This window comes from Streptomyces sp. NPDC093089 (assembly GCF_044754405.1).
In the GTDB taxonomy this organism is placed as follows: domain Bacteria; phylum Actinomycetota; class Actinomycetes; order Streptomycetales; family Streptomycetaceae; genus Streptomyces.
In genome coordinates this window covers 1-55,038 of the sequence record NZ_JBIVPA010000010.1, presented here as the reverse complement: position 1 = coordinate 55,038, position 55,038 = coordinate 1, and the positions used below count along the sequence as shown (strand labels likewise).

General features: G+C 72.4%; 55 protein-coding genes, 1 tRNA gene, 1 pseudogene and 1 riboswitch (1 of these 58 only partly in view). Of the genes and pseudogenes, 38 read left to right on the top strand and 19 right to left on the bottom strand.

The features are described from left to right. Both ACIQFX_RS23630 and ACIQFX_RS23625 read left to right on the top strand, forming a co-directional pair. Positions 1 to 140, top strand: partial view of a nucleoside triphosphate pyrophosphohydrolase gene (locus ACIQFX_RS23630; protein WP_402466679.1) — the 3' end only. 820 nt of this gene lie to the left of the window's left edge; only the last 140 of its 960 coding nucleotides appear in the window; the start codon falls outside the window, past its left edge; the stop codon is at positions 138 to 140. Continuing rightward, on the top strand, positions 137 to 367 hold the full coding sequence (locus tag ACIQFX_RS23625) for a hypothetical protein (protein ID WP_402466677.1): 231 nt from the start codon (positions 137 to 139) through the stop codon (positions 365 to 367). Before ACIQFX_RS23630 ends, ACIQFX_RS23625 begins: the two co-directional genes overlap by 4 nt. Before the next feature lie 81 nt (positions 368 to 448). Here ACIQFX_RS23625 and ACIQFX_RS23620 read toward each other — a convergent pair whose 3' ends face one another. Continuing rightward, the gene (locus ACIQFX_RS23620) at positions 449 to 1,660 is read right to left on the bottom strand and encodes a globin domain-containing protein (protein WP_402466675.1); all 1,212 of its coding nucleotides are present in this window, start codon (positions 1,658 to 1,660) and stop codon (positions 449 to 451) included. A gap of 88 nt (positions 1,661 to 1,748) precedes the next feature. Between ACIQFX_RS23620 and ACIQFX_RS23615 the strand changes: the two genes are divergently transcribed. The 10 genes and pseudogenes from ACIQFX_RS23615 (at position 1,749) to ACIQFX_RS23570 (ending at position 12,265) form a co-directional block, all read left to right on the top strand. After that, the gene (locus ACIQFX_RS23615) at positions 1,749 to 3,008 is read left to right on the top strand and encodes a cytochrome P450 (protein WP_402466672.1); all 1,260 of its coding nucleotides are present in this window, start codon (positions 1,749 to 1,751) and stop codon (positions 3,006 to 3,008) included. A gap of 118 nt (positions 3,009 to 3,126) precedes the next feature. After that, a complete protein-coding gene (locus tag ACIQFX_RS23610) occupies positions 3,127 to 4,164 on the top strand; it encodes a transglycosylase family protein (protein ID WP_402466670.1) in 1,038 nt (345 codons plus the stop codon). 258 nt (positions 4,165 to 4,422) lie between these two features. Continuing rightward, positions 4,423 to 4,596, top strand: a riboswitch (cyclic di-AMP (ydaO/yuaA leader). Positions 4,597 to 4,599: 3 nt separating this feature from the next. Continuing rightward, positions 4,600 to 4,995: pseudogene (locus tag ACIQFX_RS23605) on the top strand (transglycosylase family protein); the annotation flags it as partial. Further along, positions 4,990 to 5,304, top strand: coding sequence for a LysM peptidoglycan-binding domain-containing protein (locus tag ACIQFX_RS23600; RefSeq protein WP_402467389.1), 315 nt, complete (start codon positions 4,990 to 4,992; stop codon positions 5,302 to 5,304). The pseudogene ACIQFX_RS23605 and the gene ACIQFX_RS23600, both read left to right, overlap by 6 nt. Before the next feature lie 304 nt (positions 5,305 to 5,608). Then, positions 5,609 to 6,895 carry a phosphopyruvate hydratase gene (gene eno / locus ACIQFX_RS23595; RefSeq protein WP_402466668.1) on the top strand — a complete coding sequence of 429 codons (1,287 nt, stop codon included), beginning with the start codon at positions 5,609 to 5,611 and terminating at the stop codon, positions 6,893 to 6,895. Positions 6,896 to 7,055: 160 nt separating this feature from the next. Continuing rightward, positions 7,056 to 7,526 carry a septum formation initiator family protein gene (locus tag ACIQFX_RS23590; RefSeq protein ID WP_402466665.1) on the top strand — a complete coding sequence of 157 codons (471 nt, stop codon included), beginning with the start codon at positions 7,056 to 7,058 and terminating at the stop codon, positions 7,524 to 7,526. A gap of 29 nt (positions 7,527 to 7,555) precedes the next feature. Further along, complete coding sequence (locus ACIQFX_RS23585; RefSeq protein ID WP_402466663.1) at positions 7,556 to 8,101, top strand: DUF501 domain-containing protein; 546 nt, start codon at positions 7,556 to 7,558, stop codon at positions 8,099 to 8,101. Further along, on the top strand, positions 8,098 to 9,012 hold the full coding sequence (locus ACIQFX_RS23580) for an exopolyphosphatase (protein WP_402466660.1): 915 nt from the start codon (positions 8,098 to 8,100) through the stop codon (positions 9,010 to 9,012). The genes ACIQFX_RS23585 and ACIQFX_RS23580 overlap by 4 nt, the downstream gene beginning before the upstream one ends. Positions 9,013 to 9,381: 369 nt before the next feature. Continuing rightward, positions 9,382 to 10,761, top strand: a complete 1,380-nt coding sequence (locus tag ACIQFX_RS23575) for an NAD(P)/FAD-dependent oxidoreductase (protein ID WP_402466658.1) — start codon at positions 9,382 to 9,384, stop codon at positions 10,759 to 10,761. A gap of 205 nt (positions 10,762 to 10,966) precedes the next feature. Further along, positions 10,967 to 12,265, top strand: a complete 1,299-nt coding sequence (locus ACIQFX_RS23570) for a class I SAM-dependent methyltransferase (protein WP_402466655.1) — start codon at positions 10,967 to 10,969, stop codon at positions 12,263 to 12,265. Between the two features lie 68 nt (positions 12,266 to 12,333). On the opposite strand, the gene ACIQFX_RS23565 is transcribed toward ACIQFX_RS23570, so the two are convergent. Together ACIQFX_RS23565 and ACIQFX_RS23560 are read right to left on the bottom strand one after the other, a co-directional pair. Next, on the bottom strand, positions 12,334 to 14,865 hold the full coding sequence (locus ACIQFX_RS23565; protein ID WP_402466652.1) for an ABC transporter permease: 2,532 nt from the start codon (positions 14,863 to 14,865) through the stop codon (positions 12,334 to 12,336). Positions 14,866 to 14,926: 61 nt separating this feature from the next. Further along, positions 14,927 to 15,697, bottom strand: a complete 771-nt coding sequence (locus ACIQFX_RS23560; protein ID WP_402466650.1) for an ABC transporter ATP-binding protein — start codon at positions 15,695 to 15,697, stop codon at positions 14,927 to 14,929. Positions 15,698 to 16,075: 378 nt separating this feature from the next. Here ACIQFX_RS23560 and ACIQFX_RS23555 point away from each other — a divergent pair. Further along, positions 16,076 to 16,160, top strand: a tRNA-Leu gene (locus tag ACIQFX_RS23555). Positions 16,161 to 16,332: 172 nt separating this feature from the next. After that, complete coding sequence (locus ACIQFX_RS23550; RefSeq protein ID WP_402466647.1) at positions 16,333 to 17,232, top strand: Bax inhibitor-1/YccA family protein; 900 nt, start codon at positions 16,333 to 16,335, stop codon at positions 17,230 to 17,232. Positions 17,233 to 17,296: 64 nt separating this feature from the next. Here ACIQFX_RS23550 and ACIQFX_RS23545 read toward each other — a convergent pair whose 3' ends face one another. Next, the gene (locus ACIQFX_RS23545) at positions 17,297 to 17,860 is read right to left on the bottom strand and encodes a TetR/AcrR family transcriptional regulator (protein WP_402466644.1); all 564 of its coding nucleotides are present in this window, start codon (positions 17,858 to 17,860) and stop codon (positions 17,297 to 17,299) included. Between the two features lie 102 nt (positions 17,861 to 17,962). On the opposite strand from ACIQFX_RS23545, the gene ACIQFX_RS23540 reads away from it, so the two are divergent. Beyond that, a complete protein-coding gene (locus tag ACIQFX_RS23540; protein ID WP_402466641.1) occupies positions 17,963 to 18,835 on the top strand; it encodes an alpha/beta fold hydrolase in 873 nt (290 codons plus the stop codon). 30 nt (positions 18,836 to 18,865) lie between these two features. Here ACIQFX_RS23540 and ACIQFX_RS23535 read toward each other — a convergent pair whose 3' ends face one another. Next, the gene (locus ACIQFX_RS23535; protein ID WP_017241213.1) at positions 18,866 to 19,096 is read right to left on the bottom strand and encodes a DUF4287 domain-containing protein; all 231 of its coding nucleotides are present in this window, start codon (positions 19,094 to 19,096) and stop codon (positions 18,866 to 18,868) included. A 108-nt stretch (positions 19,097 to 19,204) separates the two neighbouring features. Here ACIQFX_RS23535 and ACIQFX_RS23530 point away from each other — a divergent pair, with 108 nt between their 5' ends. Beyond that, positions 19,205 to 19,534, top strand: a complete 330-nt coding sequence (locus tag ACIQFX_RS23530) for a hypothetical protein (RefSeq protein WP_402466638.1) — start codon at positions 19,205 to 19,207, stop codon at positions 19,532 to 19,534. A 29-nt stretch (positions 19,535 to 19,563) separates the two neighbouring features. On the opposite strand, the gene ACIQFX_RS23525 is transcribed toward ACIQFX_RS23530, so the two are convergent. The 3 genes from ACIQFX_RS23525 to ACIQFX_RS23515 form a co-directional block, all read right to left on the bottom strand. Beyond that, positions 19,564 to 20,382, bottom strand: a complete 819-nt coding sequence (locus tag ACIQFX_RS23525; protein ID WP_402466636.1) for a hypothetical protein — start codon at positions 20,380 to 20,382, stop codon at positions 19,564 to 19,566. A 311-nt stretch (positions 20,383 to 20,693) separates the two neighbouring features. Beyond that, a complete protein-coding gene (locus ACIQFX_RS23520; RefSeq protein WP_402466633.1) occupies positions 20,694 to 21,914 on the bottom strand; it encodes an acetyl-CoA C-acetyltransferase in 1,221 nt (406 codons plus the stop codon). 294 nt (positions 21,915 to 22,208) lie between these two features. Next, positions 22,209 to 23,210, bottom strand: a complete 1,002-nt coding sequence (locus tag ACIQFX_RS23515) for an SGNH/GDSL hydrolase family protein (RefSeq protein WP_402466631.1) — start codon at positions 23,208 to 23,210, stop codon at positions 22,209 to 22,211. A 102-nt stretch (positions 23,211 to 23,312) separates the two neighbouring features. Between ACIQFX_RS23515 and ACIQFX_RS23510 the strand changes: the two genes are divergently transcribed. Next, positions 23,313 to 24,701: a cystathionine beta-synthase gene (locus ACIQFX_RS23510; protein ID WP_402466628.1), complete on the top strand. Its 1,389-nt coding sequence runs from the start codon at positions 23,313 to 23,315 to the stop codon at positions 24,699 to 24,701. Positions 24,702 to 25,030: 329 nt separating this feature from the next. Next, a complete protein-coding gene (locus ACIQFX_RS23505) occupies positions 25,031 to 25,870 on the top strand; it encodes a MurR/RpiR family transcriptional regulator (RefSeq protein WP_402466626.1) in 840 nt (279 codons plus the stop codon). A 30-nt stretch (positions 25,871 to 25,900) separates the two neighbouring features. Here the strand turns inward: ACIQFX_RS23505 and ACIQFX_RS23500 are convergent, their stop codons facing one another. From ACIQFX_RS23500 to ACIQFX_RS23475, 6 genes are all read right to left on the bottom strand, one after another. After that, positions 25,901 to 26,272: a hypothetical protein gene (locus ACIQFX_RS23500; RefSeq protein WP_402466624.1), complete on the bottom strand. Its 372-nt coding sequence runs from the start codon at positions 26,270 to 26,272 to the stop codon at positions 25,901 to 25,903. A gap of 39 nt (positions 26,273 to 26,311) precedes the next feature. Further along, positions 26,312 to 26,704, bottom strand: a complete 393-nt coding sequence (locus ACIQFX_RS23495) for a roadblock/LC7 domain-containing protein (RefSeq protein ID WP_376487892.1) — start codon at positions 26,702 to 26,704, stop codon at positions 26,312 to 26,314. Between the two features lie 41 nt (positions 26,705 to 26,745). Beyond that, on the bottom strand, positions 26,746 to 27,516 hold the full coding sequence (locus ACIQFX_RS23490; protein ID WP_402466621.1) for a transcriptional regulator: 771 nt from the start codon (positions 27,514 to 27,516) through the stop codon (positions 26,746 to 26,748). Continuing rightward, positions 27,513 to 27,920, bottom strand: a complete 408-nt coding sequence (locus tag ACIQFX_RS23485; RefSeq protein WP_402466619.1) for a hypothetical protein — start codon at positions 27,918 to 27,920, stop codon at positions 27,513 to 27,515. Before ACIQFX_RS23485 ends, ACIQFX_RS23490 begins: the two co-directional genes overlap by 4 nt. A 139-nt stretch (positions 27,921 to 28,059) precedes the next feature. Beyond that, complete coding sequence (locus ACIQFX_RS23480; protein ID WP_402466617.1) at positions 28,060 to 28,539, bottom strand: SRPBCC family protein; 480 nt, start codon at positions 28,537 to 28,539, stop codon at positions 28,060 to 28,062. A gap of 32 nt (positions 28,540 to 28,571) precedes the next feature. Then, a complete protein-coding gene (locus ACIQFX_RS23475) occupies positions 28,572 to 29,897 on the bottom strand; it encodes a diaminopimelate decarboxylase (RefSeq protein ID WP_402466615.1) in 1,326 nt (441 codons plus the stop codon). A 106-nt stretch (positions 29,898 to 30,003) separates the two neighbouring features. Between ACIQFX_RS23475 and hutU the strand changes: the two genes are divergently transcribed. The 7 genes from hutU to ACIQFX_RS23440 all read left to right on the top strand — a co-directional run bounded on the left by hutU (position 30,004) and on the right by ACIQFX_RS23440 (position 37,374). Beyond that, positions 30,004 to 31,668, top strand: a complete 1,665-nt coding sequence (gene hutU / locus ACIQFX_RS23470; protein ID WP_402466613.1) for a urocanate hydratase — start codon at positions 30,004 to 30,006, stop codon at positions 31,666 to 31,668. 110 nt (positions 31,669 to 31,778) lie between these two features. After that, positions 31,779 to 32,975 carry an allantoate amidohydrolase gene (locus ACIQFX_RS23465; protein WP_402467386.1) on the top strand — a complete coding sequence of 399 codons (1,197 nt, stop codon included), beginning with the start codon at positions 31,779 to 31,781 and terminating at the stop codon, positions 32,973 to 32,975. Beyond that, positions 32,966 to 34,303, top strand: a complete 1,338-nt coding sequence (locus ACIQFX_RS23460) for a formimidoylglutamate deiminase (protein WP_402466610.1) — start codon at positions 32,966 to 32,968, stop codon at positions 34,301 to 34,303. The genes ACIQFX_RS23465 and ACIQFX_RS23460 overlap by 10 nt, the downstream gene beginning before the upstream one ends. Before the next feature lie 127 nt (positions 34,304 to 34,430). Then, positions 34,431 to 35,600: an imidazolonepropionase gene (hutI, locus tag ACIQFX_RS23455; protein ID WP_402466607.1), complete on the top strand. Its 1,170-nt coding sequence runs from the start codon at positions 34,431 to 34,433 to the stop codon at positions 35,598 to 35,600. A gap of 61 nt (positions 35,601 to 35,661) precedes the next feature. Next, positions 35,662 to 36,462 carry a hypothetical protein gene (locus tag ACIQFX_RS23450; RefSeq protein WP_402466605.1) on the top strand — a complete coding sequence of 267 codons (801 nt, stop codon included), beginning with the start codon at positions 35,662 to 35,664 and terminating at the stop codon, positions 36,460 to 36,462. A 134-nt stretch (positions 36,463 to 36,596) separates the two neighbouring features. Then, a complete protein-coding gene (locus ACIQFX_RS23445) occupies positions 36,597 to 36,737 on the top strand; it encodes a hypothetical protein (RefSeq protein ID WP_402466602.1) in 141 nt (46 codons plus the stop codon). 94 nt (positions 36,738 to 36,831) lie between these two features. Beyond that, the gene (locus ACIQFX_RS23440; RefSeq protein ID WP_402467383.1) at positions 36,832 to 37,374 is read left to right on the top strand and encodes an HD domain-containing protein; all 543 of its coding nucleotides are present in this window, start codon (positions 36,832 to 36,834) and stop codon (positions 37,372 to 37,374) included. Between the two features lie 48 nt (positions 37,375 to 37,422). On the opposite strand, the gene ACIQFX_RS23435 is transcribed toward ACIQFX_RS23440, so the two are convergent. Together ACIQFX_RS23435 and ACIQFX_RS23430 are read right to left on the bottom strand one after the other, a co-directional pair. Then, on the bottom strand, positions 37,423 to 37,995 hold the full coding sequence (locus ACIQFX_RS23435; RefSeq protein ID WP_402466599.1) for a phosphotransferase: 573 nt from the start codon (positions 37,993 to 37,995) through the stop codon (positions 37,423 to 37,425). Between the two features lie 347 nt (positions 37,996 to 38,342). Further along, positions 38,343 to 39,248, bottom strand: coding sequence for an RNA polymerase sigma factor SigF (locus tag ACIQFX_RS23430; RefSeq protein ID WP_402466596.1), 906 nt, complete (start codon positions 39,246 to 39,248; stop codon positions 38,343 to 38,345). Positions 39,249 to 39,470: 222 nt separating this feature from the next. On the opposite strand from ACIQFX_RS23430, the gene ACIQFX_RS23425 reads away from it, so the two are divergent. The 6 genes from ACIQFX_RS23425 (at position 39,471) to ACIQFX_RS23400 (ending at position 44,516) form a co-directional block, all read left to right on the top strand. Beyond that, complete coding sequence (locus ACIQFX_RS23425; protein ID WP_402466593.1) at positions 39,471 to 39,842, top strand: STAS domain-containing protein; 372 nt, start codon at positions 39,471 to 39,473, stop codon at positions 39,840 to 39,842. Between the two features lie 97 nt (positions 39,843 to 39,939). After that, on the top strand, positions 39,940 to 40,356 hold the full coding sequence (locus tag ACIQFX_RS23420) for an ATP-binding protein (protein ID WP_402466591.1): 417 nt from the start codon (positions 39,940 to 39,942) through the stop codon (positions 40,354 to 40,356). A gap of 182 nt (positions 40,357 to 40,538) precedes the next feature. Next, a complete protein-coding gene (locus ACIQFX_RS23415; protein ID WP_402467380.1) occupies positions 40,539 to 41,219 on the top strand; it encodes a peptidase in 681 nt (226 codons plus the stop codon). Further along, complete coding sequence (locus ACIQFX_RS23410) at positions 41,219 to 42,034, top strand: hypothetical protein (RefSeq protein ID WP_402466588.1); 816 nt, start codon at positions 41,219 to 41,221, stop codon at positions 42,032 to 42,034. Before ACIQFX_RS23415 ends, ACIQFX_RS23410 begins: the two co-directional genes overlap by 1 nt. Continuing rightward, a complete protein-coding gene (locus ACIQFX_RS23405) occupies positions 42,031 to 43,089 on the top strand; it encodes a hypothetical protein (RefSeq protein WP_402466586.1) in 1,059 nt (352 codons plus the stop codon). Before ACIQFX_RS23410 ends, ACIQFX_RS23405 begins: the two co-directional genes overlap by 4 nt. A gap of 14 nt (positions 43,090 to 43,103) precedes the next feature. Then, positions 43,104 to 44,516 carry a hypothetical protein gene (locus ACIQFX_RS23400; protein WP_402466583.1) on the top strand — a complete coding sequence of 471 codons (1,413 nt, stop codon included), beginning with the start codon at positions 43,104 to 43,106 and terminating at the stop codon, positions 44,514 to 44,516. Positions 44,517 to 44,580: 64 nt separating this feature from the next. Here ACIQFX_RS23400 and ACIQFX_RS23395 read toward each other — a convergent pair whose 3' ends face one another. Then, positions 44,581 to 46,104 (bottom strand): peptide MFS transporter, encoded by a 1,524-nt coding sequence (locus ACIQFX_RS23395; protein ID WP_402466581.1) that lies wholly within the window; start codon positions 46,102 to 46,104, stop codon positions 44,581 to 44,583. Between the two features lie 426 nt (positions 46,105 to 46,530). On the opposite strand from ACIQFX_RS23395, the gene ACIQFX_RS23390 reads away from it, so the two are divergent. Both ACIQFX_RS23390 and ACIQFX_RS23385 read left to right on the top strand, forming a co-directional pair. Further along, positions 46,531 to 47,208, top strand: a complete 678-nt coding sequence (locus ACIQFX_RS23390; RefSeq protein WP_030690380.1) for a response regulator transcription factor — start codon at positions 46,531 to 46,533, stop codon at positions 47,206 to 47,208. Between the two features lie 14 nt (positions 47,209 to 47,222). Then, a complete protein-coding gene (locus ACIQFX_RS23385; protein ID WP_402466578.1) occupies positions 47,223 to 48,494 on the top strand; it encodes an ATP-binding protein in 1,272 nt (423 codons plus the stop codon). Between the two features lie 139 nt (positions 48,495 to 48,633). On the opposite strand, the gene ACIQFX_RS23380 is transcribed toward ACIQFX_RS23385, so the two are convergent. Beyond that, positions 48,634 to 49,158, bottom strand: coding sequence for a GtrA family protein (locus ACIQFX_RS23380; RefSeq protein WP_402466575.1), 525 nt, complete (start codon positions 49,156 to 49,158; stop codon positions 48,634 to 48,636). A 102-nt stretch (positions 49,159 to 49,260) separates the two neighbouring features. On the opposite strand from ACIQFX_RS23380, the gene ACIQFX_RS23375 reads away from it, so the two are divergent. The 4 genes from ACIQFX_RS23375 (at position 49,261) to ACIQFX_RS23360 (ending at position 53,253) form a co-directional block, all read left to right on the top strand. Continuing rightward, entirely contained in the window at positions 49,261 to 50,472 is a 1,212-nt protein-coding gene (locus ACIQFX_RS23375; protein ID WP_402466573.1) for a 5-(carboxyamino)imidazole ribonucleotide synthase, read from the top strand. 5 nt (positions 50,473 to 50,477) lie between these two features. Continuing rightward, on the top strand, positions 50,478 to 51,005 hold the full coding sequence (gene purE / locus ACIQFX_RS23370) for a 5-(carboxyamino)imidazole ribonucleotide mutase (protein WP_402467376.1): 528 nt from the start codon (positions 50,478 to 50,480) through the stop codon (positions 51,003 to 51,005). After that, complete coding sequence (locus ACIQFX_RS23365; protein WP_402466570.1) at positions 51,002 to 52,198, top strand: dipeptidase; 1,197 nt, start codon at positions 51,002 to 51,004, stop codon at positions 52,196 to 52,198. The genes purE and ACIQFX_RS23365 overlap by 4 nt, the downstream gene beginning before the upstream one ends. A gap of 128 nt (positions 52,199 to 52,326) precedes the next feature. Continuing rightward, complete coding sequence (locus tag ACIQFX_RS23360) at positions 52,327 to 53,253, top strand: membrane dipeptidase (RefSeq protein ID WP_402466567.1); 927 nt, start codon at positions 52,327 to 52,329, stop codon at positions 53,251 to 53,253. 141 nt (positions 53,254 to 53,394) lie between these two features. On the opposite strand, the gene ACIQFX_RS23355 is transcribed toward ACIQFX_RS23360, so the two are convergent. After that, the gene (locus tag ACIQFX_RS23355) at positions 53,395 to 54,720 is read right to left on the bottom strand and encodes a UDP-glucose dehydrogenase family protein (RefSeq protein ID WP_402466564.1); all 1,326 of its coding nucleotides are present in this window, start codon (positions 54,718 to 54,720) and stop codon (positions 53,395 to 53,397) included. 128 nt (positions 54,721 to 54,848) lie between these two features. Here ACIQFX_RS23355 and ACIQFX_RS23350 point away from each other — a divergent pair. Next, a partial coding sequence (locus ACIQFX_RS23350; RefSeq protein WP_402466562.1) for an acyl-CoA dehydrogenase family protein occupies positions 54,849 to 55,038 on the top strand: 190 nt, incomplete at its 3' end.

The window sequence follows — 55,038 nt, the reverse complement described above, 5'->3', positions numbered from 1 at the left end:
TCCCGGCGGGCGAGGGCATCGGGTACGAGCTGCTCGCCCTCGCGGCCGGGGCCGAGGCGTCCGGGGTGGACCCGGAGGCCGCGCTGCGGGCGGCGGCCCGCACCTACCGCGAGGCGATCCGAGCGGCGGAGGGGCTGTGAGCGGGGCGTCGCCGCAGCGGAGGCGGAAGCCGTCCTTCGCCGAGGCGCCGGGCGTGATGGCCCTGATGGTGCTGTTCTTCGGCTGGGAGGCGGCGAGCGGCGGGACCCCGGGGTGGCTGCGCGTCGTCTTCGTGCTGCTCGTGCTGGGGGCGGCCGTGGAACTGGTGCGGTTCGCCGTGTGGCGCTCGCGCACGCGCGCCGGGAGCAGGGACGAGGACCGGGGCTGACGGCCGGCCCGCAGTGGCCCGGCAGCGGGGCCGGTCCCCGGCGCGGGGTCTCGCGGGTGCGGTCCTGAGCCGGTCCCCGGTTCAGCGGTCGTGCGGGGCCCGGGCGTCCGGGTTGTGCCAGAGGGGGGCCGGCGGGCCGAGGAGGCGCTCGGCGGCGGTGCCGGGGCGGGTGGTGAAGCGGCCCACCGGCGGCAGGGTGTCGTGGTGGGTGCGCGCCGGGTCGGTGCCGAGTTCCTCCAGGACCTCGCGGACCTCGGTCACGAAGGCGGGCGGGCCGGCGAGGTAGACGTCGTGGGCCGACCAGTGGACGCAGGCCCGCAGGGCCTGGATCAGCCGCTCGGTCGCCTGGTCGCGGCGCTGGCGGGGCGCGGCCGTGATGTAGGTGACGCTCAGCGCGGGGAGGCGCTCCTTCAGGAGCTCGGCCTCCGCACGCGCGTAGAGGTACTCCTTGGCGCGGGCCACGACGAACAGCCGCCCTTCGAGCGCCGGCTCGTCCGCGGCGGCCTCCTCCAGGAGGGCCTTCACCGGCGCCCAGCCCGTACCGGCGCATATGTACGTGCGGAGTCCGCCCGGCGCCGTCCGGGCGGTGAGGCCGCCGGCGGGGGCGCTGAGCCGCAGGACCTCGCCCGGGCCGGTCTCCTCGACCAGCGCGGTGCTCATCGCGCCGCCGGTGATGCGGCTGACGTGCAGGTCGACGGTGCCGTCCGGGCGGGGCGCGTTGGCGAGGGAGTAGGTGCGCCAGACGCGGGGGACGCGCAGCGAGCTGACGCTGACGTACTGGCCGGGGAGGTACGGGAGGGGCCGGCGCGGGCGGAGGGTGAGGACGGCCAGGTCGTCGCCGTACCGCTGGTGGCGGACGACGTCCGCGTCCCACCAGGGCGGCTCGCCGGCCGCGGCGGACTCGTCGGCGCCGGCCAGCATGAGGTCGGAGACCAGGCCGTAGGCCTCGGTCCACGCCTTCTCGGCCTCCAGGGTCCAGGCGGAACCGGCCGCGTGGGCGAAGGCGGCGAGCAGGCTGCCGCCGACGGCGGCGTACAGCGCGGGGGAGGCGAGGAACTTGCGGTGGTCGCGGCCCAGCTGCCCGAGGTAGGGGCCGAGGCCGGGGTCCTCCAGGTGCGTCACCACATGGGTGAGCGCGGCGAAGAGCCGGTCGCGCTGCGGGAGCATGTCCCCGGGGAACAGCTCGCGCACACCCGGGTTGTTCCAGAACAGGTGCGAGTAGAAGAAGGTGACGGCTTGTTCGGCGCGTCTCTCGACGACGGCGAACGTAGCTCGTAGCAGCTGGGGGTCCACCGTCAAGAATCTAGGGCACGACCTGCACCCCTTGATCACAGGTTCTCCACGAACGTGCCTTTCCGGGGTCGCCCTGTACGGTCGTGGCGTGCGTACGACTCCCGGCCCCGTCCCCGCCCCCGAGCTCTTCACCTGGGAGTTCGCGAGCGATCCCTACCCCGCCTACGCCTGGCTGCGCGAGCACGCGCCCGTGCACCGGACGACGCTGCCCAGCGGGGTCGAGGCCTGGCTGGTGACCCGGTACGCCGACGCCCGGCAGGCGCTGGCGGACCAGCGGCTCTCCAAGAACCCGGCGCACCACGACGAGTCCCCGCACGCGAAGGGGAAGACGGGCATCCCGGGCGAGCGCAAGGCCGAGCTGATGACCCACCTGCTCAACATCGACCCGCCGGACCACACCCGGCTGCGGCGGCTGGTGTCGAAGGCCTTCACCCCGCGCCGGGTCGCCGAGTTCGCGCCGCGGGTGCAGGAGCTGACCGACCGGCTCATCGACTCGTTCGCGGAGCGGGGGAGCGCCGACCTCATCCACGAGTTCGCGTTCCCGCTGCCCATCTACGCGATCTGCGACCTGCTCGGCGTGCCGCCGGAGGACCAGGACGACTTCCGGGACTGGGCCGGGATGATGATCCGGCACGGCGGCGGGCCGCGCGGCGGGGTCGCGCGCTCGGTCAAGAAGATGCGCGGCTATCTCGCGGAGCTGATCCACCGCAAGCGCGAGGAGTCCGGCGAGGACCTCATCTCGGGGCTCATCAAGGCCTCCGACCACGGCGAGCACCTCACCGAGAACGAGGCCGCCGCCATGGCCTTCATCATTCTCTTCGCCGGTTTCGAGACGACCGTGAACCTCATCGGCAACGGGGTCTACCAGCTGCTGCGCCACCCCGGGCAGCGCGAGGGGCTCCAGGCCTCGCTCGCGGCCGGGGAACAGGGGCTCCTGGAGACGGGCGTCGAGGAACTCCTGCGGTTCGACGGGCCGGTGGAGATGGCGACCTGGCGGTACGCGACGCGGGCGCTGACCATCGGCGGGCAGGAGATCCCGGCGGGGGACCCGGTGCTCGTGGTGCTCGCCGCCGCGAACCGGGACCCGGCGCGGTTCGCGGGGCCGGACGTGCTGGACCTCACCCGGCGGGACAACCAGCACCTCGGGTACGGGCACGGCATCCACTACTGCCTGGGCGCGCCGCTCGCGCGCCTGGAGGGGCAGACCGCGCTGGCGACGCTGCTGACTCGCCTGCCGGACCTGCGACTTGCCGTCGACCCGGACGAACTGCGGTGGCGCGGCGGGCTCATCATGCGGGGTTTGCGCACGCTTCCGGTGGAATTCTCCCCTTCCGTACCCCCGCAGTGAACTGACGATTCATCAGAACTGTGATCTTCGCGTGATCCCGGGTCCATCGACTTGTGACGAGCGTTCGAATACGGCTACCTTCACCGCAGTCTTCAGCCGTCACGCGAAAGGCGCTTCTATGCGTTCCGGGAACGGACGACACCGTCGCCCCCGTCAGGCCCCCGCCCTCGTCGTCGCCGCCGGTGTGACCGGATCCGCCATGGCGCTGCCGCTGCTCGCCACGGGATCCGCCTCCGCCGCCGACGCCTCCACCTGGGACCGGGTCGCCGAGTGCGAGTCCGGTGGCCAGTGGAGCGCCAACTTCGGCAACGGCATGTACGGCGGCCTCCAGTTCACCCAGGACAGCTGGGAGCGCAACGGCGGCCTGGCGTACGCGCCCAGCCCCGACCTGGCCAGCCGCGCCCAGCAGATCGCCGTGGCCGAGAAGGCCCTTGCCAAGGGCAGCACGGAGTGGGCCACCTGCGCGCCGATCGCCGGGCTGACGAACGACGGCAAGGACACCGGGGTGGACCCCGGCCCGACCTCCGTCCCGAAGGCGCCCACGGGTCCGGTCGTCGAGTCGAACCGGACCGACGGCCTGCCGTCGGCCTCCGCCAAGGCCGCCGAGAAGGCGAAGGAGGCCACGGCCGTCCCGTCGCCCGTCACGTCCACCACGCCGGGGGCCCCGGACTCCTCGGTCACCCCGGGCGTGCCCGTCACCCCCGGCACGCCGACGACTCCGGGCGCGCCCGACGAGTCCGTTGCGCCCGGTACGTCCGTTTCCCCCGGTGAGACGGAGGGTGGCGCGCCGTCGACCGCGCCGGGATCCGGCAAGCACCGGGGCGAGGCCGCTACGGAGGAAGCCGGCAAGCCGGGCAAGTCGGGCGAATCCGGCAAGCATGCGTCATCCACGGACAAGCCGGCCGATGGCTCCTCCGTGACGCCGACGGCTGACGGAGTGAATAATTCGGGCGCAACGGACAGTCAGGGCACTTCGGACGCGTACACCGTGCAGCCCGGCGACAGCCTCTCCGACATCGCGCAGTCGAACGAACTGCCCGGAGGCTGGACGGCCCTCTATGACGCCAACCGCCAGACGGTGGGCGCCGATCCGGACCTGATCCTGCCTGGTCAGAGCCTTGAACTGACGAAGGATTCGGTCCCGGCCGAGGGGTAGTTCGGGGCGGTGTGTCCGGTTCTGGGCAAGTGAGACATGGGTCTCTTCGCCTCAACTGGCGTGTCCTGTCCGTAACCTTTGCCTCCGTCACCTCTCACCTGCACAAACGCCTCCCACCGGAAGGCAGGTAAGGGCGATATTTCCGCAATCGGCCTCTTTGAACTTCCGGTGGGTCTGTGTCTACGGTCTTAACCGCTCGCCACCGCGGGCCCCGTCGACCGAAACGCCGAATCCTGCCGTCGGTCGATGGGAACAGTCGTCGCGTCAGCGCCGAAGGCAGGAGTGGGGGACCCAAGGTAAGTGCCGGTCCCGGCCGTTGAGACAGACGGCCGAAGACCGGCTTGGGGTGAAGCCGCGTGCTAGGACACGCGGCCGGGCAACTTTCCGGCCCGAACCCGACAGCTCACCTCACAGGCGTCGGTGAGGAGAATCTCCATGCTGTTTTCCGGCAAGGGCAAACACCGTCGTCCCTCCAAGGCCACCCAGGTCGCCACGCTCGTCGGCGTCACCGGTGTCGCCGTCGCCGCCCCGCTGATGACCGCGGGCACCGCGTCGGCCGCCACGGCCTCCGAGTGGGACCGCGTCGCCCAGTGCGAGTCCGGCGGCAACTGGTCCATCAACACCGGCAACGGCTACTACGGCGGCCTGCAGTTCTCGGCCTCCACCTGGGCCGCGTACGGCGGCACCGCCTACGCCCCGACCGCCAACCAGGCCTCGAAGTCCCAGCAGATCACCATCGCCGAGAAGGTCCTCGCGGGCCAGGGCAAGGGTGCGTGGCCGAGCTGCGGCGTGGGCCTCTCCAACACCGCCTACACCGGTGGCACCATCGAGGCCCCCAAGCGCACGGCCACCGAGCCGACCACGCGCAGCGAGAAGCGCCAGGCCCCGAAGAAGGCCACGGCCACCAAGAAGGTCACCTCGGCCAAGAAGGCCACGGCCCGCAAGACCATCACCACCCCGGCCGGCACGACGGTCCAGAAGGGTGACGGCGAGTACCGGGTCGAGGCCGGCGACACGCTCGGCACCATCGCCCAGGAGCACGGCGTCCAGGGCGGCTGGGAGAAGCTCTACGACCTGAACAAGGACGTCGTCGCCGACGCCGACCTCATCTACGTGGGCCAGCAGCTCCACCTGAAGTGAGCCTGACGACCCTCCCGCGGTGACCACCCCGACCCGGCGCGCCTCCCCCCCCCGTGCGCGCCGGGCCGGGGTTCCGTCGTACCGGACGCCTGCGCCTCCACGGGCACCCGCGGAGGGCCTCCAGCGGTTACTGTCCAGTAGATCTGGGGCCCTTCGTCCCCATGTGCGTGCCCTTGGGTCCTTTTTCGTCCCAGGGTGCGGGCGCCCGGCGGGCCTGAGCCCCCGAGGCGGTTAGGCTCTTGTCGCAAGGCCAAGCGACCTGCATCGACCTTGCGTCACATCCAGCGTCACATCCCAGAAGGAGATGCTCGTGCCGTCCATCGACGTCGTCGTAGCCCGGGAAATCCTGGACTCCCGAGGCAACCCCACGGTCGAGGTCGAGGTCGGCCTCGACGACGGCAGCACCGGCCGTGCTGCTGTTCCGTCCGGCGCCTCCACCGGTGCGTTCGAGGCCATCGAGCTTCGCGACGGTGACCCCAACCGCTACCTGGGCAAGGGTGTCGAGAAGGCCGTCCTCGCCGTCATCGAGCAGATCGGCCCGGAGCTCGTCGGCTACGACGCCACCGAGCAGCGGCTGATCGACCAGGCCATGTTCGACCTGGACGCCACCGAGAACAAGGGCTCGCTCGGCGCCAACGCCATCCTCGGCGTCTCGCTCGCCGTGGCGCACGCCGCCTCCGAGGCCAGCGACCTTCCGCTGTTCCGCTACCTCGGCGGCCCGAACGCGCACCTGCTGCCCGTTCCGATGATGAACATCCTCAACGGTGGGTCGCACGCCGACTCCAACGTCGACATCCAGGAGTTCATGATCGCCCCGATCGGCGCGGAGTCCTTCTCCGAGGCCCTTCGCTGGGGTGCCGAGATCTACCACACGCTCAAGGGCGTGCTGAAGCGCAAGGGCCTCTCCACCGGCCTCGGCGACGAGGGCGGCTTCGCCCCGAACCTCGAGTCGAACCGCGCCGCCCTCGACCTCATCGTCGAGGCCATCAAGGAGGCCGGCTACACCCCGGGCTCCGACGTCGCGCTCGCGCTCGACGTCGCCGCGTCCGAGTTCTACAAGGACGGCAAGTACGAGTTCGAGGGCAAGTCCCGCTCGGCCGCCGAGATGACCGAGTACTACGAGGAGCTCGTCGCCGCGTACCCGATGGTCTCCATCGAGGACCCGCTGTTCGAGGACGACTGGGCGGGCTGGAAGGTCCTCACCGACAAGCTGGGCACCAAGGTCCAGATCGTCGGCGACGACCTCTTCGTCACCAACCCGGAGCGCCTCGCCCGCGGCATCGAGGAGGGCACCGCGAACGCCCTCCTGGTCAAGGTCAACCAGATCGGCTCGCTGACCGAGACCCTCGACGCCGTCGAGCTGGCCCAGCGCAACGGCTTCAAGTGCATGATGTCCCACCGCTCCGGCGAGACCGAGGACGTCACCATCGCCGACCTCGCGGTCGCCGTGAACTGCGGCCAGATCAAGACCGGCGCCCCGGCCCGCTCGGACCGCGTCGCCAAGTACAACCAGCTGCTGCGCATCGAGGAGATCCTCGACGACGCCGCGGTCTACGCCGGCCGCAGCGCCTTCCCGCGCTTCAAGGGCTGACACGACCCCAGGGGCCGGCACCGGCCCCGCAGGGCAGCTTCCGGGCCTTTGCATCCGGAGAATTGAACAGGGAGCAAAGGCGTAGCGAAGCGAAGCGTCCCCGTACTCGGTCCCGTACCGTGTGCGGGGACGTCCGCGTGAACAGGGGAGGCGACACGACATGGCCGCGAAGGACCGGGACCGGTTCTCGACCGCGACCCGGATCAGGCTGCTCGGCGAGCAGACCGCCGCCCGTGTCTACCGCTCCCAGACCCGCCGTCAGGCCCGCCGCTCGCGGCTCACCGGCCGCGCGGCCTTCCTCGCCCTCGTCGTCTGCTCCCTCGTCGTGGCGCTCGCCTACCCGATGCGGAGCTACGTCTCCCAGCAGGGCGAGATCGCCGAGCAGGAGCGCAAGGCCGCCGAGGCCGCGCGTCGGGTCGAGGAACTCAGGGACGAGAAGGCCCGGCTCCAGGACCCGGCCTACGTCCGCCGCCTCGCCCGCGAGCACCTGCACTACGTGCTGCCCGGCGAGACCGGCTACACCGTGAACGACCCCGACGCGGAGCAGCGTCCCCGCGCCGACCAGGGGGCGGCCGACCGCCCCTGGTACGACAACCTCTGGGACGGCGTCGACCACGCCGACCGCCCCTGACCCCTCCTCCGCGACACAGCAAGGCAGACATGGAAACGCCCCCTCCGCAGACCGACCGCACCGAGCCCACCGAGCGGGACATCGCCGCCTTCGAGCTGCAGCTCGGCCGGCCGCCCCGCGGCCTGCGCGCCATCGCGCACCGCTGCCCGTGCGGCAACCCGGACGTCGTCGAGACCGCGCCCCGGCTCCCCGACGGCACCCCGTTCCCGACGACGTACTACCTGACCTGCCCCCGGGCGGCCTCCGCCATCGGCACCCTGGAGGCCAACGGGGTCATGAAGGAGATGCAGGCCCGGCTCGCCACCGACCCGGAGCTCGCCGCCGCCTACCGGGCCGCGCACGAGGACTACATCGCCCGCCGTGACGCCATCGACGTCCTGGAGGGCTTCCCGAGCGCCGGCGGCATGCCGGACCGGGTCAAGTGCCTGCACGTCCTCGTCGGCCACTCGCTGGCCGCCGGGCCCGGCGTGAACCCCTTCGGCGACGAGGCCCTCGCGATGCTGCCGGAGTGGTGGGCCAAGGGCCCCTGCGTGACCCCGTGCGCCGACGGGGAAGAGAAGGAGTCGGCGGAATGACCAGGGTCGCCGGAATCGACTGCGGTACGAACTCCATCCGCCTGCTCGTCGCCGACGTCGACCCGGAGACGGGCGACCTCGTCGAGCTGGACCGGCGGATGAAGATCGTCCGGCTCGGCCAGGGCGTCGACAAGACGGGCCGGCTCGCCCCGGAGGCCCTGGAGCGGACCTTCGCGGCCTGCCGCGAGTACGCCGGGGTCATCAAGGGGCTGGGGGCCGAGCGGCTCCGCTTCGTCGCCACCTCCGCCTCGCGCGACGCCGAGAACCGCCACGAGTTCGTGGACGGGGTCGTGGAGATCCTGGGCGTCGAGCCCGAGGTGATCACCGGCGACCAGGAGGCCGAGTTCTCCTTCATCGGCGCCACCGGCGAGCTGCACGGCTCGGAGAAGTACCTCGTCTTCGACCTCGGGGGCGGCTCCACCGAGTTCGTCATCGGCAACAAGACGGTCGAGGCCGCCCGCTCGGTCGACATCGGCTGCGTCCGGCTCACCGAGCGGCACGTCCGCCACGACCCGCCGACCGCAGAGGAGGTCGAGGCGATCCGCGCCGACGTGCGGGCCGCGCTCGACCTGGCCGCCGAGACCGTGCCGATCGACACCGCCGAGACCCTCGTCGGGCTCGCCGGCACGGTCACCACGGTCGCCGGGATCGTGCACGGGCACTCCGAGTACGACTCGGCGAAGATCCACCACAGCCGGATCTCGGCCGAGCAGATCGCCGAGGTGACCGAGCGGCTCCTCGCCTCCACCCACGACGAGCGGGCCGCGATCCCCGTCATGCACCCCGGCCGGGTCGACGTGATCATCGCCGGGGCGCTCGTCCTGCGGGAGATCGTCGAGCGCGTCGGGGCCCGCGAGGTCGTCGTCAGCGAGCACGACATCCTCGATGGGATCGCCCTATCCGTGGCATAGCGGGCACCTATCGAGCCTTCCGGCGACATCCCGTCGGGAAAGTTCGTGAAGTTCTTCACAAGGAAAAGGGTCCTGATGGCGCCGGAGGAGGGTCTTTAGCCCCTCCGGGGGGCGTCTCAGGGCCCTTTCGCAGGTCCGGGGCGTGGTTCGCTCGCTGTTTCCATCGTGTGAACGCACCCGGCGGTTCAGCGTTAACGGGCGCTCTCCAGGCCAGTTCACAAGGGGTGAACAACGTTCGCCCTTGCACCTCGGTTCCTTTGCAGCACCATGACATGGATCACGTGGGCGGCGGAGTGTAGCAGAGGTGTCCCCGGACCTTGTGAAGGGGCGCACGAGCACCCCCCTCCAGAGGGGTGGATACTCGATCCCATGAGCACCACGGAGCGTCCCAGGATCCTCGTAGTAGGCGGCGGGTACGTAGGCCTGTACGCAGCTCGGCGCATCCTCAAGAAGATGCGCTATGCGGAAGCGACCGTCACGGTCGTCGACCCGCGGTCGTACATGACCTACCAGCCCTTCCTCCCCGAAGCCGCCGCCGGCAGCATCTCGCCGCGTCACGTCGTCGTCCCGTTGCGACGCGTCGTCCGCGGAGCCGAGGTGCTCACCGGCCGGGTCACCACCATCGACCAGGACCGCAAGGTCGCCACGATCGCGCCGCTCGTCGGCGAGGCGTACGAGCTGCCGTTCGACTTCCTGGTCATCGCCATGGGCGCGGTCTCCCGCACCTTCCCGATCCCCGGTCTCGCCGAGCAGGGCATCGGCATGAAGGGCATCGAGGAGGCCATCGGCCTGCGCAACCACGTCCTCGAGCAGCTCGACAAGGCCGACTCGACCACCGACGAGGAGGTCCGCCGCAAGGCGCTGACCTTCGTCTTCGTCGGCGGCGGCTTCGCCGGCGCCGAGACGATCGGCGAGGTCGAGGACATGGCCCGCGACGCCGCGAAGTACTACCAGAACGTGTCGCGCGAGGACATGCGCTTCGTCCTGGTCGACGCGGCCGACAAGATCCTCCCCGAGGTGGGCCCCAAGCTCGGCCAGTACGGCAAGGAGCACCTGGAGTCCCGCGGGATCGAGATCTACCTCGAGACCTCCATGGACTCCTGCGTCGACGGCCACGTCGTGCTGAAGAACGGCCTCGAGGTCGACTCCAACACGATCGTGTGGACCGCCGGCGTGAAGCCGAACCCGGCGCTCTCCCGCTTCGGTCTGCCGCTCGGCCCCCGCGGCCACGTGGACTGCAACGAGAAGCTCCAGATCAACGGCCTCGACTACGCCTGGGCCGCGGGCGACAACGCCCAGGTCCCGGACATGGTCGGCCGCCGGGCGGGCAACCCGAACGCCTGGTGCCCGCCGAACGCCCAGCACGCCCTGCGCCAGGCCAAGGTCCTCGGCGACAACGTGGTGGCCGGCATGCGCGGCTTCCCGCAGAAGGAGTACAGCCACGCCAACAAGGGCGCGGTGGCCGGACTCGGTCTGCACAAGGGCGTCGCCATGATCGTCATGGGCAAGGTGAAGATCAAGCTCAAGGGCCGTCTCGCCTGGTACATGCACCGTGGCTACCACGGCATGGCGATGCCGACCTGGAACCGCAAGATCCGCGTCTTCGCCGACTGGACCCTCGCCATGTTCCTCAAGCGCGAGGTCGTCTCGCTCGGCGCCATGGAGACGCCGCGCGAGGAGTTCTACGAGGCCGCCAAGCCCGCTCCCGCGCCGGCCGCCCCGGTCCAGGAGAAGGCCAAGGCCTCGTAAGACCGCAGCACCCGCAGTACAGGCAGTACGAGCAGTACAGGCAGTACACGCAAGGCCGTAAAAGGGCCGTCCGCCATCCGTGGTGCGGACGGCCCTTCGCGTGTTTTGCCGACTCGTTGCGCTGTGGTGGGACTGGAAACGCCTACGGACGGTGTTCCCTTGGTGACGAGCATTTCTGGGGCACGAGATCACGGAGGTGTGCACCATGGCAGACGCCGCGTCGCGGCTGACGACCCTAGCCGAGGAACTCCTCGGAGGCCCGCTCCCGGTCCGACTGCGAGCCTGGGACGGCAGCGAAGCCGGTCCCGCCGGCGGCCCCGTCCTGATCGTCCGCGACCGCCGCGCGCTGCGGAGGATGATCTGGAAGCCCGGCGAACTGGGCCTGGCCCGCGCCTGGGTGGCGGGCGAGCTCGACGTCGAGGGCGACCTGTACGGCGCCCTGGACCGGCTCTCCGGCCTCCTGTGGGAGCGCCCGGAGGAGACCAGGAGCCTGCTCGACTCCGCACGCGACCCCCGGCTCCGCGCCGCCGCCGGCGCCCTGCTGCGGCTCGCCGGGCCCCTGCCGCCGCCGAAGCCGCCGGCCGAGGAGGTGCGCGGCCGCAGCGGCAGCCGGCACAGCAAGCGCCGGGACAAGCAGGCGATCAGTCACCACTACGACGTGGGCAACGACTTCTACGCACTGGTCCTCGGCCCGTCGATGGTCTACTCGTGCGCCTACTGGACCGGGGACGGGACCCTGGAGGACGCCCAGCGCGACAAGCTGGACCTCATCGCCCGCAAGCTGAACCTCAAGGAGGGCGACCGGCTCCTCGACGTGGGCTGCGGCTGGGGCTCCATGGCGATCCACGCGGCCCGCGAGTACGGCGCCCGGGTCGTCGGCGTCACGCTCTCCCGCGAACAGGCCGCCTACGCCCGCAAGCGGATCGCCGAGGAGGGCCTCACCGACCTCGTCGAGATCCGCGTCCAGGACTACCGGGACGTCCCCGACGGCCCGTACGACGCGATCTCCTCGATCGGCATGGCCGAGCACGTCGGCGCCGAGCGGTACCGGGAGTACGCCGACACGCTGTACGGGCTCCTCAAGCCCGGCGGGCGGCTCCTCAACCACCAGATCTCCCGCCGCCCCGAACCCGACGAGGCGGCCTACGAGATCGACCCCTTCATCGACGCGTACGTCTTCCCCGACGGCGAACTCGCCCCCATGGGCCGCACCCTGTCCACCCTGGAGGACGCCGGCTTCGAGGTCCGGGACGTCGAGGCGATCCGCGAGCACTACGCGCTGACGCTGCGCCGCTGGGTGGCCAACCTGGAGCGCGACTGGGACCGGGCGGTCCGGCTCATCTCGCCCGGCCGGGCGCGCATCTGGCGGCTCTACATGGCGGCCTCGGCCGTCTCCTTCGAACGCAACAGGATCGGTGTGAACCAGTTCCTCGCCGTGAAGACCCCGGTGTCGGGGAAGAGCGGCACGGCGCTGCGGCTGCGGGTCTGGGACGAGCGGGCCTGACCCCCCTCGTGCACGCGCGAAGGGCCGGCCTCCCCGGGTGGGGGACCGGCCCTTCGCCGCGCTCGCGGCTACTCGGCCTTGATGGCGGAGAGCATGTTCAGCTTGGCCGCGCTGCGGGCCGGCCACATCGAGGCGAGGACGCCGACCAGGGCCGCCAGGACCAGGAAGAGACCGATCCGGTCCCAGGGCAGGACCAGGGCGTAGCCCGGCAGGCTGCTCTTGAACGTCTCGCCGAGCGCCCAGCCGAGGAACGAGCCGAGGCCGATGCCGACGACCGCGCCGAACACCGAGATGACCACGGCCTCCAGGCGGACCATCAGCTTCACGCGGCGCCGGTCGAGACCGGTCGCCCGCAGCATGCCGATCTCCTGCTGGCGCTCGAAGACCGACATCGCGAGGGTGTTCACGACACCGAGGACGGCGATGATCAGGGCCATGCCGAGCAGGCCGTACATGATGTTCAGCAGCATGTTGATCGGGCCGCCGAAGGTGTCGCGGATCTCCTTGTGGTCCATCACCGTGATCGCCGGGTTGTCGCCCATGGCCTTCGACAGGGCCTGCTCGTGGGCCGCGCTCGCGCCGCCCTCCGTGGAGACGAAGATCTGGCGGATCTCGGCCTGCTCCCCGTGCGCGGTGACCAGCTCGTGGTCGGCGAGGACCGGCGAGACGAACTCGTTGGCCTCGTAGACCGCGCCGACGGTCAGCTCGCCCTTCTGCTTGTCGAGGTACTCGACCGGGACGGTGTCGCCGACCTTCAGGCCGCGCTTCGCGGCGACGTCGTCGTCGATGGCGATCGTGTTCCCGCCGAGGGAGTCCAGCGAGCCGTTCACGACGGCGATCTTGAGGACCTTGCCGATGTCGCGGGGGGAGACGCCGGAGACCGAGACGTACGAGCCCTTCAGGTCGAAGGCGCCGGCCTGCTGCGGGGAGACCGCGGTGACGCCGGGGGCCTTCTCCAGGGCGGCCAGCGCCTCCGGGCTCAGCGAGTTGCCGCTGGCCATGGAGACCATGTAGTCGGCCTTGATCTGGTCGGTCGTGACCTTGTCGAGGGCCGAGCCGACCGTGGCGCCGAGCACCGAGAGGCCGGTGACGAGGGTCAGGCCGATGGCGAGCGCGGAGGCGGTGGCGCCGGTGCGGCGCGGGTTGCGGACCGCGTTGAGGCAGGCGAGCTTGCCGGAGACCTTGAAGACGCCCTCGACGACCGGGCGGATCAGGGCGATCACGGGCCGGCACAGGAACGGGATCAGCACGATCACGCCGATGAGGGTGAGGAACGCGCCGCCCGCGATGAACATGCGGCCGTCGTCGCCGCCCTTGCTCGCGCCGAGCATGATCAGCGTGACGCCGAGCGCGGTGAGCACGGCGCCGATGGAGTTCCGCACGACGAGCGACTTGGTGCTCGTGCTGGCGTGGACGCTGCTCATGGCGGCGACCGGCGGGATCTTCGCGGCGCGGCGGCCGGGCAGCCAGGCGGCGAGCATCGTGATCAGGACGCCGACGGCGAAGGCGCTGACGGCCGGGGTGGCGCCCAGGACCAGGTCGCCGGCCGGGACCTTCATGTCGAAGGCGCTCATGGCCGAGCGGAGGGTGGCGGCCAGGCCGATGCCGAGGACGTAGCCGACGGCGGAGGCGACCAGGCCGACCAGACCGGCCTCGGCGAGGACGGAGCGGGTGATCTGCTTGCGCGAGGCGCCGACCGCGCGCATCAGGGCCAGTTCCTTGGTGCGCTGGGCGACCAGCATGGTGAAGGTGTTGGAGATCAGGAAGATCCCGACGAAGAGCGCGATGCCCGCGAAGCCCAGGAGGACCTGGTTGAGCGCGCCGAGGCCGGCCTCGATCTGCTCGGCCTGCTGGTCGGCGAGGGCCTGGCCGGTCTGCGCGGAGGCGGCCTTCGGGACGACCTTCAGGACCTCGTCGAGGAGCTTGGCGTCGTCCGCGCCGGGGGCGGCGGTGACGGTCAGGCTCTGGAAGAAGCCGGGCTTCAGATAGAGCTTCTGGGCGACGGCGGTGTCGAAGACGACCAGGCTGCCGCCCGCGTTGACGGCGCCGTCCTCGGTGGTGAAGACGCCGGAGAGGGTGTACTCCTTCACCGGGCCGTTGGTGGCGACGCGGACGGTGTCGCCGACCTTGTAGCCGCCCTTGTCGGCGGTCTCCCTGTCGAGCGCGACCTGGCCGGCGTCGGCCGGGCCGCTGCCCGCGGTGAAGGCGTACGCGCGGTCCTTGCCGTCCTTGCCGGGGGCGAAGTTGGTGCCCTTGTTCGACCAGCCGCTGCCGATCAGCTTGCCGTTCTTGTCGGGCACGCCGGCGAAGCCGTCGACGCGGGGGGCGACGGAGGCGACCCCGTCGAGCTCGGCGACCTCGTCGACGTCCTTCTGGGAGAGGCCGGGGGCCTTCCGGGCCTCCTCGGGGCTCGGGTACATGTCGACGGCCACGGCGACGTCGTCGTAGCTCTTCGCCGACTGGTTGCGGAAGGCCTGGGAGAGGGTGTCGGTGAAGACGAGGGTGCCGGAGACGAAGGCCACGCCGAGCATCACGGCGAGGACGGTCATCAGCAGCCGCGCCTTGTGCGCGAGGACGTTGCGCAGGGCGGTACGGAACATGGGTGTGTCCTGGAGGAAAGGGAGGGAGGGCGGCGGGCGGGGGTGCGGCGGTGCCGCCGGCTCAGCTCGTACGGCCCTTGGCGTCGAAGGCCTTCATGCGGTCGAGCACGCCGTCCGCCGTCGGGCGGAGCATCTCGTCGACGATGCGGCCGTCCGCGAGGAAGATCACGCGGTCCGCGTAGGAGGCGGCCATGGCGTCGTGGGTGACCATGACGACGGTCTGGCCGAGCTCGCGGACGGAGTTGCGGAGGAAGCCGAGGACCTCGGCGCCGGAGCGGGAGTCCAGGTTTCCGGTCGGCTCGTCGCCGAAGATGATCTCGGGGCGGGAGGCGAGGGCGCGGGCCACGGCCACGCGCTGCTGCTGGCCGCCGGAGAGCTCGCTCGGCCGGTGGCCGAGCCGGGCGGAGAGGCCGAGCATGTCGATGACCTGCTGGACCCACTGCTTGTCGGCCTTGCGGCCCGCGATGTCCATCGGCAGCGTGATGTTCTCCAGGGCCGTCAGCGTCGGCAGCAGGTTGAAGGCCTGGAAGATGAAGCCGATCTTGTCCCGGCGCAGCTGGGTGAGCTGCTTGTCCTTCAGGGTGGACAGTTCCGTCTCGCCGATCCGGACCGAGCCGGAGGAGAAGGAGTCCAGGCCGGCGACGCAGTGCATCAGCGTCGACTTGCCGGAGCCGGAGGGGCCCATGATCGCGGTGAACTCGCCCTGTCGGAAGTCGACGGTGACATGGTCGAGCGCGACCACCTGGGTCTCGCCGTGGCCGTAGACCTTCGAGAGGTCCGTGGCGCGGGCGGCCACCGCGGTGGCGCGGGACACGGTGGGGGAGGTGGTCACGGGGGACTCCTGTCACTGCGGGGTTGTTTCGGGAACCCCTCCATCGTGTCGAGCGTTACGGCTCGGAGCGTCCGCCCACGTGCCCGTTCTCGGGGCCGCCTCGAGTCTGACCGGAGGGCCGCTCCGTCCTCCTGAGGTATGACGGCGCCCCCGAGGGACGCCTTGACGTCGAGATGACAGAAGTGCGGCGACTTTTCGTCATTCCAAAGGGTGCGGCTTTGCGCCTGCGACCCCCGTCACAGTTCGGCTAAAAGCCCCCCACCTGCACTGACACACCCTCAGGCGTCAATAAAATAAGACAACATCGGGACGATGTTCCGCTGAACGGGGGAAGCGTCCCGATAGGCTCCTGTGCCAACGCGGAGCTTCCTCGCGTACGCCCGGATGGTGGAACGCAGACACGGCGAGCTTAAACCTCGCTGGCCTTCGGGCCGTACCGGTTCGAGTCCGGTTCCGGGCACCACCGGGCCCCAGGCGAGTGCCTGCGGCCCGGCGGCGCCACCCCGGCCCGTCGAGGCCGGAGGAGATCGACGGAAGGCGGGAAAAGATCCTCCCCGAGCACTAGGGAGTTTCTTTTGCCTACCCATTACTCTTGACGCAAGGCCGCGCCGTGCGGTCTGCCATGGAGGAGTGAGATGAGGAGCAGCAACCCGGTCTTCTCGCGACGGGGGTTCAGCCGCGACAACGGCACCGCGGGCTACGGCCAGCAGCCGCAGGCCGGGGGCCCCGCCGTAGGAACCAACCCGTACGCCACCGGCAACCCGTACGCCGAGGGCGCGACGAACCCGTACGCGACCAACCCGTACGCGCCGCAGGACACCCAGCTCGGGGCCCCGCAGCAGGTCCGCGGCAACGTGATGACGATCGACGACGTCGTGAGCCGTACGGCCATGACGCTCGGCACGGTCGTGCTCACCGCCGTCCTGTCCTGGGTCCTGCTGCCGGTCGACCCGGCGAACCTCGGCAAGTCCTACGGCATCGCGATCGGCGCGGCCCTGGTCGCGCTCGTCCTGTCGCTCGTGCAGTCCTTCAAGCGCAAGCCGTCCCCCGCGCTGATCCTGGGCTACGCGGCCTTCGAGGGCGTCTTCCTCGGTGTGATCTCGGCCGCCGTCTCGACCTACATCGCCGACGGCGTGGTCATCCAGGCGGTCCTGGGCACGATGGCGGTCTTCGCCGGTGTGCTCATCGCCTACAAGCTGGGCTGGATCAGGGTCAACCGCCGCTTCTACGGCTTCGTGATGGCCGCCGCGATGGGCTTCATGCTGCTCATGGTGGCCAACCTGCTGTTCGCGGTCTTCGCGGGCGGTGACGGCCTCGGCTTCCGCAGCGGCGGCCTCGGCATCGTCTTCGGCATCGTCGGCGTCATCCTCGGCGCCTGCTTCCTCGCCCTCGACTTCAAGCAGGTCGAGGACGGCGTGACCTACGGCGCGCCGCGCGAGGAGGCCTGGCTGGCCGCCTTCGGTCTCACCATGACCCTGGTGTGGATCTACCTGGAGATGCTGCGCCTGCTGTCGATCCTGCAGGGCGACGACTGACGCACCCCCTGACTCGGGGGAAGGGCCCGTCCGGCTTCGCGCCGGGCGGGCCCTTCTGCGTGCCTCAGGAGGGCCGTGCCGCGTCGAGGAGGACGCGGGCGGCGGCCTTCGCCTGGGCGGCGGGCTCGGGGGAGCCGTTGATGCCCGCGACGGCCATGGCGCCGTTGGCGAGCAGGGCCAGCTGGTCGGCGAGGACGGGCGGGGCGCCGAGGGCGTCGGTCTGCTCGGCGAAGTAGGCCCGCAGGGCCTCCTTGTGGTCGCGGGCGATGGTGGTGACCGCCGGGGAGACCCCGCCCAGCTCCCCGAAGGTGTTGATGAACGCGCACCCGCGGAACCCGGGCTCGGAGAACCAGCCGGCCAGCCAGTCGAAGACCGCGAGCGCCCGCTCGCGGGGCCCGTCGGCGGCCCGTGCGCCGTGCGCGGTCAGGGCGGCCCGCACGGCCTCGTCGCGGCGCCGCAGGACGGCCTCGACCAGGAGTTCCTTGGAGGGGAAGACCTGGTAGAGCCGCTTGAGCGAGACCCCGGACCCGGTGCGGATGGCGTCCATGCCGACGGACTGCACCCCCCGCTCGTCGAAGAGCCGCTCCGCGGTCTCGAGCAGCTTCAGCTCGGCGGTTTCCGCATCCATTTCCGACCACCCCTTGCATGGAGAACCAACGTTCTCGTAGTCTACAGGGCATCGGGAGAACGGCCGTTCTCCCGGTTGGAGACCGGAAACGGGGAGTCAGCCATGTCCGCCTTCGCCCAGCGCACCCACACCGTCACCGTCGACGGGCTCGACGTCTTCTACCGGGAGGCCGGCGACCCGGCCGACCCCACCCTCGTCCTGCTGCACGGCTTCCCGTCCAGCTCCCACATGTACCGCGGGCTGATCGCCGAACTCGCCGACTCGTACCACCTGATCGCCCCCGACCACATCGGCTTCGGCGCCTCCGCCGCACCGGCCGTCGAGGACTTCGCCTACAGCTTCGAGAAGCTCACCGAGATCACCCTCGGACTCCTCGACCGGCTGGGCGTGGAACGGTTCGCGCTCTACATCCAGGACTACGGGGCCCCCATCGGCCTGCGGATCGCCTCCCGGCACCCCGAGCGCGTCACCGCGATCGTCAGTCAGAGCGGCAACGCCTACCTGGAGGGCTTCACGCCCTTCTGGGACGTCCTCTTCGCCCATGCGAAGGACCGCGCGGCGAACGAGGCCGGGGTCCGCGAGCTGCTGACCGCCGAGGCCACCCGCTGGCAGTACACCCACGGCGTGCCCGCCGACCGGCTCGACCGGATCGCCCCCGAGACCTGGACCCTGGACCAGGCCGGCCTCGACCGGCCCGGCAACAAGGAGATCCAGCTCCAGCTGTTCTGGGACTACCAGTTCAACCTGGACGGCTACCCGGCCTTCCAGGAGTACTTCCGCACCCACCGGCCGCCGCTGCTCGCGGCCTGGGGGCGCGGCGACGAGATCTTCGGACCGGCCGGGGCCGAGGCCTTCGCCCGCGACCTGCCCGACGCCGAGATCCACCTCCTGGACGCCGGGCACTTCGCCCTGGAGACCCACGGCGAGGAGATCGCCGGACTCGTCCGCGACTTCCTCGGCCGGCACGTGAAGTGACGGGGGCGACCGGCCGGTGCGGCGCGCGACTCAGAGCAGTCTGCGCGCCGCCCGCCGCAGGTCGTACTCGTGAAGGATCGCCTTGGCGTGGCCGTACGCGAGGTCGTGCGCCCCGCGGAGCCAGTTCACCCGCTCCTCGAAGCGGAGGAGGGACGGACCCTCCTCGACCGTGCGCATCCAGTCGGCGATCTCACGACCGGTGCGGCGCGGGATGCGGGCCAGCATGTTGCGGTGGGTCTCTGCGGAGAAAGTCTGGGACATCGGCGCCTCCGGACGCGTCGTACCGTGTGCTCCTCGTGCTCTTCACGTCACCGTGCCCAAGGCTTCGCCCGTTGGCAAGGGGCCCGGGGCGGCGCGTAGGGTCGCGGGGTGCGCGATACGAGTGAACTGACCGCCGCCGTCGAACGCTTCGCCGACCGGCTGCGGGCCGCCCCGCAGAGCCGCCTCCAGCGCGGTGCGGCCGCCGAGGGACTGGCCCTGGCCAGGGAGTTGTCCGTGCGCGCCCAGCGCGCCGAGGAGCCCGGACGGGAGCCACGGATCATGCCCGACGCCGGCGTCTTCACCGTCGCCGACCAACTCGCCGTCGCCGGCCACGACCTCGCGGAGATCATGCGAACGGCCCCGGCCGGCTCCCCCGAAGGGGAACTGGACGAGGCCGTGGAACTCGTACGGAAGGCGGCGGAGCGCGCGGGGATCTAGGGGGCCTCGCGGCCCCCCCCGGGGGGTGGTTACAGCGAGGCGATGACGCGGTCCGCGAGGATGTAGACGTTCTCCTCGTCGGTGTCGCCGTACGAGAAGGTGAGGGCGAACGCGCCCGAGACGCCCGAACCGCCGAGCAGCACCGGCGTCCGGCCGGAGCGCAGGGCCTCCGCGAGGAGCTCCGCGGTCTCCCGGTGGCCGGGGGTCATGCAGAGCGTGGTGCCGTCCGCGAAGACGTACACGTCCAGGGTGCCGAGCGGGCCGGGGCGCACGTCCGTGAGCGCCGTGCGCGTGTCGGCGAGCTCCTCCAGGCGGGCCACCGTCCGCTCGTGGTCCGTGACGACCGGTGTCTGCACCGGCACGAAGTCCGGGTGCGAGGGGTGCCGGCGGCGGGCCGCGGCCAGCTCCGCCGAGTCCTCGGGGTACTCGTCCAGCGCGTCGGGGCCGTCGAGCGCGGCCGCCTCCGCCTCCATGGCCTCCAGGGCCATCGCCTCCAGGCCCGCGAAGTCGGCCTGGCGCGGCACGAAGAAGCCGCCGTCGTCCGCCGGGCCGCCGAAGCCGCCCAGCAGGGACGGGGCGTCGGCCGCGTCCCTGGCCTCCTGCGCGGCCCAGAAGGCCCGCGCCTCGGCGAGCTCGCGCTCGCGCTCCTCGGCCAGCGCCTCCGCGACCGCGGCCCGTATCTCGGCGACGGGCGCGGCGGTACGGGCGGCGGGCACGGTGCCGCCGTGGCCGGCGGCCAGCTCGCCCCGGAGGGCGGTGACCTCCTTGCGGAGACCGTGGACGGCGTGCAGGGCAGCAGCGCCCACGGCCGTGGCAGCGGCCGTGGTCAGCAGCAGGGCAAGAGACATGGCGCTCACTGACGTACTCCCGATTCCGAGTCGATCCCCCGACTTCCTACATCAGCTTGTCCTGGGGTGGGGCGCGCTGTCAGTGCATTACGTCACGAATTGGACAGGTATTTCTGCCAGGTGTTTAGTCCCGAAACCCATCTGACCTGGGAAAACGAACTCCCCCGGGATGTAGGTCACATCCTGGGGGAGATTCGGTCACGGCTCGGACGCGGAGCGGTTGACCCGCTCGGCCCGTGGAGAGCGCGCGGGGGGCGCCGCCCGGGTCGGCCCGGTGCGGCCGGGCCCACCGCGGCCCGGCCGGGCCCGGGTCAGCTCAGGCGCTCGATGACCATCGCCATGCCCTGGCCGCCGCCGACGCACATGGTCTCCAGACCGAACTGCTTGTCGTGGAACTGGAGGCTGTTGATCAGGGTGCCGGTGATGCGGGCGCCGGTCATGCCGAAGGGGTGGCCGACGGCGATGGCGCCACCGTTGACGTTCACCTTGTCCAGGTCCAGGCCCAGGTCCTGGTAGGACGGGATGACCTGGGCGGCGAAGGCCTCGTTGATCTCGGCCAGGTCGATGTCGCCGACGGTCAGGCCGGCGCGCTTGAGCGCCTGCTTCGACGCCTCGACCGGGCCCAGTCCCATGATCTCGGGGGAGAGGCCGGAGACGCCGGTGGACACGATGCGGGCGAGCGGGGTCAGGCCGAGCTCGCGGGCCTTCGTGTCCGACATGATCACGAGCGCGGCGGCGCCGTCGTTCAGCGGGCAGCAGTTGGCGGCCGTGACCAGGCCGTCGGGGCGGAAGACCGGCTTCAGGCCCTGCACGCCCTCCAGCGTGACGCCGGCGCGCGGGCCGTCGTCCGTCGACACGACCGTGCCGTCCGGCAGCGTCACCGGGGTGATCTCGCGCTCCCAGAAGCCGTTCTTGATGGCCTGCTCGGCGAGGTTCTGCGACCGCACGCCGAACTCGTCCATCTCCTGGCGGCTGATGCCCTTCAGACGGGCCAGGTTCTCTGCGGTCTGGCCCATCGCGATGTACGCGTCCGGCACGATGCCGTCCTCGCGCGGGTCGTGCCAGGTCGAGCCCTCGGAGGCGGCGACCTCGGCCGTACGGGCCTCGGCCTCCGCGAAGAACGGGTTGTGCGTGTCCGGCAGCGAGTCCGAGTTGCCCTTCACGAAGCGGGACACCATCTCGACACCGGCCGAGATGAAGACGTCGCCCTCGCCCGCCTTGATCGCGTGCAGCGCCATCCGGGAGGTCTGCAGCGAGGAGGAGCAGTAGCGGGTGATCGTGCAGCCCGGCAGGTGGTCCATGCCCATCCGCACGGACACGATCCGGCCCAGGTTGTTGCCCTGCTCGCCGCCCGGCAGACCGCAGCCCAGCATCAGGTCGTCGATGTCGCGCGGGTCCAGCTCCGGCACCTTCGCCAGGGCGGCCTGGACGATGGTCGCGGTCAGGTCGTCCGGGCGCAGGTCCTTCAGCGAGCCCTTGAAGGCCCGGCCGATGGGGGAACGGGCGGTCGAGACGATCACGGCTTCGGGCATCACGGCTCCATGAGGGTGCGGAGTGGGCGGACAGAAAGGGAAGTTACCCGTACGTACCGCACGGGTCACCGCCCAGGCGGTGTGACCCCGACCTCTTTTCTAAGCGCCCGCTCACCCTACGCCCCCACACCGCCCCCCGCCCACCGCGCCCGGCCCCGCCTGCGCCGCCGCCCTGACCCGGCCCGCCCCGGCGGGCCATCGCCCACGACGGGGGTGGGGTGGGGGCCGCCCCCGACGGGGGACGGCCCGCAGCGAGGGGACCGCTCGGAGGGTGGTGGCCCGCAACGGGGGTGGTCAGGTCTGGGCTTCTTCGGGGGTGGGGTCGGGCTCGGTGGGGAGGGGGAGGCGGCGGCGACGGCGGTGCTTGAGGAGGGCCCACGGCGCACGGGCGCCGGTGACCTCGGTGCCGGCCTCCTGGACCGCCTCGGCGGCCGCCTTGGCGACCGGGAGGAGGTTCTCGTGGCGGTCCGGTTCGAGCCGGTCCGCCTCGGGCCACACGCCGAGGACGGCGCAGAGCGTGGGGAGGACGGCCATCGCGGCGGTGGCGTACCCCTCGGCCGAGGGGTGGAAGTTGTCCACGCCGAACATCTCGCGGGGGTTCGCCGCGAACTCGGGCCCGAGGAGGTCGCCCAGCGACACCGTGCGGCCGCCCTGCTCGACGACGACGATCGTCTGCGCGGCCGCGAGCTGCCGGGAGGCCCGTCGGGCGAGCCAGCGGAGCGGCTGGTAGACGGGTTCGATGGTGCCGAGGTCGGGGCAGGTCCCGACGACGACCTCCGCCCCGGCGGTGCGCAGCCGCCGGACCGCCGCCGCGAGGAGCCGGACCGACTGGGTGGGCGGCAGGCGGTGGGTGACGTCGTTGGCGCCGATCATGATCACGCAGACGTCCGGCGGGCCGAGCGGCTGGGCGAGCAGCAGGGACACCTGGCGTTCCAGGTCGTCGGAGCGTGCTCCCGAGAGCGCGACGTTCCGCAGGACGACGGGCCGCTCGGCCACCGCCGCGAGTCCGGAGGCGAGCAGTGCGCCCGGGGTCTGACCCGAGCGGCGCACTCCCTGTCCCGCGGCCGTGGAATCACCCAGAAGGGCCAGTCGCAGGGGGTCGTCCGTGCCGAAGGCGCGGCCGTAGAGGCCGTCCGCCCCGGGGGGCAGCGGTGCCGCCCAGCCCCCCACGGACCGCTTGGCGAGCTGCATCTCGGCCAGCAGGACCCCCACCGCGGCCACCCCGAGCAGTCCGATGCTCCCGCCGCCGTACGCGGCACCCGCCGCGATGCGCCGCGCCACCCTCGCCCTCGACATGGGCCATCACCTCCTTCAAGCCGTTCAGGGTCTAAGTGCCCCGTAACCCGCTCCGACTACGCATACGCTGGCCACACCATTACGGAGACCCCGGAGATTACGGTGCAATTCCACGACTCGATGATCAGCCTCGTCGGCAACACCCCGCTGGTGAAGCTCAACAACGTCACAGCGGGCATTCAGGCGACCGTCCTGGCCAAGGTCGAGTACTTCAACCCCGGCGGCTCGGTCAAGGACCGGATCGCCGTGCGGATGATCGAGGCGGCAGAGCGGAGCGGCGAGCTCAAGCCCGGCGGCACCATCGTCGAGCCCACGTCCGGGAACACCGGCGTCGGCCTGGCGATCGTGGCCCAGCAGAAGGGCTACAAGTGCATCTTCGTCTGCCCCGACAAGGTGTCGCTGGACAAGATCAACGTGCTGCGGGCGTACGGCGCCGAGGTCGTCGTCTGCCCCACGGCCGTCGACCCGGAGCACCCGGACTCGTACTACAACGTGTCGGACCGGCTCGTCCGTGAGACGCCCGGTGCGTGGAAGCCCGACCAGTACTCCAACCCGAACAACCCGCGTTCGCACTACGAGACCACCGGTCCCGAGCTGTGGGAGCAGACGGAGGGGAAGATCACCCACTTCGTGGCGGGCGTCGGCACCGGCGGCACGATCTCCGGCACCGGCAACTACCTCAAGGAGGTCAGCGGCGGGGCCGTCAAGGTGATCGGCGCCGACCCGGAGGGTTCCGTCTACTCCGGCGGCTCGGGCCGCCCGTACCTGGTCGAGGGCGTCGGCGAGGACTTCTGGCCGACCGCGTACGACCGGAACGTCACGGACCGGATCGTCGCGGTGTCCGACAAGGACTCGTTCCAGATGACCCGCCGCCTGGCCAAGGAGGAGGGCCTGCTCGTCGGCGGTTCCTGCGGCATGGCGGTCGTCGCCGCCCTGGAGGTCGCCAAGGAGCTCGGTCCCGACGACGTCGTGGTCGTCCTGCTGCCGGACTCCGGCCGCGGCTACATGTCGAAGATCTTCAGCGACGAGTGGATGGCCGGTCACGGCTTCCTGGAGGACACCTCCTCCGCCACCGTCGCCGACGTCCTGCGGCACAAGGAGGGCGTCATGCCCTCCCTCGTCCACATGCACCCGGACGAGACCGTCGGCCAGGCCATCGAGGTGCTGCGCGAGTACGGCGTCTCCCAGATGCCGATCGTGAAGCCGGGCGCCGGTCACCCCGACGTCATGGCCGCCGAGGTCGTCGGCTCCGTGGTCGAGCGCGAGCTGCTCGACGCCCTCTTCACCCAGCGCGCGTCCCTGGAGGACCCGCTGGAGCGCCACATGAGCGCGCCGCTGCCGCAGGTCGGCTCCGGTGAGCCGGTCGCGGACCTGATGTCCGTCCTGGGCGACGTCGCCGACGCGGCGATCGTGCTGGTCGAGGGCAAGCCGACCGGTGTCGTCAGCCGCCAGGACCTGCTGGCCTTCCTGGCCAACGGCGGCGCGAAGTAGTTCGCGGACGGCGCGAAGCGGGCACGTGAAACAGGTTCTTCGTACAACCGGTACGAGCGCGTCACGTACCCGCAGCGCCCGCTTAACACGCGTCGGGCACATTGGTGGTCGTCGGCGTCACGGACTTCCGGAGCGGCTCCCGGGCCTCCACGGACGCCGCGGACGCGGAGACCGGTCCTGACCCGGGCCCGTGTCCCTCGCGGGGACCGCCGTCGTCCCGCCCCCCTTCTTGGGGGTGCGGCGGTCCCCGCGCCACTCCTTCCCCTCGCTTCACCCGACTGCATATCCTTATGCAGAGTTATTGGCGGGTGAATAGGTGAGGGGGCGGCATGAGCGACAGCCCGGCCGGTCGGCTGCAGGCGCTCTTCGAGGGGCACCGGCTGACGCCCACGCAGCGGCGGATCGCCCACTGCATGGTGCGGCGCGCCGGCGACGTGCCGTTCCTGTCCAGCGTCGAGCTCGCGGAGCTCGCCGGGGTCAGCCAGCCCTCCGTCACCCGCTTCGCGGTCGCCCTCGGCTTCGACGGCTACCCGGCGCTCCGCCGCCACCTGCGGGAGGTCGCGCCCCCCGAGCCGGGCGGCGCCGACGGAGAGCAGGGCAACGAGTACCAGCAGGCCGTGTTCGCGGAGATCGAGAACCTCAAGCACCTCGCCGGGCTGCTCGCCGACCCCGCGCCCGTCGAGCGCGCCGGCCGGCTGCTCGCGGGCTCCCGCCCGCTGCCCGTGCTCGGACTGCGGGCCGCCTCCTCGCAGGCGCGCGGCTTCGCGTACTTCGCCGCCAAGGTGCACCCCGACGTCCGCCTCCTGGACGAGGGCGGCTCGATGCTCACGGACCGCGTCGACGCGGCCGTACGGGCCGGTGCCACGGCCCTGCTGTGCTTCGCGCTGCCCCGGCACCCCAGGGAGGTCGTCGAGGCGCTGGAATACGCCAGGACGGCCGGGCTGGCGGTCGTGACCGTCGCCGAGTCCGCGTTCGCGCCCGTCGCCGCCCACAGTGACCTGCTCATCCCGGCCGCCGTCGGCACCGGCCTCGCCTTCGACACCGCCTGCGCGCCGATGCTGCTCGGCCGGGTCCTCCTGGAGGCCATGGCGGACGAGCTCCCGGACGCGCAGGCGCGCCTGGAGGAGTTCGACGCGAAGGCGGCGGTGCGGGGCCTGTTCGTCGAGTAGGCCCGGGGTCGGGCCCGAGGCGTGTCCGGCTCAGACGTCCAGTTCGTTCTCGATCTTCTTCAGCTGGTGGCGGGCCATCGCGAGGTTCGCGCGGCTCTTGTCGAGGGCCAGGTAGAGGAAGAGGCCGTTGGTGCCGCGGCCCTTGAGCAGCCGGATCAGGTGGTACTGGGTGTTGAGGGTGATGAGGATGTCCTCGATGTCCTCGTTGAGCCCCAGGAGCTCCATCGCGCGGACCTTGGCCCGGACGACGTCGGTGTTGGCCGCGGCGGCCACGTTCAGGTCGAGCTCCTTGCCGCCGCCGATCGTGCCGAGGGCCATGCCGCTGGTGTAGTCGACGAGGGCCGCGCCGATCGCGCCGTCGATGGATACGGCTTCCTTGAGGGAGGTCTCGGTGTTCGCCATGGTGTCGTACTTCCTTTTCGAGAGTGCTGTGCGGACGGGTCAGTTGAGGTCTTTGCGTTCCAGTGCGCCGTCGACGAGCTCCCCTATCCGGGCGCTGGACCTCCGGGCCTCCAGGTGGAGCCGCCCGACGTTGATCCGGGGTTCGGCGAGCAGGGTCAGGACGGCGGCGCCGCCGGCCGCGTACGTGGCCACGTAGCCGGCATCGCCGCGGACGAGCAGCTCGCGGAAGCGGCCCTGGCCCGTGGAGTCGGTCAGTCGCATGCCGACGCCGAGCGCCGCGGCGGTCAGGGCCGCCACGCTCTCGGCCTCGCCGTCCACCGTGTCGTGGGCCAGGACGAGTCCGTCGGCGCTGGCCGCGAGCGCGCCCGTCAGCTGGGGCAGCCGGGCCCGCAGTCGTCTGAGCTCGCCGAGGACCTCGGCTTCTGCGGTCATGAGCTGTTTCCTTTCGGCGCGCAGGCGCAGGGCACGCCTCATCACAGGTGTGCCTCCAGGGCGTCACGGAGCCGGCGCAGCAGGGCGATGTCGGGATCCGTGACCTGCGGGGCCGCTAAGGGCGCCGGCGCGGGCGGTACGGAGTCGGGTTCGAGGGGTGTCCTGACGAGTCCGGCGGCGGCGAGCCGCCGTACGTCGAGGAGGGTGTGGAAGGCGGGGCGGCCGAGGATCCGCGCCAGTTCCGCCGGCGTCCGCTCGCCGTCGGCGGCGGCGAGCAGGGCGCGCTGCCGGACCCCGACGCTCTGGCCGGGGACGGCGGGGCGCGGCACCACCGGGGCGGTGTCGACGGAGGCGTACGGCCAGACGGCGTCGAGGAGTTCGCGGCGGCGGACGGTCTCGCGCTCGACGGCCTCGGCGGAGACCGGTCGCACGGTGCCGAACCAGTGGCCGACCCCGTACCGGAAGCGGGTGGGTCCGCTGGTGGGGGAGAGGGCGAAGAAGGCCGCGTCGAAGACGGCGCCGAGGTGGCATATCTCCAGCTCGCCGTCGTGGAGCCGGCCGCTGTCGACGAGGAAGCGTCCGACGGCCCGGTGGGCCCCGGCCCGGTCGACGGCCTCGTCCCAGTTCTCGCGGGGGAGCCGGCCGCCGGTGGTCAGGAGGACGTCGACGCCGGGGGCGGCGGGGCTCTCGGCGTGGACGACGCGGCCGTCGACGAGGTAGAGCGTGCCGTGGTCGCGGAGCAGGGCGCCGGTGGCCTTCTCGGCGGCGAGCCGGACCAGCATGGGGGAGACGGGGGTGGCGACCGCGCTCATCCGAGGACCAGCCTCTCGGCGAGGTCGCGCAGCCGGAGGCGGGCGAGGGCGAGGTTGCCGGTGTGGCGGTCGAGCCAGAGGTGGAGGAAGACGCTGCTGTCGAAGGAGGTCTCGACGAACCGCAGGATGTGGTAGCCGGCGCGGGTGCTGACGATCAGGTCCTCGACGGGTGGGCCTTCGTAGGCCGACGGGTCGACGGCGTCGTGGTCCGCCGTGGTGAAGGAGTCGAACTCGGCGGCTGCTCTGGCGAGTTCGGCGGTCTCGGCGGCCGTGGCCTCGTGGTCGCCGGTCGGTGAATCACCCGCCGTCCCGAGGGCGAGCCCGCTGGTCCAGTCGACCAGGGAGGCTCCGCGAGCGCCTGGCAGGGCCATGGCCTCCATAAGGCACTCGTCGATTCCGGGCACGCGGATTCCCCTCCCGATGCGGCGTGCGAACGTGTGGCAGTGACGGTGACGCTACTGAACGTTTCGGTCCGGGGGAGGCGTTCTGGCATTTCCCATCGGAACATGCCTGTGTCTGACGGAAATTGATCCTGCTCGTACGTCAGATCCGCGACTCGACGGCGTTCGCGATGTCGGACAGGTCCTTGGCGAGCGCCTTGGCGACCGCCTTCGCGCCGAAGCGGGCGAGCAGCCGTGCGACGAGTCCCGGCCTGCGGCCCGCGGCGGGCCGGGCGGAGAACGCCATCCGCAGGGTGGTGCCACCGCTGCCGTCGGACGTCAGGGTGAGCTCGGAGACGTAGTGCATGCCGTGCGAGTCGGCCACCGTGACGTACCGGTCGGGTGCCTCGCACTCGGTCACGGTCATCACCTCGGTGGCCTCCTTGCCCATCATCCGCCGCGTCTCGCGCCAGCGGGTGCCGACCCCGAAGACCCCCTCGGTGAGCACCTCCACCCGCTCGACGCCGGAGAGGACCCGGGGCATGTCCCGCAGGTCGGTGATCGCCTCCCAGACCCGCCCGGGGGAGGCGGCGACCCGGCGCTCGACGACGACGGAGGTGGTGTCCGTACCCGAAGCAGTCATGTCCTCATCGAAACCGGGCCGCCGTGCTCCCGCTACCGGACGAGCGCGTCCGCCCGCGCCCCGCCCGCCTCGGCGACGATCTCGTCGAGCGTCTGGGCCGCCCGTACGGCCGTGAACGTCACCGCCCCGTCGTCGGCCACCGCGAAACCGTGGATCCCGGGCCTGGGCAGGCTGTTGTACGCGTAGTGGTGGGCGAAGTAGTAGGCGCCGGTGTCCGGGACGGCCACGATGTCGCCGGGGTGCAGCAGCGGCAGCGCGCGCCCGGCGGCCAGCAGGTCCCCGGCGAAGCAGGCGGGGCCCGCCACGTCCTGGACGGTGACCTCGCCGGTGCGGGGGCGGCCCTCGGAGTCGTACGGGAGGACGCGCAGCGGCCAGGAGCCGGGGGCGTAGACCGTCCGGGTGGCGAGCTGTACGCCCGCGTGGGTGACGGCGATGGGGCGGCCGCCGGAGGTCTTCGTGTACTCGACCCGGGCGAGGACCGTGCCGTGCTTGGCGAGCAGGGAGCGGCCGAACTCGGTGACGAGGCGGTAGTGGCCGTCGAAGAGCCCGGGGGCGGTGTCGGCGAGCAGCCGGGCGTACTCCGCGTACGTCGGGGTCTCCTCGTCGGAGGCGAAGTTGACCGGCAGGCCGCCGCCGATGTCGAGGGTGTCGATCTGCTGCCGGCCGGCCGTGCGGTTGATCTCCTCGGCCAGCGCGTACGCCTCGCCGACGCCCTCCGCCATCAGGGCGAGCGGGATGCCCTGCGAGCCGGTGTGGGTGTGCAGCCGGGTCAGCCAGGGCCGTTCGAGGAAGGCCTGGACGACGGCCTTGCGGGCGCCCTCGTCGCGGAGCGCCACGCCGAACTTGGAGGTGGCGGTCGCGGTCGACAGCGCGCCGATGGAACCGGCTCCGACCTGCGGGTTCACCCGGAGCCCGAGGGACGAGGCGGTGGGTGCGGAGGCCATCAGGGCGTCGATCCTGGCCAGCTCCTGGAGGTTGTCGGCGTTGACGGCGATCCCGAGCGCGAGGGCCTGGCGGAGCTCGGCCGGGGTCTTCGCGGGCGAGTCGAGCACGGTGCGGCCGGGCGGGACGCCGGCGGCGCGGGCGAGGGCGAGCTCGCCGGGGCTGGCGACCTCGACGCCGAGGCCCGCCTCGTGCAGCAGGCGCAGGACGGGCACGAGCGGGGTGGCCTTCACGGCGAAGGCGTGCAGCACGTGGGCGTCGGTGACGGCGGCGAAAGCGCTGGTCAGGGCGGCGGCGGAGGCGCGGATGCCGGCGGTGTCGAGGAGGGCGACGACCGGTTCGGCGGGGGAGAGGAGTCCTTGGTCGACGGAGGCTCGGACGGCGAGATCTCGGCGGGAGGAGGCCATGCGGCCCATCCTCCCCCCTCGCTTCACCGGTACGGGTGAGGGCGGCCCTGTTGACTACAACTATTCAGCAGGTCAGGATGTGAATATCTGAACGACATTCCGAGGAGGCACCCCCATGTCAGGACCCCGCCCCGTACGAGCAGCCCGCGGTACGGAACTGAGCGCCCTGGGATGGCAGCAGGAAGCCGCCCTCCGGATGCTCCAGAACAACCTCGACCCCGAGGTCGCCGAGCACCCCGACAAGCTCGTCGTCTACGGCGGCACCGGCAAGGCCGCCCGCGACTGGCGCTCCTTCGACGCCATGGTCCGCACCCTGCGCACCCTGAAGCAGGACGAGACGATGCTCGTCCAGTCCGGCCGCCCCGTCGGCGTCATGCAGACCCACGAGTGGGCCCCCCGCGTCCTCCTCGCCAACTCCAACCTGGTCGGCGACTGGGCCAACTGGGAGGAGTTCCGCCGCCTGGAGCACCTCGGCCTCACCATGTACGGCCAGATGACCGCCGGCTCCTGGATCTACATCGGCACCCAGGGCATCCTCCAGGGCACCTACGAGACCTTCGCCGCCGTCGCCGCGAAGAAGTTCAACGGCACCCTGGCCGGCACCATCACCCTCACCGCCGGCCTCGGCGGCATGGGCGGCGCCCAGCCCCTCGCCGTGACGATGAACGACGGCGTCGCGATCTGCATCGACGTCGACCCGCGCGCCATCGAGCGCCGCATCGAGCACCGCTACCTGGACGTCAAGGCCGACAACCCGGCCCACGCCCTCCAGCTGGCCACCGAGGCCCGCGACGCCCGCCGCCCGCTCTCCATCGGCCTCCTCGGCAACGCCGCCGAGCTGCTCCCGCAGATGCTCGCCGAGGGCGCCCCGATCGACATCGTGACGGACCAGACCTCCGCCCACGACCCGCTCTCCTACCTCCCGATCGGCGTCGCCTTCGACGACATGGCCGACGCGGCGGCGAAGGACCCGGCCGGCTTCACCCGGCGCTCCCGCGAGTCGATGGCCAAGCACGTCGAGGCCATGGTCGGCTTCATGGACGCCGGCGCCGAGGTCTTCGACTACGGCAACTCGATCCGCGGCGAGGCCCAGCTCGCCGGCTACGACCGCGCCTTCGCCTTCCCCGGCTTCGTCCCCGCCTACATCCGGCCGCTGTTCTGCGAGGGCAAGGGCCCGTTCCGCTGGGCCGCCCTCTCCGGCGAGGCCTCCGACATCCACAAGACGGACAAGGCGATCCTCGACCTCTTCCCGGAGAACGAGTCCCTCCACCGCTGGATCAAGATGGCCGGCGAGCGCGTCCACTTCCAGGGCCTCCCCGCCCGCATCTGCTGGCTCGGCCAGGGCGAGCGCGACAAGGCCGGCGACATGTTCAACGACATGGTCGGCAACGGCACCCTCGCCGCCCCCCTCGCGATCGGCCGCGACCACCTCGACTGCGGCTCCGTCGCCTCCCCGTACCGGGAGACCGAGGCCATGCTCGACGGCTCCGACGCCATCGCCGACTGGCCGCTGCTCAACGCCATGGTCAACGTCGCCTCCGGCGCCTCCTGGGTCTCCATCCACCACGGCGGCGGCGTCGGCATGGGCCGCTCCATCCACGCCGGCCAGGTCTCGGTCGCCGACGGCACCAAGCTCGCCGGCGAGAAGATCCGCCGCGTCCTCACCAACGACCCCGGCATGGGCGTCATCCGCCACGTCGACGCCGGCTACGACATCGCCGAGCGCGTCGCCGACGAGAAGGGCGTCCGCGTCCCGATGCGCGAGGGTGACTCCGCGTGACCCCGTCCCACGACGACACCGTCCCGACCGCCGCCGCGTCCTCCTCCGGGGAAGCGTCGGCGGCCGGGCGGCCCGCCTCCGCGCCCCTGTCCTCGCCGTCGTTCCACGCCATGTGGCGCAGCCTCGCCCCCATCGGCCGCAACGCGGCCACCGGCGGCTACCGCCGCCACGCCTGGACCGCGGCCGACGCCGACTGCCGCCTCTGGTTCCGGATGCAGGCCGAGGCCCGCCGCCTCGACGTCGAGACCGACCGCAACGGCAACCAGTGGGCCTGGCTCGGCGACCCCGCGGCCGGCGACGCCGTCGTCACCGGCTCCCACCTGGACTCCGTCCCCGACGGCGGCGCCTTCGACGGCCCCCTCGGCGTCGTCTCCTCCTTCGCCGCCCTCGACGAACTCCGCTCCCGCGGCGTCTCGTTCAAGCGGCCCCTCGCCATCGTCAACTTCGGCGACGAGGAGGGCGCCCGCTTCGGCCTCGCCTGCGTCGGCTCCCGCCTCACCGCCGGCCGGCTGACGAAGGAGCAGGCGTACGAGCTCCGCGACGCCGACGGGACCTCCCTCCCGCAGGCCATGGAGGCCGCCGGACACGACCCCTCGGCGATCGGCGCGGACCCGGAGCGGCTCGCCCGCATCGGCGCCTTCGTCGAACTGCACGTCGAGCAGGGCCGCGCCCTCGACCTCTCCGGGAACCCCGTCGGCATCGCCTCCGCCATCTGGCCGCACGGCCGCTGGCGGTACGACTTCGCCGGCGAGGCCAACCACGCCGGAACCACCCGGCTCGTCGACCGCCGCGACCCCATGCTCACCTACGCGGAGACGGTCCTCACCGCCCGCCGCGAGGCCGAACTCGCGGGCGCCGTCGCCACCTTCGGCAAGATCGCGGTCGAACCGAACGGCGTCAACGCCATCCCGTCGATGGTCCGCGGCTGGCTCGACGCCCGCGCCGCCGACCAGGGCGCCCTGGACAAGGTCGTCACCGGCATCGAGGCGGAGGCCCGCGCCCACGCCGAACGCCACGGCATCGACCTCACCGTCGTCCAGGAGTCCTTCACCCCGGTCGTGGACTTCTCGCACGCCCTGCGCGACGAGCTCTCCCGGATCCTGGGCACGACGGGGAAGGTCCCGGTCCTCGGCACCGGCGCGGGACACGACGCGGGCATCCTGTCCGAATCGATCCCGACCGCCATGCTGTTCGTACGCAACCCCACCGGCGTCTCGCACTCCCCGGCCGAATTCGCGGCCGAGGACGACTGCGTGGCCGGTGTCCTCGCACTCGCCGACGTACTGGAGGAGCTGGCGTGTCGCTGACGACGTACTGGCTGGAACACGCCTGGCTCGGCACGAACGTCGAGCCGGGCGTGGCCCTGGAGGTCGCCGACGGCCGCGTCGCCGCGGTCCGGACCGGCGCGGCGACCCCGCCCCCCGGCGCCGTCGCCCTCCACGGCCTCACCGTCCCCGGCCTCGCCAACGCCCACTCGCACGCCTTCCACCGGGCCCTGCGCGGCACGGTCCAGGTCGGCTCCGGGACCTTCTGGACCTGGCGCGAGATCATGTACACCGTCGCCCAGCGCCTCACCCCCGACAGCTACTTCGCGCTCGCCCGCGCGGTGTACGCGGAGATGGCGCTCGCCGGCATCACCTCCGTCGGCGAGTTCCACTACCTGCACCACGCGCCCGGCGGCACCCCGTACGCCGACCCCAACGCGATGGGCGAGGCGCTCATCGCCGCCGCCACCGAGGTGGGCATCCGCATCACCCTCCTCGACACCGCCTACCTCTCCTCCGGCTTCGGCGCCGCCCCCGAGCAGCACCAGCTCCGCTTCACCGACGGCACGGCGGAGAAGTGGGCCGAGCGGGTCTCGGCCCTCAAGGAGCGGGACGGCGTACGCGTCGGCGCGGCGATCCACTCCGTACGCGCCGTCCCGGCGGACCAGCTCGGGACCGTCGCACGATGGGCGCAGGAGCGCCGGGCACCCCTCCACGTCCACCTCTCGGAGCAGACCGCCGAGAACGACGCCTGCCTCGCGGCACACGGCCTCACCCCCACCCAGCTGCTCGCCGAGCACGGCGTCCTGGGCGCGCGGACGACCGGCGTCCACAACACCCACATGACCGACGCGGACATCGCCCTGATCGGCTCGACGGCCACCGGCACCTGCATGTGCCCGACGACCGAACGCGACCTCGCGGACGGCATCGGCCCGGCCGTCGCCCTCCAGCGCGCCGGCTCCCCGCTCTCCCTCGGCAGCGACAGCCACGCCGTCGTCGACCTCCTGGAGGAGGCGCGGGCCATGGAGCTGAACGAGCGCCTCCGCACCCGCACCCGCGGCCACTGGACCGCCGCCGCCCTGCTCCGCGCCGCGACGGCCGACGGTCACGCCGCCCTCGGCTGGCACGACGCCGGCGTCATCGAGGAGGGCGCCCTGGCGGACTTCGCCACCATCGCCCTGGACACCGTCCGCACCGCGGGCCCCGTCCCGCGCCTCGCGGCCGAGACCGCCGTCTTCGCCGCCACCGCCGCCGACGTCCGGCACGTCGTCGTCGGCGGCCGCCACATCGTCCGCGACGGCTTCCACACCGCCGTCCCCGACGTCGGCAAGGCCCTCGCCGACTCGATCGCCGCCCTGAGGAGCTGACGCCGCCGGGTTGTGGGCAGTCGTTCCTCCCCCAGACTTCGTCCGGGGGCGCCCCCAGGGCGGAACGGCTGGGCACACCCCGGCCACCGGCCCGCACCCGAACCGTCCACCCCCACGGAGACCAGCCATGACGACGACGCTCATCACGAACATCGGCAGCCTCGTCACGAACGACCCGGCCCTCGGCGAAGGCCCCCTCGGCCTGCTCCAGGACGCCGCCCTCGTCCTCGAAGGCGACACCGTAGCCTGGGCGGGCCCGGCCGCCGCCGCCCCCGCCGCCGACCACGCCGTCGACGCGGGAGGCCGCGCCGTCGTCCCCGGCTTCGTCGACTCCCACTCCCACCTCGTCTTCGCGGGCGACCGCACCGCCGAGTTCAACGCCCGCATGTCCGGCCAGCCCTACAAGGCCGGCGGCATCCGCACGACGGTCGCGGCGACCCGCGCGGCCACGGACGCCGAACTCTCCGCGAACGTGGCCCGCTACCTCCGCGAGGCCCTCGCCCAGGGCACCACCACCTTCGAGACCAAGTCCGGCTACGGCCTGACCGTCGAGGACGAGGCCCGCGCCCTGCGCATCGCGGCCGAGCACACCGACGAGGTCACCTACCTCGGCGCGCACATCGTCTCCCCGGACTACGCGGACGACCCGGCGGCGTACGTGGACCTCGTCACGGGCCCGATGCTGGACGCCTGCGCCCCGTACGCCCGCTGGGTGGACGTCTTCTGCGAGAAGGGCGCGTTCGACGGCGACCAGGCCCGCGCGATCCTCACCGCCGGCAAGGCGAAGGGCCTCCACCCCCGGGTGCACGCCAACCAGCTCACGTACGGCCCCGGCGTCCAGCTCGCGGTGGAGCTCGACGCGGCGAGCGCGGACCACTGCACCCACCTGACGGACGAGGACGTCGACGCGCTCGCCTCCGGCAACACGGTCGCCACCCTCCTCCCCGGGGCGGAGTTCTCCACCCGCGCCGAGTGGCCGAACGCCCGCCGCCTCCTCGACGCGGGCGTCACCGTCGCCCTCTCCACCGACTGCAACCCCGGCTCCTCCTTCACCTCCTCCGTCCCCTTCTGCATCGCCCTCGCCGTACGGGACATGGGCATGACCCCCGACGAGGCCCTCTGGTCCGCCACCGCCGGCGGCGCGGCGGCCCTGCGCCGCACCGACGTCGGCCGTCTCTCCCCCGGCGCCCGCGCGGACCTCGCCGTCCTCGACGCCCCGTCCCACGTCCACCTGGCCTACCGCCCGGGCGTGCCCCTGGTGACCGAGGTCTGGCGCAAGGGCGTGCGGGCCGTCTGAGCACCGGGTTTGAGTAGCCGTACTCAGGTGTGGGCGGGCCCGCCCCGCCCACACTTCCCCCATGACCTCAACTTCCTTGCGCAGCAGTCGTGTCGGTCGCGGTCTCGTGCTGGCGGCCCTGAGTGCCCTCGCCCTCACGGCCTGCGGCACGGAGGGTGCGGGGGGCGGAACCTCCGCCCGGGCCGGGTCCACGCAGGCCGCTGCCCCCACACCGACCACCACGCCGGCCTCGTCCCCGACGCCCACGGCGCCGGCCACCGACCCCGCCGACGACCCGAACCTCACCCCCGAGGAGCAGGCGGCCGAGCTGCGGTTCATGCAGCTGGTCGTCCGCGTCGCCGAACCGTGCACGGAGGGTCTCCCCACCGTGCCGCCGCCCGCCAACGACGGACCGCCGCCGGCGCCGGCCGACGGACCCCCGCCGTCACCGGCCGACGGGCCCACGCCGCCGGACGCGCCCCCGCCGCCCTCCACCCGCCCCGGCGACGTCGTCGAACCGGACACCGTGCCGGCCACCGAGCAGCCCTGGAACTTCGAACGCGCCCGCCAGGAGCAGCCGTTGAGCGGTGTCGAGAAGTGTGCCGCGCCCCTCCACGGCAAGCGCGTCACCCAGGCCCTCGACGGCCGCACCGCCGCCACCCCCGCCGCCGTCACGAAGGCCCTCCACGGCATCGGCTACGACGTCGACCACCGCATCGACGGCCCCCGCCAGGCCGGTGCCGCGGTCTCCTTCACCCTCGACCTCCGCTCCATGGGCGGCCAACTCTGCCTCGCCGCCACCTTCGACGGAACCCGCACCACCCTCGACCCCTACGGCGCCTCCCCCGACGTCCGCTGCACGGACGTGAAGCGCCGCGCCTGACGACGGGACCGGCCCGACCGGGACCCGGGCCGCGGTGAGCAGGTCGGATCGGGACCCGGGTCGCGGTGAGCAGGTCGGATCGGGACCCGGGTCGCGGCGGGCCGGTCGGATCGGGGACCCCCTACCCTCGGGCCATGACCGTCACCACCGCCCTCATCGCCGGCGCCCGCCTCCTCTCCACCTGGCTCCGCCGCCCCCGCTCCCGCCGCCTCCTCGACCGCCTCACCGGCTCGGTCGTCGCCGCCTTCGGCATCCGCCTGGCCCTCGGCGACTGAGCGGTCCCACGACGGGCCACCCCGTCCGTACCCCGACCCGGTGACGCCACGAACCGGCTTGTCCCGAGCGCTGTACGACCCCGCCGACCCGCCCATGGCGCCGCTCCCGCCACCGGTGGCGGACCTGCTGCACACGCTCGGCGCCCCGCCGCGGCTCGCCGCGCACCTGCGCGCGGTCCACGACGTCGCACGGCAGCTGGTCGCCTGGGCGCGGGACGGCTACCCCGGTCTCGCCCTCGACCACGAGGCCGTCCTGTTCGGGGCGGCGACCCACGACATCGGCAAGACCGTCCACCCCGCCGAACTCTCCGGGCCGGGCTCGTCCCACGAGGAGGCCGGGAAGCGCCTGCTGCTGGCCCGCGGCTTCGGCCCGCGGCTGGCCCGCTTCGCCGGCACCCACGCCACCTGGACCGGCCCGGCGGCGACGGTCGAGGACCTCTTCGTGAGCACCGCCGACAAGATCTGGAAGAACAAGCGCGTCCCGGACCTCGAAGACCTGGTCGTCTCCCGCCTCGCCGAGGCCACCGGCCGCCCGCGCTGGGAGGAGTTCCTCGCCTTCGACGAGTTCCTCACCCGCCTCGGCGACGGCGCCGACGAACGCCTCGCCCACCAGGCTTCCTTCTCCGCCGTCCCGTAGCCGGGCGTTCCGTGAGCGGGCGCAGGGCCGGGCCCCGGACCCGGCGTCTCAGGGCGCCAGTTGCCGCACCAGAGCCTCGGCCGCGCCCAGGGCCGCCACCTCCTCGGCCGTCAGGGCCGGGTCCGTCGCGCGGCGGGCGCGGGCGGTGGCGAGGTGGGGGAGGAAGGGGGAGCGGAGGGCGGGCAGGAGGGTGGTGAGGACGGCGCGGGCGCCGGGGGCGTAGGGGGCGGGGGAGACGGCGACCTCGGCGAGGATGAGGGCCGACACGGCGCAGTCGAGGCCGGGGGGCGGGCCCTGCTCCGCGGTCTGCCAGTCGATGACGACGGGGCCGCGGGCGGTGAGGACGACGTTGCCGGGGTGCAGGTCGAGGTGGACGTGGGGGGTGCCGGGGAGGGCGTGGAGCCGGGTGAGGAGCTCGGCGACGAGGAGGCCCGCCCGCTCCGGCGCGTACGTGTCGTCGAGGAGCGCGTCGAGGAGCGACGGGCCGGCGAGGCGTTCCATCACCAGGTCGGGTCCCTCGGCGCGGTGGACGGCCGGCACCGGATAGCCGAGGCCCGCGAGCTCGGCCATGATCCGGGCCTCGCGGGTCGCGTCGCCGCCGTCGCGGTACCGCCGCAGCACCCACTCCCCGGCTCCGGCCCCGGACCCGGCTCCGGCCCCGGCTCCGGTCCCGGACCCAGTCCCAGTCCCAGTCCCAGTGCCCGCCCCGGCCCCGGTCCCCGCCCCGGCCCCGGATCCGGGCCAAGTCCCTGGACCGGTCCCGTCCGTGCCTCCGGGAAGTGCGTACACGTCCGCCGTCCGGCCCTGCCCGACGATCTCCAACCGGCCCACCCCACAGGTCTCTTGTACGGAAGTGCGAGTATCCCGGACGTGCGGAAGGGCCCGTCCGGGGCCGACCGGAGTCCGGCGGTCCGCGAACGGACCCTTCTCCGGGGCCGTTTCGTCGGCTCGGGGAGCCGGCGCGGAGGTCATTCCTCCAGGGTGAGGCCGCGGCGCAGCCGGGCGAGGGTGCGGGAGAGCAGCCGGGACACGTGCATCTGGGAGATGCCGAGTTCGGCGCCGATCTCCGACTGGGTGAGGCCGGAGACGAAGCGGAGGGAGAGGATCTGGCGGTCGCGTTCGGGCAGCGAGGCGATCATCGGCTTGAGGGAGGCGATGTACTCGATCCCGGTCAGGCCGTGGTCCTCGTAGCCCAGCCGGTCGGCGAGCGCGGCCTCGCCGCCGCCCTCCTCCTCGTCGGGCTGCGCGTCGAGCGAGGTCGCGGTGTACGCGTTGCTCGCCGCCATGCCCTCGACGACCTCCTCGGGGGAGATGCCGAGCGCGTCGGCGAGTTCGGCGACGGTCGGGGCGCGGTCGAGGCTCTGGGAGAGCTCGTCGCCGACCCTGGCGAGGTCGAGCCGGAGTTCCTGGAGTCGGCGCGGCACGTGGACGGACCACGAGGTGTCACGGAAGAAGCGCTTGATCTCGCCGATGATCGTGGGCATCGCGAAGGTGGGGAACTCGACGCCGCGGGCGAGCTCGAAGCGGTCGATCGCCTTGATGAGGCCGATGGTGCCGACCTGGACGATGTCCTCCATCGGCTCGCTGCGGGAGCCGTACCGCGCGGCGGCGAACCTGACCAGGGCCAGGTTGAGTTCGACGAGCGTGTTGCGGACGTACGCGTGGTCGTGGGTGCCCTCCTCCAGTTCCGCGAGCCGGGCGAAGAGCTGTTTCGACAGGGCGCGGGAGTCGACCGGTCCGATCCGGTCGAGGGGGACGTCCTGGGGGACGAGGGTTGTGTCGAGCGGCAGTTCGGGGTGCCCGGTGAGAGCGGTGGGGGGATGCGCTGCCGACGGCGCGTCGGGGGTACGCGGGGCGTCGAGCCGGGGTGACATGGGTCTCCTTGGTCGTTCCTCTGCTGCGGTTTGCGGCGCCTCCAAAGCCGGTCGTGTCGGGTGTTCTCTTCTAGCCCTACCTGCTCGAAGGTGATCGTTGCAAGTGTCAATAATCCGCTTCGTCCCCTTATGTGGGGGAGCATGTGTGCAAGGAACGCCACCCCGCTTGTAGGGTTCGACGCACGTCAGTCGGCATCCGCGAGAGCGAGAAGAGGCACGGCCATGGACCGCCAGCACATCGGCAGCGCGCAGCCCGCCCGGCTGCGGGTCGAGGTCAGGACGGTGGACGGCGTGAGCGAACTCCTCACTCCGGTGGGTGAGCTCGATCACCACACCGCCGAACTGCTGCGCACCCCGCTGGGCGACGCGCTGGACGCGGGCCGTTCACGGCTCGTCGTCGACTGCTCGGGCCTGGAGTTCTGCGACTCGACCGGCCTCAACGTGCTGCTCGGCGCCCGCCTGAGGGCCGACGCGGCCGGCGGCGGCGTCCATCTGGTGGCGATGCGGCCCCCGGTGGCCCGGGTGTTCCACATCACGGGCGCGGAAGCCGTCTTCACCCTCCACGAGACGCTCGCCACGGCGCTCCCCGACTGAGGCCGCCGGCACGGCGCCCCGGCACCGCCCCGCACTTGCACGTCCCGCCCTTGCGTCTCGTCCCCTCTGTCTCGTCGATCGGTGAGGTGAAGCGTTGATGGACCACGATTCCGACGTCCGTACGCTCGCCCTCGGCGAGACCAGCGGCACCGTGCCGCTCGCCCGCGACTTCACGCGGACGGCGCTCCAGGAGTGGGGCTGGCTGCCCGCCGCCACCGCCGACCGCAGGGCCGCCGCCGAGGACGTCCTGCTCGTCGTCTCCGAACTGGTCACCAACGCCTGCCTGCACGCCGAGGGCCCCGAGCGGCTCCGCGTCCTGCGCCGGTCCGCCGTCCTGCGCCTCGAAGTCACCGACCGGGGCGCCGGGCAGCCCGCGCCGCGCACCCCGCACCGCTCCGGCCGGCCCGGCGGGCACGGCATGTTCATCGTGCAGCGGCTCTGCCTGAACTGGGGCATCGACCGGACCCCGGGCTCCCCCGGCAAGACGGTCTGGGCCGAACTCGCCGCTCCCTGAGCCGAGACGGGGGCGTGGGGCTCCTCCTTCCCGAGTCGGGACGGGGGCGCAGGGCTCCCCAGGACTTTCACGTTCTCTCTTCCTTCGTGCTTCTTCCCTCCGTGAGGCCTCAGGCGTACCTTGACGCCCAATCTGAAAGACCGTCAGTTACGTTGCGGTGAGGGGTGCTCGGGGTGTCCAAGGTGCCGAACCGGAGGAGAACGACCGCCGCGCTCACCGCGGCGGCCGCGATGACGGGCGCGGCCGTACTGGCCTACGCCCCCGCCGCCCAGGCGGCCGTCGTCGACGTCAACTACGCGTGTGAGACGAAGATCGGACCGAAGGGCGCCGTCTCGCCCGTCGACATCAAGGCCGTCAAGAGCGGCAACGGCTACACGATCACCATGTCGTTCGAGAAGGGCGTCTCCGACAGCCCGATCGAACTCCCCAAGGGCGTCATGACCCCCCGCGCCGAACTCGTCCTCGGCGGAGCCGCGTCCGGCACGGTCAAGGTCAAGGGCACCCCGAACACGGCCGCCATCCCGCCCGACACCCCGATCGCCATCGGCACCCTCACCGGCACCTTCACCCCGAAGAAGAACGGCAAGGTCACCTTCACGGCCGGCACGCTGATCGTCCACGCGCTCGGCATGGACGCGGCCACCTGCACCCCGAAGAACAACCCCAAGCCGTCGCTCGAACTCCAGGTCAGCGGCGTCTCGGGCGGCGGCGACACCCCGCCGCCCGCCGACGAGGGCTCCGGCGGGGAACTGCCGAAGACCGGCCCGCTCGACTCCGCCGTGGCCCTCGGCACCCTCGGCGGCACCGTCCTGCTGACCGGCGCCGCCGGAGTCCTCTGGCTCACGCGGCGCACGGCACGCTGATGCGGGCGGCGGCGCGCTCCGGGCTCGTCGCCGCCGCGACCGCCCTCGTCGGCGCGGTGGCGGCGGCACCCCCCGGGACCCAGGACTGGACGGCGGCGCCCGCCGCCGGCCGGCCGTACGCCTATCTCGAAGGCCCGGCCGGCAGCGTCCTCCAGGACACCCTGTCGGTGACCAACCCGGGCGCGGCACCGCTCACCGTCCGCCTCGGCGGGCAGGGCGCGCCGGTCGCCTTCGCGGCGCGGACCGTGACCGTCCCGGCCAGGACCAGGGCCGACGTGCCCTTCGCCGTGACCGTCACCGCCGACACCCCGCCCGGTGACCACCGCGGGACCGTGCGCGCCACGGCCGCCGGGCGGGAGGTGCGCGTGGACCTGCGGCTGCGGGTGAGCGGCCCCCGGCTCGCCGCGCTCACCGTCGAGGACGTCCGCGTCGACGCCGGCACCCTGCGCTACACCCTGGTCAACCGCGGCACCACGGTCCTCGCCCCGACGCTCGCGATCCGGGCCGAAGGACTCCTCGGCACGGTCCTCGACCGCCCCGACCGAGCCCTGCCGCTCACCCTCAGGCCCGGCGAGCGGGCCGTCCGCACCGAACCCTGGCCCGACCCGCCCGCCCTCGACTCCGTCACCGTCCGGCTGACCGCCACCGCCCCGGGCGCGGCCCCCGCCACGGCCCGCGCCGAGGCGGCCTTCGCCTCGGGCCCCGCGCTCGCCGCCGCGGCCGGACTGCTGCTCGCGGCGGGCGGCGGCGGCGCGTGGGCGGTACGGCGCCGCGGGTCCCGTACCGAGCGCGCCCCGGAGGGAGCGACACCATGAGGACGATCAGGACGGCCGCGGCTCTGCTGGCGGTCCTCGCCCTGGCGCTGCTGCCCGCGGCCCCCGCGGCGGCCGCCCCCGGGCCGGCCGTCGAGCTCTCGCGGCCGGAGGGCGGCAAGGGCGGCGAGATCACCGTCAGCGGCAGCGGCTGGAAACCGGGCGCCCTGCTCATGCTCCTGATCTGCGGTCAGGCGGCCCCCGGCCGGGGCGTCATCGGCGGCACCAACTCCTGTGCCAACGCCGAGGGCCGGGCCGCCACCGTCGACGCCGGGGGCGCGTTCAGCGCGAAGCTCCCGGTCTCCGAACCGCCCAAGCCCTGCCCCTGCGTGGTGCACGTCGCCGGGGTGACCGGGCAGCAGGACGCCGTCGACCGGGAGTTCACCGTCGCCGGACATCCCACCGCCCCGCTCCCCGCGGACGCGGGCGACGGCCGGCTCGCGGTCCTGGCGGCCGTACGGCTCGACGGCTCCAGCGGCCTCCTCGTCCGGTTCGGGGCGCCCCCGCGCCGGGACGTCGTCTTCACCGTCGGCAACCTCGGCTCCGCCCCCGTCCGCGACCCCGTCTTCGAGGTCGGCACCAGCCACGGCGTCTTCGCCCCGCAGTACGAGGAACGCCAGTGGCGCGGCACGATCCCGCCCGGCGGGAAGGCCCTCGTCCGCCTCCCGGCCGAACTGGCGGCCGGCGCCCACGGCGACTACCAGGTCTCCGTGCGGTACGCGGGCAAGGTCCTGGTCGAGCAGCCCTGGGGGGTCGGCCGGCCCTGGGGCGTGACGCTCTTCTGGGCGCTGCTCGCCGTCGTCGTGCCGGCGGCGCTGTTCCGGATCGGGATGGCCGTGGTGGACCGGGTCCGCCCGCCGACCGGCCCGGCCCGCCCCGCCCGTCCCCGCCGCGCCCCGGTCCGGGCGCGCGCCCGGACCCGTGCTTCCGTCCCCGCCGCCCCCGCACCGGGCGGTCCGGGGGACGGCGAACCGACCACGGTCCTGCCGTGGTTCAGCCCTGACTCCGCACCGTCAGCGCCAGAGAGCAGCAGCCCGACGACGAAGGGACAGGTGTGAGTACGCAACGGAGGATGAGCGCGGCCGGGGTCGCGCTGATGCTCGGCGGCGCGGGGATCCTGTATGCCGCCGGCCCCGCCCAGGCCGCCGAGATCTCGTACGCGACGGAGTGCATCCCGCCGTCCATCTCCGGGCTCCCGCCCGTGCAGGGCACCACGAAGGTGCTCGTCACCGCACCGGCGGAGGCCAAGGTCGGCGACGAGGTCGAGATCGTCTGGAAGACGGTCCAGGCCGCCTCGAAGAACCCCGACGTGCTCGACCTCGGCCAGGACACGGTCAAGCCGACCGGCGTCCTCACCGTCGGCGGCGCGGCGACCGGCACCGTCGCCATGGAGGGGCCCCGGCAGAACCCGCCGATCCCCAAGAACAGCCCGATGGTGCTGCCCGACATGAAGGGCAAGCTGAAGCTGACGAAGGCGGGTGACATCACCCTCACGCCCGGCAAGTACACGATCAACGTGTCCAAGCCCCTCTCGACGGACACCAAGTGCTCGCCGAAGGAGGCCGTCCCCGTCGGCGCGACGATCAAGGTCACGGACGGCGGCGGCTCCACGACGACGTCCGGCGGCACGACGACCTCCGGGGGCACCACCTCGGGCGGTACGACCACCACGTCCGGCGGCACGACGACGTCCGGCGGTACGACCACGACGTCCGGCGGTACGACCACGTCCGGGGGCACCACCACCTCCGGCGGTACGACCACGACGTCGGGCGGTACGACCACCTCCGGAGGCACCACCACCTCCGGAGGCTCCGGCGGGGGCGGCGGGAAGACCGACTTCCCCGGCAAGGAGGTGTCGGTCGCCTTCGCCTGCAAGGCGCCCGGCCCGGCGGCCATCGACTCCAAGGTGACGATCAACGCCAGGAAGAACGGCGAGGTCTACGACCTCACCGTGAAGACGGCCAAGGGCGTCATGAACAGCCCGGCGGCCCTGCCCAAGGGGGCCCTCACGCCCTCCATGGCGATCCGGGTCGGCGGAGCCGACAGCGGCACCGTGCAGGTCACCGGCGCACCCAACCCCACCGCCCTCGCGGAGAAGGCCCCGGTGAGCCTGGAGGACATGAAGGGCACGTACCGGCCCGGCGCGACCGGGAAGTCGACGCTCAGTCCCGGCACGCTCACCATCAAGGTCACCCTCGGCACCGTGAAGATGGAGATCCCCTGCCAGGTCAAGGGCGCCGTGAAGGCCTCCCTCGAACTGGACACCAGCAAGCAGGACGGCGGCGTCTCCGGCAGCACGGACGCCGGGACGGACGGCGGCGGTTCGCCCTCCGGCTCCGGCGGCTCCTCCGGTGAGAACCTCGCCGAGACGGGCGCCGAGCACGACGGCGCCCTGCGCGCCCTCGCGCTGGTCGCCGGCACGGTCATCCTGCTCGGCGGCGCGGTGTTCACCTTCACCCCGTGGGCGCGGCTCAGGAGGTAGGGGGAACGGCGAAGGCCGCCGCACCGGAGGGGGTGCGGCGGCCTTCGGCCGTACGGGGGCGGGGTCAGTGGACGCTGCCCATGAGCCCCTGGACCTTCTTGCGGTACATGTAGATCGCGAATCCGGCCGCGACGGCGAGCGTCGCCTGGAGTGCGATGATCCCCGTGCCGTTGAGGTCGACGCCCGCGATGGAGAGCAGACCCGTGGTGCAGTCGCCGGCGGTGACGGCGAGGAACCACACGCCCATCATCTGGGAGGCGTACTTCTGCGGCGCCATCTTCGTGGTGACGGAGAGGCCGACCGGGGAGAGGCACAGCTCACCGATGGTCTGGATCATGTAGATCGAGACGAGCCACATCGGGGAGACCTTGGTGCCGTCGCCCGCCATGTTCATCGGGACGATGAAGACGAAGAAGGAGGCGCCGACCAGGACGAGGCCCATCGCGAACTTCACGATGGTGTTCGGCTCCTGGTTCTTGCGGGCCAGCCACAGCCACAGCCAGGCGAAGACCGGGGCCAGCGCCATGACGAACAGCGGGTTCAGCGACTGGTACCAGGTGGCGGGGAAGCCGAGCCCGAAGATGGTGTCGGCGGTCTTGTCGTCCGCGAACAGGGAGAGCGTCGAGCCGCCCTGGTCGTAGATCATCCAGAAGATCGCGGCGGCGACGAAGAACCAGATGTAGCCGGTCACGCGGGACTTCTCGCCCGACGTCAGGTCCTTGTCGCGCTTGATGCGGGCCAGGACGGCGACCGGGATGATCAGACCCGCGAGGGTGATCGGGACCATCGCCCAGTTCAGGGTGTACATGCCCAGGGCGACGACGGCGCCGTAGAAGACGGCGATGACGAGGGCGACGACGGCGACCTTGGTGATGACGGTCTTGCGCTCGGCGGCGGACAGCGGGTTCGGGACCTCGCTGCTCTTCGGGTTCAGCGTCTTGCCGAAGGCCAGGAAGACGGCCAGGCCGAGGCCCATGCCGACGGCGGCGAGGGCGAAGCCCAGGTGCCAGTTGACCTTCTCGCCGACGGTGCCGATGACCAGCGGGGCGAAGAACGCGCCGAGGTTGATGCCGATGTAGAAGAGCGTGAAGCCACCGTCACGGCGCGGGTCGTCCGCGCCCTTGTAGAGGTGGCCGACCATCGTCGAGATGTTGGCCTTCAGCAGACCGGAGCCGACCGCGACGAGCGCGAGACCGACGAAGAACATCGCCTGGCCGGGGATGGCCAGCGAGACGTGGCCCAGCATGATCACGGAGGCCGCGATGGCGACGGTCTTGCGGGCGCCCCAGACGCGGTCGCCGAACCAGCCGCCGGGCATGGCCATCAGGTAGACCATCGAGACGTAGACGGAGTAGATCGCCGTCGCCGTCGCGGCGGTCATCGCGAGGCCGCCGCCCTGGCTGCCCGTAGCGGCGTCCACGCCGCCGGAGACCAGGTACAGGACGAGAAGGGCCCGCATGCCGTAGTAGGAGAAGCGCTCCCACATCTCGGTCATGAAGAGGGTGGCCAGGCCACGGGGGTGGCCGAGGAAGGTCTTCTCGTGGCCGAGGGGTTCGGCCGCCGAGTCCTTCGTCAGGCTGGACGCCATGTCGATCCTTGCTCTGTCGGGACGCACGCCTTGTGAGCGTGATGCGCCCGGTGGGGGAGGCCGGCACCGGCGGGGTCGTCGGACTCCACCGGGATCCACGCCCCGGGAGGCGCGTGTACGCGCCCCGGGACCCGGCCCACAGGTCTTTCGCCGTCATCGAGGGTGGCAGGGCCCACCTCACGCAGAAAGAGGACCTTGGCCCGCGAAGCTGGCCAAAGGTCCCCGAATACCGCTACTGACGTCTCGCCACCATACGACACGACAGTGCCGGATATGGAAGGACTTGAGAGATGGATCACAGGCGCGTGTGCAACCACGCAAGGCCATTCGAAGGTCATGTGAAAGATACCCACAGGATCCCCAGGTGACGTCCGGGCCGTGCGGATCCCGCCCCGGCCCGGACCCCGTGCGGACTACCATCACCCCATGACCCGTGTACTGCTCGCCGAGGACGACGCATCCATCTCGGAACCGCTGGCCCGCGCCCTGCGGAGGGAGGGGTACGAGGTCGAGGTCCGCGAGGACGGCCCCACCGCCCTCGACGCCGGACTCCAGGGCGGCGTGGACCTGGTCGTGCTCGACCTCGGCCTGCCCGGCATGGACGGCCTCGAAGTCGCCCGGCGGCTGCGCGCCGAGGGCCACACGGTCCCGATCCTGGTCCTCACCGCGCGGGCGGACGAGGTCGACACCGTGGTCGGACTCGACGCGGGCGCCGACGACTACGTCACCAAGCCCTTCCGCCTCGCCGAGCTCCTCGCCCGGGTCCGGGCCCTCCTCCGGCGCGGCTCCACCGAGCCCGCCGTCGCCCCCGCCACCCACGGCGTGCGCATCGACGTCGAGTCGCACCGCGCCTGGATGGGCGACGAGGAGCTCCAGCTCACCGCCAAGGAGTTCGACCTCCTGCGCGTCCTCGTCCGCGACGCCGGCCGGGTCGTCACCCGCGACCAGCTGATGCGCGAGGTCTGGGACACCACCTGGTGGTCGTCCACCAAGACCCTCGACATGCACATCTCCTGGCTCCGCAAGAAGCTCGGCGACGACGCCGCGAACCCCCGCTACATCGCCACCGTCCGCGGAGTCGGCTTCCGCTTCGAAAAGAGCTGAGCCACCGTTAAGCCATGCGCCGCCGTCTGATCAACTCCACGCTCGCCGTGGTGCTCGTCGTCATCGCCGTGTTCGGTGTGTCCCTGGTGCTCGTGGAGACCAGGACGATCTCGAACAGCGCCCAGGAGAGCGTCGACTCGGAGGCGCTGCGGATCGTCTCGATCGTCGACAGCCGGCTGATCGGCGGCGAGCCGGTGAACCCGGACATCCTGGCCGAGCAGAGCGGCGCGAAGCGGTACGCGCAGATCCACATCCCCGGACGGCCGTCGATCGAGATCGGCACCCGCCCCGAGGGCGACGTCATCCGGGGCACGGCCGAGGGCGAGCGCGGGGAGACCGTGGTCGTCGAGGAGTCCCGCTCGGCGGTCACCGCCGAGGTCGGCCGCACGCTCCTGATCATCGGCGCCGTGGCGCTGCTCGCCGTCGTCGCCGCCGTCCTCCTCGCCGTACGGCAGGCCGACAAGGTCGCGTCCCCGCTCACCGACCTCGCGGAGACCGCCGAACGCCTCGGCTCCGGCGACCCGCGGCCCCGGCACAAGCGGTACGGGGTCCCCGAGCTGGACCGCGTCGCGGACGTCCTGGACGCCTCGGCCGAGCGGATCGCCCGCATGCTCACCGCCGAGCGCCGGCTCGCCGCCGACGCCTCCCACCAGCTCCGTACGCCCCTCACCGCCCTCTCCATGCGCCTGGAGGAGGTCGCGCTCGCCGACGACCTGGACACGGTCAAGGAGGAGGCGACGATCGCGCTCACCCAGGTCGAGCGGCTCACCGACGTCGTCGAGCGGCTGCTCACCAACGCGCGGGACCCCCGCACCGGCTCCGCCGTCGCCTTCGACCTCGACGAGGTCGTCAAGCAGCAGCTCGAGGAGTGGCGGCCGGCCTACCGCAGCGCGGGGCGGGCCATCGTGCACTCGGGCAAGCAGGGGATGCGGGCCGTCGGCACCCCCGGCGCGGTCGCCCAGGTCCTCGCCGCCCTGATCGAGAACTCGCTCATGCACGGCGGCGGCACGGTCGCCCTGCGCACCCGGGTCACCGGGAACCAGTCCGTGATCGAGGTCACCGACGAGGGCCCCGGCGTCCCGGCCGACCTCGGCGCGCGGATCTTCGAGCGGGCGGTCAGCGGCCGCAGCTCCACCGGCATCGGCCTGGCGGTGGCCCGCGACCTCGCGGAGGCGGACGGCGGGCGCCTGGAGCTGCTCCAGCAGCATCCGCCGGTCTTCGCGCTCTTCCTGGGCCGCGAGGTCAGGAGCCTCTCGGACGAGCCGCGGGACCGCCCGGTCCGCTGACCGGGGCCGATGGCCGCTCCGCACCCGAAGGGACCGGTCCGCGCCACCGAAGGCGCACGCGAAAGGGCCGGTCCGCACCGAAGGCGCACGCGAAAGGGCCGGTCCGCGGACGGACCGGCCCTTTCGGGGAGTGCGGGGATCAGACCCGGTCGGGCTGGCGACCGGTCGCCTGGCGCGGGGCGCGCTCCAGGAGCGCTTCGGCCGCCTGCACGGCCTCCTTCTCCTCCGGGTCGGGCAGCGCACGGAAGACCCAGGTGCGGTACGACCAGAAGCGGAAGACGGTGCCGACGCCGATGCCGAAGAACTTGAAGAAGTTGCTCTGCAGCGGGGTGTCCCAGCCGAATCCGTACGTCGCCGCGTAGAGCAGGCCGTTCTGGATGACGAGGCCGACCGCGCTGAACACGAGGAACAGGGTCATCTCGCGGGTGCGGCGGCTCTTGTCGCGGTCCCGGTAGGTGAAGTACCGGAAGCCCAGGTAGTTGAAACCGATCGCGACGACGGTCGCGATCACGCTCGCCCGGACGACGGGGAGGTCCGTGACGGACCTCACGAGGTTGAAGACGCCGAGGTCGACCAGGACCCCGAGGCCACCCACCGCGCCGAACTTCGCGAACTCACGGGTGAGCCGGTCGAGCTGCACCCGAAGTGCGCTGCGTTCACTCATGGTGGTTGCTCGTTTCATCCGTTCATATGACGTCCGGATGACGTCAACCCATCCATGCTAACTAGCCCGTCCGGTGATCGTCTGCCCGCCGTCGAAACTCTGATGCTTCCCCGTCCCGCCTGTGTCAACACACAGCCGAACGGGTCATCCGGATTGTGCGGATACCCTAAGAGGGTGACGTTCCCCGTAGTAGGCATGGTCGGCGGCGGCCAGCTCGCCCGTATGACCCACGAGGCGGGCATCCCCCTCGGCATCAAGTTCAAGCTCCTCAGCGACACCCCGCAGGACTCCGCGGCCCAGGTGGTGAGCGAGGTCGTCATCGGCGACTACCGCGACCTGGACACGCTGCGTGACTTCGCGCGCGGCTGCGACGTGATCACCTTCGATCACGAGCACGTCCCCACCGAGCACCTGCGCGCCCTCGAAGCCGACGGCATCCCCGTCCGCCCGGGCCCCGACGCCCTGGTGCACGCCCAGGACAAGGGTGTGATGCGCGCCAAGCTCGACGAGATCGGCGCCCCCAGCCCCCGGCACCGCATCGTCGCGGACCCCGAGGACGCGGCCGCCTTCGCGGCCGAGGTCGGCGGCTTCCCGATCATCCTCAAGACCGTGCGCGGCGGCTACGACGGCAAGGGCGTCTGGTTCGTCCGCACCGCGGCCGACGCCCGCGACCCCTTCCTCGCGGGGGTCCCGGTCCTCGCCGAGGAGAAGGTCGACTTCGTCCGCGAGCTCGCGGCGAACATCGTCCGCTCCCCGCACGGCCAGGCCGTCGCCTACCCGGTCGTCGAGTCCCGCCAGGTCGACGGCGTCTGCGACACCGTGATCGCGCCCGCGCCCGACCTCGACGACGCGCTCGCCGGCCAGGCGCAGGAGCTGGCGCTCCGGATCGCCAAGGAACTCGGCGTCGTCGGCCACCTCGCCGTCGAGCTGTTCCAGACCACGGACGGCCGCATCCTCGTCAACGAGCTGGCGATGCGCCCGCACAACTCCGGCCACTGGACGCAGGACGGCGCGGTCACCTCGCAGTTCGCCAACCACGTCCGGGCGGTCCTCGACCTGCCCCTCGGCGATCCGCGCCCGCGCGCGCCGTGGACCGTGATGTGCAATGTCCTGGGCGGCGACTACCCGGACATGTACTCCGCGTACCTGCACTGCATGGCCAGGGACCCGCAGCTCAAGATCCACATGTATGGCAAGGACGTGAAGCCCGGCCGCAAGGTGGGGCACGTCAACACCTACGGCGACGACCTGGACGACGTGCTGGAGCGCGCGCGTCACGCCGCCGGCTACCTGCGAGGAACGATCACCGAGTGAGCAGCATGAGCACCGCCCCCGTCGTCGGCATCGCCATGGGATCCGACTCCGACTGGTCCGTCATGGAGGCCGCCGCACAGGCCCTGGACGAGTTCGAGATCGCGTACGAGGTCAACGTCCTCTCCGCGCACCGGATGCCCCGCGAGATGATCGCGTACGGCGAGGAGGCGGCCGGCCGCGGCATCAAGGCGATCATCGCGGGCGCGGGCGGCTCCGCCCACCTGCCCGGCATGCTCGCCTCCGTCACCCCGCTCCCCGTCATCGGCGTACCGGTGCCGCTGAAGTACCTCGACGGCATGGACTCGCTGCTGTCCATCGTGCAGATGCCGGCCGGCATCCCCGTCGCGACGGTCTCCGTCGCCGGCGCGCGCAACGCGGGCCTGCTCGCGGCCAGGATCCTCGCCGCGCACGACCCCGAGCTGCAGACCCGGATGAACGAGTTCCTCCAGGACCTCAACGACCAGGCCACGGAGAAGGGCAAGCGCCTGCGGGCCAAGGTCGAGGGCGCGGAGTCGTTCGGCTTCGCCAAGTGACCGCGGCGGACCACCTCGCGGAGGCCCGGGAACTCCTGGCCTCCGCCCCCGTCGTCGACGGCCACAACGACCTCCCGTGGGCCCTGCGCAAGCACGTCCGCTACGACCTCGACCGGCTCGACATCGGCGCCGACCAGACCGGCGCGCTCCACACCGACCTCGCCCGGCTGCGGGCCGGCGGCGTCGGCGCCCAGTTCTGGTCCGTGTACGTGCCCTGCGCGCTGGCCGGCGACGACGCGGTCAGCGCGACCCTGGAGCAGATCGACGTCGTCGACCAGCTCCTGGAGCGGTACGCCGCCGACCTCGCCCCGGCCCTCACGGCGGACGACATGGAGGCGGCCCGCGCGCAGGGCCGCATCGCCTCCCTCAAGGGTGCCGAGGGCGGCCACTCGATCAACAACTCCCTCGCCACCCTCCGCGCCCTGCACACCCTCGGCGTGCGCTACATGACGCTCACGCACAACGACAACAACGACTGGGCGGACTCGGCGACCGACGAGCCCGGCGTCGGCGGCCTCACCGCCTTCGGCCGGCAGGTCGTCCGCGAGATGAACCGTTCCGGCATGCTCGTCGACCTCTCGCACGTCGCCGCCACCACCATGCGGGACGCGCTCGACGCCTCGACGGCGCCGGTGATCTTCTCGCACTCCTCGGCCCGCGCCGTCTGCGACCACCCGAGGAACGTCCCGGACGACGTCCTGGAGCGGCTGCCCGCCAACGGCGGTGTGGCGATGGCCACCTTCGTGCCCAAGTTCATCCACCCCGCGGCCGTCGAGTGGACCGCCCGCGCGGACGACAACCTCCGGGCGCACGGCCTCGACCACCTCGACACCACCCCCGAGGCCATGCGGCTCCACCGCGCCTTCGAGGAGGCGAACCCCCGGCCCGTCGTGACCACCGCCACGGTCGCCGACCACCTCGACCACATGCGCGAGGCGGCCGGCATCGACCACATCGGCATCGGCGGGGACTACGACGGCACCGCCTTCACCCCCGTCGGCCTCGACGACGTCGCCGGCTACCCGAACCTGATCGCGGAGCTCCTCCACCGCGGCTGGTCCCGCCCCGACCTCGCCCAGCTGACCTGGTCCAACGCGGTCCGCGTGCTGCGCGACGCGGAATCGGTCTCCCGCGACCTGAGGAGCCGTACGGCCCCGTCGAACGCCACCATCGAGGCCCTCGACGCCCCCTAGGGCCTCCTGCCGATCACCCGGACGGCGTACTCCGCCGGGCCCCCCGACGGGGCCGGTGGCACGGTGGACGGTACTGCCCCGCCGCTCTCGGCGGGGCGGTACTGCATCGCCGAGTTCGGAGTAAGACCATGGCGGAACTGCTAGACGACCATCCCCACCTCTCCACCGTCCCTGCCGCCGCCGCCGGCGAGCTCGACCCCCCGGAGCCACCCCCGCCGCTCGACGAGACGGCGCGCGCCCGGGCCATCCTCGCCGCCCAGCCCGTCACCGAGGGCCGCACCGAACTCCCCGGCAGCCTCGACCCCGAGGACCTGCCGCCGGCCCGCGCCGCGGAGACCGGAGCGCAGTTCTGGTCGCTGGACGTGGAGGCCGACGAGGGCGTCATCGGGACCCTGCGCCGGATCGACGCCGTCAGGGCGCTCGTCGCCGCCTGCCCGGAGGACCTGAGGCTGGCGTACACGAGCTCCGAGATGGCCCACGCCCGCAACTGCGGCCGGGTCGCCGCGCTCCTCGGGCCGGTCGGCTGGACCGCGCTCGGTGGCTCGGCGGCCACCCTCCGGGCGTACCACGCGCTCGGCGTACGGGCCGTGAACCTCACCCGCTTCGACCGCTTCGCCCGTGACGCGGTACGTGAGATGAACCGCATCGGCCTGGCCCTGGACCTGTCCGGCGCCGACCAGGACACGCTCCGCCGCACCCTCGCGGTGACCCGCGCCCCGGCCCTGCTGACCCGGGCGGCCCCGGAGGGGCTGCCGGACGACGTGCTGCGCCTGCTCGGCGCGAACGGCGCCGTCTGCATGGTCACGGTGACCGACGACCCGGCCGCCGTCGCCGACGTCCTCGACCGGGTGCGGGCGGAGGCGGGCGCGCACTGCGCGGGCGTCTCCCACACCACCGACCCGGCCGCCGGCTACGTCCCGCTCTTCGCGGAGCTGCTCCGCCGGGACTGGACCGCCCAGGAACTCGTCGGGCTCGCCCACGCCAACGTCACCCGGGCGCTGCGCGAGACGGAGTTCCTGGCCCGCACGAACCGGATCCGCCCGGCCGCGGCCTGACCGCCCGGACGAGACACCGACCGTACGGCCGCGGCTCGACCGTACGGACGCGAGAGGGGCGCACCGCCACGGCGGTGCGCCCCTCCTCGTCGTCCCGAGGCCCTCGTCGTCCCAAAGGCCCTCGTCGGCCCGGGGCCCGGCTCAGGCGCGCGGGCGGCCCATCGCCCGGTACGTCCAGCCGGCGGCCCGCCAGCGCTCGCCGTCGAGGGCGTTGCGGCCGTCGAGGACGATCCGGGCGGCGGCCACCTTCGCCAGCTCGGCGGGGTCGAGCTCGCGGAACTCGCGCCACTCCGTCAGGTGCAGCACCACGTCCGCCCCGCGCACGGCCTCCAGGGCCGAGTCGGCGTACCCGAGGGTCGGGAAGACGCGGCGCGCGTTCTCCATGCCCTTCGGGTCGTAGACGGTGACCTGGCCGCCCTGGAGGTGTATCTGGCCGGCCACGTTGAGCGCGGGGGAGTCGCGGACGTCGTCCGAGTCCGGCTTGAAGGTGGCGCCGAGCACGGCGACCCGGCGGCCCAGGAAGGTGGACCCGCCGAGGGCCTCGCGGGCCATCTCCACCATCTGGCCGCGCCGGCGCATGTTGATCGAGTCGATCTCGCGCAGGAAGGTCAGCGCCTGGTCGGCGCCCAGCTCGCCGGCCCGGGCCATGAAGGCCCGGATGTCCTTGGGCAGGCAGCCGCCGCCGAAGCCGATGCCGGCGCGCAGGAACTTGGCGCCGATCCGGTCGTCGTGGCCGATGGCCTCGGCCAGCTTGGCGACGTCGGCGCCCGCGGCCTCGCACAGCTCGGCCATCGCGTTGATGAAGGAGATCTTCGTCGCGAGGAAGGAGTTCGCGGACGTCTTCACCAGCTCGGCCGTCGGGAAGTCGGTGACCACGAACGGCGAGCCCTCGCCGACCGGGACGGCGTACACCTCGCGCAGGACCTTCTCCGCCGTCCCGCCGCGGACGCCGACGACGATGCGGTCCGGGCGCAGGGTGTCCTGCACGGCGAAGCCCTCCCGCAGGAACTCGGGGTTCCAGGCGAGGTCGACGCCCTCGGGCAGCAGCCCCGCGAGCCGCTCGGCCGAGCCGACGGGCACGGTGGACTTGCCGACGACCAGGGCCCCTTCGCGTACGACCCCGGCGAGGGAGGCGAAGGCGGCGTCCACGTAACTCATGTCACAGGCGTACTCGCCGTGCTTCTGCGGGGTGTTCACGCAGACGAAGTGCACGTCGCCGAAGGCGCCGACCTCCTCCCAGGAGGTGGTGAAGCGCAGCCGGCCGCTCGATCCCTCGATGCCGGCCACGTGCTTCGCGAGGAGCTCTTCGAGGCCGGGCTCGTACATGGGGACGCGGCCGGCGGCCAGCATCTCGATCTTCTCGGGGACGACGTCGAGCCCGAGCACCTCGAAGCCCAGCTCCGCCATGGCCGCGGCGTGGGTCGCGCCGAGGTAGCCGGTGCCGATCACCGTGATCTTCAGGGCCATGCGGGTCTCCAGTGAGCGTCGGCCGGAAATGCCTGCCCGAGCATAGTCGTGCCCTGGTCCGGGCCCCGGGGCACGCCCTACCATTTCAGTTACTTAACGGTAGTTAGCAAGCCTGGGAGTGAGTGAACGTGACGGGTTCCAAGGACTTCGACCTGTATCGGCCCTCCGAGGAGCACGACATGCTCCGGGAGTCGGTGCGCGCGCTCGCGGAGGCGAAGATCGCTCCGTTCGCGGCGGCGGTGGACGAGGAGGGCCGGTTCCCGCAGGAGGCGCTGGACGCGCTGGTGGCGAACGACCTGCACGCGGTGCACGTGCCCG

Coding starts and splice junctions, on each gene's coding strand:
- ACIQFX_RS23610 (WP_402466670.1), top strand. CDS start 3,127: ATGCGTTCCGGGAACGGACGACACCGTCGCCCCCGTCAGGCCCCCGCC.
- eno (WP_402466668.1), top strand. CDS start 5,609: ATGCTCGTGCCGTCCATCGACGTCGTCGTAGCCCGGGAAATCCTGGAC.
- ACIQFX_RS23590 (WP_402466665.1), top strand. CDS start 7,056: ATGGCCGCGAAGGACCGGGACCGGTTCTCGACCGCGACCCGGATCAGG.
- ACIQFX_RS23585 (WP_402466663.1), top strand. CDS start 7,556: ATGGAAACGCCCCCTCCGCAGACCGACCGCACCGAGCCCACCGAGCGG.
- ACIQFX_RS23580 (WP_402466660.1), top strand. CDS start 8,098: ATGACCAGGGTCGCCGGAATCGACTGCGGTACGAACTCCATCCGCCTG.
- ACIQFX_RS23575 (WP_402466658.1), top strand. CDS start 9,382: ATGAGCACCACGGAGCGTCCCAGGATCCTCGTAGTAGGCGGCGGGTAC.
- ACIQFX_RS23570 (WP_402466655.1), top strand. CDS start 10,967: ATGGCAGACGCCGCGTCGCGGCTGACGACCCTAGCCGAGGAACTCCTC.
- ACIQFX_RS23565 (WP_402466652.1), bottom strand. CDS start 14,865: ATGTTCCGTACCGCCCTGCGCAACGTCCTCGCGCACAAGGCGCGGCTG.
- ACIQFX_RS23550 (WP_402466647.1), top strand. CDS start 16,333: ATGAGGAGCAGCAACCCGGTCTTCTCGCGACGGGGGTTCAGCCGCGAC.
- ACIQFX_RS23545 (WP_402466644.1), bottom strand. CDS start 17,860: ATGGATGCGGAAACCGCCGAGCTGAAGCTGCTCGAGACCGCGGAGCGG.
- ACIQFX_RS23540 (WP_402466641.1), top strand. CDS start 17,963: ATGTCCGCCTTCGCCCAGCGCACCCACACCGTCACCGTCGACGGGCTC.
- ACIQFX_RS23535 (WP_017241213.1), bottom strand. CDS start 19,096: ATGTCCCAGACTTTCTCCGCAGAGACCCACCGCAACATGCTGGCCCGC.
- ACIQFX_RS23525 (WP_402466636.1), bottom strand. CDS start 20,382: ATGTCTCTTGCCCTGCTGCTGACCACGGCCGCTGCCACGGCCGTGGGC.
- ACIQFX_RS23520 (WP_402466633.1), bottom strand. CDS start 21,914: ATGCCCGAAGCCGTGATCGTCTCGACCGCCCGTTCCCCCATCGGCCGG.
- ACIQFX_RS23515 (WP_402466631.1), bottom strand. CDS start 23,210: ATGTCGAGGGCGAGGGTGGCGCGGCGCATCGCGGCGGGTGCCGCGTAC.
- ACIQFX_RS23505 (WP_402466626.1), top strand. CDS start 25,031: ATGAGCGACAGCCCGGCCGGTCGGCTGCAGGCGCTCTTCGAGGGGCAC.
- ACIQFX_RS23500 (WP_402466624.1), bottom strand. CDS start 26,272: ATGGCGAACACCGAGACCTCCCTCAAGGAAGCCGTATCCATCGACGGC.
- ACIQFX_RS23495 (WP_376487892.1), bottom strand. CDS start 26,704: ATGACCGCAGAAGCCGAGGTCCTCGGCGAGCTCAGACGACTGCGGGCC.
- ACIQFX_RS23490 (WP_402466621.1), bottom strand. CDS start 27,516: ATGAGCGCGGTCGCCACCCCCGTCTCCCCCATGCTGGTCCGGCTCGCC.
- ACIQFX_RS23480 (WP_402466617.1), bottom strand. CDS start 28,539: ATGACTGCTTCGGGTACGGACACCACCTCCGTCGTCGTCGAGCGCCGG.
- ACIQFX_RS23475 (WP_402466615.1), bottom strand. CDS start 29,897: ATGGGCCGCATGGCCTCCTCCCGCCGAGATCTCGCCGTCCGAGCCTCC.
- hutU (WP_402466613.1), top strand. CDS start 30,004: ATGTCAGGACCCCGCCCCGTACGAGCAGCCCGCGGTACGGAACTGAGC.
- ACIQFX_RS23465 (WP_402467386.1), top strand. CDS start 31,779: ATGTGGCGCAGCCTCGCCCCCATCGGCCGCAACGCGGCCACCGGCGGC.
- hutI (WP_402466607.1), top strand. CDS start 34,431: ATGACGACGACGCTCATCACGAACATCGGCAGCCTCGTCACGAACGAC.
- ACIQFX_RS23450 (WP_402466605.1), top strand. CDS start 35,662: ATGACCTCAACTTCCTTGCGCAGCAGTCGTGTCGGTCGCGGTCTCGTG.
- ACIQFX_RS23445 (WP_402466602.1), top strand. CDS start 36,597: ATGACCGTCACCACCGCCCTCATCGCCGGCGCCCGCCTCCTCTCCACC.
- ACIQFX_RS23440 (WP_402467383.1), top strand. CDS start 36,832: ATGGCGCCGCTCCCGCCACCGGTGGCGGACCTGCTGCACACGCTCGGC.
- ACIQFX_RS23430 (WP_402466596.1), bottom strand. CDS start 39,248: ATGTCACCCCGGCTCGACGCCCCGCGTACCCCCGACGCGCCGTCGGCA.
- ACIQFX_RS23425 (WP_402466593.1), top strand. CDS start 39,471: ATGGACCGCCAGCACATCGGCAGCGCGCAGCCCGCCCGGCTGCGGGTC.
- ACIQFX_RS23420 (WP_402466591.1), top strand. CDS start 39,940: ATGGACCACGATTCCGACGTCCGTACGCTCGCCCTCGGCGAGACCAGC.
- ACIQFX_RS23410 (WP_402466588.1), top strand. CDS start 41,219: ATGCGGGCGGCGGCGCGCTCCGGGCTCGTCGCCGCCGCGACCGCCCTC.
- ACIQFX_RS23405 (WP_402466586.1), top strand. CDS start 42,031: ATGAGGACGATCAGGACGGCCGCGGCTCTGCTGGCGGTCCTCGCCCTG.
- ACIQFX_RS23400 (WP_402466583.1), top strand. CDS start 43,104: ATGAGCGCGGCCGGGGTCGCGCTGATGCTCGGCGGCGCGGGGATCCTG.
- ACIQFX_RS23395 (WP_402466581.1), bottom strand. CDS start 46,104: ATGGCGTCCAGCCTGACGAAGGACTCGGCGGCCGAACCCCTCGGCCAC.
- ACIQFX_RS23390 (WP_030690380.1), top strand. CDS start 46,531: ATGACCCGTGTACTGCTCGCCGAGGACGACGCATCCATCTCGGAACCG.
- ACIQFX_RS23385 (WP_402466578.1), top strand. CDS start 47,223: ATGCGCCGCCGTCTGATCAACTCCACGCTCGCCGTGGTGCTCGTCGTC.
- ACIQFX_RS23380 (WP_402466575.1), bottom strand. CDS start 49,158: ATGAGTGAACGCAGCGCACTTCGGGTGCAGCTCGACCGGCTCACCCGT.
- ACIQFX_RS23375 (WP_402466573.1), top strand. CDS start 49,261: ATGCTTCCCCGTCCCGCCTGTGTCAACACACAGCCGAACGGGTCATCC.
- purE (WP_402467376.1), top strand. CDS start 50,478: ATGAGCACCGCCCCCGTCGTCGGCATCGCCATGGGATCCGACTCCGAC.
- ACIQFX_RS23360 (WP_402466567.1), top strand. CDS start 52,327: ATGGCGGAACTGCTAGACGACCATCCCCACCTCTCCACCGTCCCTGCC.
- ACIQFX_RS23355 (WP_402466564.1), bottom strand. CDS start 54,720: ATGGCCCTGAAGATCACGGTGATCGGCACCGGCTACCTCGGCGCGACC.